This window comes from Kribbella sp. NPDC056951, assembly GCF_042674205.1.
GTDB lineage: Bacteria > Actinomycetota > Actinomycetes > Propionibacteriales > Kribbellaceae > Kribbella > Kribbella yunnanensis.
Map to the genome: position 1 here is coordinate 172631 of NZ_JBHUQZ010000005.1, position 57671 is coordinate 230301.

General features: G+C 67.7%; 44 protein-coding genes (2 of these 44 running past the window's edge). 22 read left to right on the forward strand and 22 right to left on the reverse strand.

The annotated features are described in order from the left end of the window. From ACFTSF_RS21630 to ACFTSF_RS21645, 4 genes are all read left to right on the forward strand, one after another. On the forward strand, positions 1–491 hold the 3' portion of the coding sequence (locus tag ACFTSF_RS21630) for a GNAT family N-acetyltransferase (protein ID WP_380155471.1). Its footprint begins 244 nt before the window's first position; only the last 491 of its 735 coding nucleotides appear in the window; its start codon lies beyond the left edge, outside the window; its stop codon occupies positions 489–491. Positions 492–493: 2 nt separating this feature from the next. Further along, entirely contained in the window at positions 494–718 is a 225-nt protein-coding gene (infA, locus tag ACFTSF_RS21635) for a translation initiation factor IF-1 (RefSeq protein WP_344145849.1), read from the forward strand. 78 nt (positions 719–796) lie between these two features. After that, positions 797–1231 (forward strand): ester cyclase, encoded by a 435-nt coding sequence (locus ACFTSF_RS21640; protein ID WP_344145852.1) that lies wholly within the window; start codon positions 797–799, stop codon positions 1229–1231. Positions 1232–1296: 65 nt separating this feature from the next. Beyond that, the gene (locus ACFTSF_RS21645; RefSeq protein ID WP_344145855.1) at positions 1297–1632 is read left to right on the forward strand and encodes a hypothetical protein; all 336 of its coding nucleotides are present in this window, start codon (positions 1297–1299) and stop codon (positions 1630–1632) included. Here ACFTSF_RS21645 and ACFTSF_RS21650 read toward each other — a convergent pair. From ACFTSF_RS21650 to ACFTSF_RS21665, 4 genes are all read right to left on the reverse strand, one after another. After that, positions 1618–3858, reverse strand: a complete 2241-nt coding sequence (locus ACFTSF_RS21650; RefSeq protein ID WP_380155473.1) for a penicillin-binding protein — start codon at positions 3856–3858, stop codon at positions 1618–1620. The two genes, ACFTSF_RS21645 and ACFTSF_RS21650, sit on opposite strands and share 15 nt — an antisense overlap. Before the next feature lie 49 nt (positions 3859–3907). Then, entirely contained in the window at positions 3908–9427 is a 5520-nt protein-coding gene (locus tag ACFTSF_RS21655) for a carboxyl transferase domain-containing protein (protein WP_380155475.1), read from the reverse strand. A gap of 137 nt (positions 9428–9564) precedes the next feature. Continuing rightward, positions 9565–13548 carry an RICIN domain-containing protein gene (locus ACFTSF_RS21660; protein ID WP_380155476.1) on the reverse strand — a complete coding sequence of 1328 codons (3984 nt, stop codon included), beginning with the start codon at positions 13546–13548 and terminating at the stop codon, positions 9565–9567. Beyond that, complete coding sequence (locus ACFTSF_RS21665; protein ID WP_380155478.1) at positions 13526–19750, reverse strand: RHS repeat-associated core domain-containing protein; 6225 nt, start codon at positions 19748–19750, stop codon at positions 13526–13528. Before ACFTSF_RS21665 ends, ACFTSF_RS21660 begins: the two co-directional genes overlap by 23 nt. Before the next feature lie 117 nt (positions 19751–19867). On the opposite strand from ACFTSF_RS21665, the gene ACFTSF_RS21670 reads away from it, so the two are divergent. Beyond that, entirely contained in the window at positions 19868–21235 is a 1368-nt protein-coding gene (locus ACFTSF_RS21670) for an FAD-binding oxidoreductase (protein WP_380155480.1), read from the forward strand. On the opposite strand, the gene ACFTSF_RS21675 is transcribed toward ACFTSF_RS21670, so the two are convergent. Then, on the reverse strand, positions 21232–21612 hold the full coding sequence (locus tag ACFTSF_RS21675; RefSeq protein ID WP_380155482.1) for a DUF5997 family protein: 381 nt from the start codon (positions 21610–21612) through the stop codon (positions 21232–21234). The genes ACFTSF_RS21670 and ACFTSF_RS21675 overlap by 4 nt on opposite strands. A 40-nt stretch (positions 21613–21652) precedes the next feature. On the opposite strand from ACFTSF_RS21675, the gene ACFTSF_RS21680 reads away from it, so the two are divergent. Beyond that, the gene (locus ACFTSF_RS21680; RefSeq protein WP_380155483.1) at positions 21653–22369 is read left to right on the forward strand and encodes a LysR substrate-binding domain-containing protein; all 717 of its coding nucleotides are present in this window, start codon (positions 21653–21655) and stop codon (positions 22367–22369) included. A gap of 58 nt (positions 22370–22427) precedes the next feature. Further along, positions 22428–22937, forward strand: coding sequence for a VOC family protein (locus ACFTSF_RS21685; protein ID WP_344145879.1), 510 nt, complete (start codon positions 22428–22430; stop codon positions 22935–22937). On the opposite strand, the gene ACFTSF_RS21690 is transcribed toward ACFTSF_RS21685, so the two are convergent. After that, positions 22929–24935, reverse strand: a complete 2007-nt coding sequence (locus ACFTSF_RS21690; protein WP_380155485.1) for a GMC oxidoreductase — start codon at positions 24933–24935, stop codon at positions 22929–22931. The genes ACFTSF_RS21685 and ACFTSF_RS21690 overlap by 9 nt on opposite strands. 61 nt (positions 24936–24996) lie before the next feature. On the opposite strand from ACFTSF_RS21690, the gene ACFTSF_RS21695 reads away from it, so the two are divergent. Beyond that, the gene (locus tag ACFTSF_RS21695) at positions 24997–26079 is read left to right on the forward strand and encodes an aldo/keto reductase (protein WP_380155486.1); all 1083 of its coding nucleotides are present in this window, start codon (positions 24997–24999) and stop codon (positions 26077–26079) included. On the opposite strand, the gene ACFTSF_RS21700 is transcribed toward ACFTSF_RS21695, so the two are convergent. After that, positions 26066–26656 carry a TetR/AcrR family transcriptional regulator gene (locus tag ACFTSF_RS21700; protein ID WP_380155488.1) on the reverse strand — a complete coding sequence of 197 codons (591 nt, stop codon included), beginning with the start codon at positions 26654–26656 and terminating at the stop codon, positions 26066–26068. The genes ACFTSF_RS21695 and ACFTSF_RS21700 overlap by 14 nt on opposite strands. Before the next feature lie 77 nt (positions 26657–26733). Here ACFTSF_RS21700 and ACFTSF_RS21705 point away from each other — a divergent pair, with 77 nt between their 5' ends. Genes ACFTSF_RS21705 through ACFTSF_RS21720 form a run of 4 tightly spaced genes read left to right on the forward strand, consistent with a single transcriptional unit; the run spans position 26734 to position 30661 of the window. Then, positions 26734–27948: a helix-turn-helix domain-containing protein gene (locus ACFTSF_RS21705; RefSeq protein WP_344145891.1), complete on the forward strand. Its 1215-nt coding sequence runs from the start codon at positions 26734–26736 to the stop codon at positions 27946–27948. Positions 27949–28005: 57 nt separating this feature from the next. After that, the gene (locus ACFTSF_RS21710) at positions 28006–29217 is read left to right on the forward strand and encodes a DegT/DnrJ/EryC1/StrS family aminotransferase (RefSeq protein ID WP_380155490.1); all 1212 of its coding nucleotides are present in this window, start codon (positions 28006–28008) and stop codon (positions 29215–29217) included. After that, positions 29214–29936: a hypothetical protein gene (locus ACFTSF_RS21715; protein ID WP_380155491.1), complete on the forward strand. Its 723-nt coding sequence runs from the start codon at positions 29214–29216 to the stop codon at positions 29934–29936. The genes ACFTSF_RS21710 and ACFTSF_RS21715 overlap by 4 nt, the downstream gene beginning before the upstream one ends. Further along, complete coding sequence (locus ACFTSF_RS21720; protein ID WP_380155493.1) at positions 29936–30661, forward strand: amidohydrolase family protein; 726 nt, start codon at positions 29936–29938, stop codon at positions 30659–30661. Before ACFTSF_RS21715 ends, ACFTSF_RS21720 begins: the two co-directional genes overlap by 1 nt. Before the next feature lie 94 nt (positions 30662–30755). Here the strand turns inward: ACFTSF_RS21720 and ACFTSF_RS21725 are convergent, their stop codons facing one another. Genes ACFTSF_RS21725 through ACFTSF_RS21745 form a run of 5 tightly spaced genes read right to left on the reverse strand, consistent with a single transcriptional unit; the run spans position 30756 to position 34472 of the window. Then, positions 30756–31277 (reverse strand): GNAT family N-acetyltransferase, encoded by a 522-nt coding sequence (locus tag ACFTSF_RS21725; RefSeq protein WP_380155494.1) that lies wholly within the window; start codon positions 31275–31277, stop codon positions 30756–30758. 19 nt (positions 31278–31296) lie between these two features. Beyond that, on the reverse strand, positions 31297–31590 hold the full coding sequence (locus tag ACFTSF_RS21730; RefSeq protein WP_380155495.1) for a hypothetical protein: 294 nt from the start codon (positions 31588–31590) through the stop codon (positions 31297–31299). A gap of 30 nt (positions 31591–31620) precedes the next feature. Then, a complete protein-coding gene (locus ACFTSF_RS21735; RefSeq protein ID WP_344145909.1) occupies positions 31621–32472 on the reverse strand; it encodes a CPBP family intramembrane glutamic endopeptidase in 852 nt (283 codons plus the stop codon). A 47-nt stretch (positions 32473–32519) separates the two neighbouring features. Then, the gene (locus tag ACFTSF_RS21740) at positions 32520–33455 is read right to left on the reverse strand and encodes a DUF1905 domain-containing protein (protein ID WP_380155497.1); all 936 of its coding nucleotides are present in this window, start codon (positions 33453–33455) and stop codon (positions 32520–32522) included. A 54-nt stretch (positions 33456–33509) separates the two neighbouring features. Further along, positions 33510–34472: an ArsR/SmtB family transcription factor gene (locus tag ACFTSF_RS21745; protein ID WP_380155498.1), complete on the reverse strand. Its 963-nt coding sequence runs from the start codon at positions 34470–34472 to the stop codon at positions 33510–33512. Between the two features lie 60 nt (positions 34473–34532). Here ACFTSF_RS21745 and ACFTSF_RS21750 point away from each other — a divergent pair, with 60 nt between their 5' ends. Genes ACFTSF_RS21750 through ACFTSF_RS21760 form a run of 3 tightly spaced genes read left to right on the forward strand, consistent with a single transcriptional unit; the run spans position 34533 to position 37282 of the window. Next, a complete protein-coding gene (locus ACFTSF_RS21750; protein WP_380155499.1) occupies positions 34533–35747 on the forward strand; it encodes a hypothetical protein in 1215 nt (404 codons plus the stop codon). Between the two features lie 9 nt (positions 35748–35756). After that, entirely contained in the window at positions 35757–36626 is an 870-nt protein-coding gene (locus ACFTSF_RS21755; RefSeq protein WP_380155501.1) for an ABC transporter ATP-binding protein, read from the forward strand. Next, a complete protein-coding gene (locus ACFTSF_RS21760) occupies positions 36623–37282 on the forward strand; it encodes a hypothetical protein (protein WP_380155502.1) in 660 nt (219 codons plus the stop codon). The genes ACFTSF_RS21755 and ACFTSF_RS21760 overlap by 4 nt, the downstream gene beginning before the upstream one ends. 68 nt (positions 37283–37350) lie before the next feature. Here the strand turns inward: ACFTSF_RS21760 and ACFTSF_RS21765 are convergent, their stop codons facing one another. The 3 genes from ACFTSF_RS21765 to ACFTSF_RS21775 form a co-directional block, all read right to left on the reverse strand. Continuing rightward, a complete protein-coding gene (locus ACFTSF_RS21765) occupies positions 37351–38184 on the reverse strand; it encodes a carbohydrate ABC transporter permease (RefSeq protein WP_344145924.1) in 834 nt (277 codons plus the stop codon). Position 38185: 1 nt separating this feature from the next. Continuing rightward, positions 38186–39028: a carbohydrate ABC transporter permease gene (locus tag ACFTSF_RS21770; RefSeq protein WP_380155762.1), complete on the reverse strand. Its 843-nt coding sequence runs from the start codon at positions 39026–39028 to the stop codon at positions 38186–38188. 74 nt (positions 39029–39102) lie between these two features. Continuing rightward, a complete protein-coding gene (locus ACFTSF_RS21775; protein WP_380155504.1) occupies positions 39103–40395 on the reverse strand; it encodes an extracellular solute-binding protein in 1293 nt (430 codons plus the stop codon). A gap of 167 nt (positions 40396–40562) precedes the next feature. Between ACFTSF_RS21775 and ACFTSF_RS21780 the strand changes: the two genes are divergently transcribed. Together ACFTSF_RS21780 and ACFTSF_RS21785 are read left to right on the forward strand one after the other, a co-directional pair. Then, on the forward strand, positions 40563–41591 hold the full coding sequence (locus tag ACFTSF_RS21780) for a LacI family DNA-binding transcriptional regulator (protein WP_380155505.1): 1029 nt from the start codon (positions 40563–40565) through the stop codon (positions 41589–41591). Between the two features lie 118 nt (positions 41592–41709). Further along, complete coding sequence (locus tag ACFTSF_RS21785) at positions 41710–43980, forward strand: HelD family protein (protein WP_380155506.1); 2271 nt, start codon at positions 41710–41712, stop codon at positions 43978–43980. Here the strand turns inward: ACFTSF_RS21785 and ACFTSF_RS21790 are convergent. Continuing rightward, entirely contained in the window at positions 43960–44562 is a 603-nt protein-coding gene (locus tag ACFTSF_RS21790) for a hypothetical protein (protein WP_380155508.1), read from the reverse strand. The genes ACFTSF_RS21785 and ACFTSF_RS21790 overlap by 21 nt on opposite strands. A gap of 195 nt (positions 44563–44757) precedes the next feature. On the opposite strand from ACFTSF_RS21790, the gene ACFTSF_RS21795 reads away from it, so the two are divergent. Next, positions 44758–47169, forward strand: coding sequence for a penicillin-binding protein (locus ACFTSF_RS21795; protein WP_380155509.1), 2412 nt, complete (start codon positions 44758–44760; stop codon positions 47167–47169). A gap of 46 nt (positions 47170–47215) precedes the next feature. Then, positions 47216–48505, forward strand: coding sequence for an aminotransferase class I/II-fold pyridoxal phosphate-dependent enzyme (locus ACFTSF_RS21800; protein WP_380155511.1), 1290 nt, complete (start codon positions 47216–47218; stop codon positions 48503–48505). Here ACFTSF_RS21800 and ACFTSF_RS21805 read toward each other — a convergent pair. Next, positions 48494–49003 (reverse strand): PaaI family thioesterase, encoded by a 510-nt coding sequence (locus ACFTSF_RS21805; protein WP_380155512.1) that lies wholly within the window; start codon positions 49001–49003, stop codon positions 48494–48496. The genes ACFTSF_RS21800 and ACFTSF_RS21805 overlap by 12 nt on opposite strands. Positions 49004–49069: 66 nt before the next feature. Here ACFTSF_RS21805 and ACFTSF_RS21810 point away from each other — a divergent pair, with 66 nt between their 5' ends. Next, positions 49070–49549: a helix-turn-helix domain-containing protein gene (locus tag ACFTSF_RS21810; RefSeq protein WP_344145948.1), complete on the forward strand. Its 480-nt coding sequence runs from the start codon at positions 49070–49072 to the stop codon at positions 49547–49549. Here ACFTSF_RS21810 and ACFTSF_RS21815 read toward each other — a convergent pair. The 3 genes from ACFTSF_RS21815 to ACFTSF_RS21825 are packed head-to-tail and all read right to left on the reverse strand — an operon-like array spanning position 49537 to position 53300. After that, on the reverse strand, positions 49537–50472 hold the full coding sequence (locus ACFTSF_RS21815) for a trypsin-like serine peptidase (protein WP_380155514.1): 936 nt from the start codon (positions 50470–50472) through the stop codon (positions 49537–49539). The genes ACFTSF_RS21810 and ACFTSF_RS21815 overlap by 13 nt on opposite strands. A gap of 54 nt (positions 50473–50526) precedes the next feature. Next, the gene (locus ACFTSF_RS21820) at positions 50527–51885 is read right to left on the reverse strand and encodes a hypothetical protein (RefSeq protein WP_380155515.1); all 1359 of its coding nucleotides are present in this window, start codon (positions 51883–51885) and stop codon (positions 50527–50529) included. A 56-nt stretch (positions 51886–51941) separates the two neighbouring features. Continuing rightward, positions 51942–53300, reverse strand: a complete 1359-nt coding sequence (locus ACFTSF_RS21825; RefSeq protein WP_380155516.1) for an NAD-dependent succinate-semialdehyde dehydrogenase — start codon at positions 53298–53300, stop codon at positions 51942–51944. 153 nt (positions 53301–53453) lie between these two features. Between ACFTSF_RS21825 and ACFTSF_RS21830 the strand changes: the two genes are divergently transcribed. Then, positions 53454–55556, forward strand: a complete 2103-nt coding sequence (locus tag ACFTSF_RS21830) for a M6 family metalloprotease domain-containing protein (protein WP_380155517.1) — start codon at positions 53454–53456, stop codon at positions 55554–55556. A gap of 24 nt (positions 55557–55580) precedes the next feature. On the opposite strand, the gene ACFTSF_RS21835 is transcribed toward ACFTSF_RS21830, so the two are convergent. Both ACFTSF_RS21835 and ACFTSF_RS21840 read right to left on the reverse strand, forming a co-directional pair. Next, positions 55581–56390 (reverse strand): amidohydrolase family protein, encoded by an 810-nt coding sequence (locus ACFTSF_RS21835; protein ID WP_380155518.1) that lies wholly within the window; start codon positions 56388–56390, stop codon positions 55581–55583. Next, positions 56390–56980 carry a histone deacetylase gene (locus tag ACFTSF_RS21840; protein ID WP_380155520.1) on the reverse strand — a complete coding sequence of 197 codons (591 nt, stop codon included), beginning with the start codon at positions 56978–56980 and terminating at the stop codon, positions 56390–56392. The genes ACFTSF_RS21835 and ACFTSF_RS21840 overlap by 1 nt, the downstream gene beginning before the upstream one ends. A 163-nt stretch (positions 56981–57143) precedes the next feature. Between ACFTSF_RS21840 and ACFTSF_RS21845 the strand changes: the two genes are divergently transcribed. Next, positions 57144–57671, forward strand: partial view of a phosphocholine-specific phospholipase C gene (locus ACFTSF_RS21845; RefSeq protein WP_380155521.1) — the beginning only. It continues 1506 nt past the right edge of the window; the window shows 528 of its 2034 coding nt (coding positions 1–528); it begins with the start codon at positions 57144–57146; its stop codon lies beyond the right edge, outside the window.

Consider the following 57671-nt stretch of genomic DNA (forward strand, 5'->3'; position numbering starts at 1 on the left):
GCGCCGGGTTCACGACCTGGCGCCGCGAGCGCGAGTTCGTCGTACCCACCGCAGGAATCACCCCGGCACCGCCACCACCCGGCGTCCTCATCACCGCGGCCGACGAAGAACCGCTCCGCGAACTCGACCATGCGCTCCGCGCCGAGATCGACTGGTCGACGATGCCGGCCGAAGTCCTGCCCTGGCAGGGCGGAACCACCCCGATCGACCCGTCGAAGTACACGATCGCCCAACGGAACGGCCAGTACGTCGGCCTCCTCCGCCTAGCCACGGCGACCCGCCAACCGCGCATCGGTCTGATCGCGGTCCGGGCCGGCGACCGGCGTACCGGGATCGGCCGCGCCCTCCTCACCCACGCGCTCCACCACCTCGGCGCCGAAACGGTCGTGGCCGAGGTCAACGAAACGAACACGGCCGCCCTGGCCCTGTTCGAAAGCCTCGGCGCCCGCCACACCAACAGCAACCTCGAACTCGTCCACGGGAAGGCCTGACCATGCCCAGAAAAGCAGGCGCCATCGAGCTCGACGGCATCGTCATCGAGTCGCTGCGCAACGCGAACTTCCGCGTCGAACTCACCAACGGCCACCAGGTGCTGGCCCACATCAGCGGCAAGATCCGCAAGAACTACATCAAGATCATTCCTGAGGACCGTGTCCTGGTCGAGCTCAGCCCCTACGACCTCACCCGAGGCCGCATCATCTTCCGCTACCGCAACTGACCGCACAGTTGCACAATGACCCCAGGTGCTGTCGGCACCGATCCTCGGCGCCGACAGCCTGGCCAGGGGGTGGCAACGATGGAAAACCAGACCGAACAGAACAAGGCCCTGATCCGGCGATTCGTCGAGGAAGTCCAGAACGGCAAGGACTTCGACGCCTACGACGAACTCAACGCCCCGGACTTCGTCAACCTCAGCAGCCCGCCAGGCGTCCCACCGGACCGCGACAGCGGCAAGGTCTTCCTGCAGGCCTTCGCCGAGGCCTATCCCGACGCCACCTTCACCATCGACGACATGATCGCCGAAGGTGACCAGGTGGTGACCAAGAAGACCATGTCCGGCACCAACACCGGCGACTTCGGCGGCGTCCCGGCCACCGGCAAACACGTCACCGTCCAATACGTCGACATCATGACCGTCCGCGACGGCCAGATCATCCAGCACTGGAACGTCCTGGACCAGCTCAGCTGGCTGACCCAGCTGGGCGTGATCCCGGCCCCGACCGGCAACTGACCGCACACGACTCCCTACGCGATCAAGACTAGAACATATGTTCGATGATCGGCTAATCTGAAAATATGCTTGGTCGGTTCACAGTGCGCCCCGCAGACGACGGATCCGAAGGATTCGGCGTCTGGGACGGCGCGGTCAACGGTTGGCGCGCGAGTGGTCTCGGCACGGAGGTGGAGGCGCAACGGATGGCCTCCGACCTGGAGGTGCAGTACGACACGCACGGCCCGCGCCCGGCCGACGCCGTACGGCGGGTTGATCCGGCGCAGGCCGTGCAACGGGCGAAGTGGTCTCCGGGCGAGCTGGACGTGTGGATCCGCCACAACGGCGAGTGGCTCGGCCGGTTCTGCGACGAGACCGGTCAGGTCACCTGGATCCCCGGCACCGACCTACGGCCGTTGTGAGGGGCCCTTGGAGAGGTAGATGGTGACGAGGGAGCCTCGGGTGGCGCCGGAGTCGGTGCGGGGGTCGGTGTAGGCGACCTTGCCGGTGGCTACTGGGGAGGCGACCAGTTTGTTGGCGATGGTGACGTCGAAGCCGGCCTTGCGGAGGAGGTTGGTGGCTTCGGCGCGATCGAGGCCGGTGACGTCGGGGAGGCCTTTGCGGTCGCCGTTGACGATCTTCTTGGACGGCTCGACGAAGCGCTGCAGCGGGAGGCCCTTGAGAGCGCCTTGCATGGCGGTTTCCCAGAGGGGGCCTGCGGTGCCGGAGCCGGTGGGGTCGGAGATGTCGCGGCCGTCCAGGGTGTGGCCGTACATGAGGTTTGTGTAGGGCAGGTTGGCGTCGGCGACGACTGCGGCGGCGGCTAGGTTCGGGGCGTACCCGGCGAACCAGACTGCCTTGTTTTCCTGGATGGTTCCGGTCTTGCCGGCCAGGTCCCAGTTGCCGAACTTCAAGCGGCCGCCGGTGCCGCCCGGCTCCATCACTGCGCTGAGGACCTTGTTCACGCCGTCGGCGACGCCTGCTTTGAGCGCCTGGTAGCACTGGACCTTCGGGGTGCGGATCGGCCGGTTGGCCTTGTCGCGGAGCGAAGTGACGACCAGCGGGCGGCAGTACTTGCCGCGGGCCGCGAAGGTCGCGTAGGCGTTCGACATCTGCAGTGGGGTCACGTAGCCGACGCCGAGCGTCATCGAGATGACCTGGTCGAGCGGCTGCAGGGTCTGCGCGTTGTACATGCCGAGGCGGGACGCGACCCGGGCGATCTGGCAGAGGCCGACCCGTTGCGAGAGCTGCAGGAAGTAGGTGTTGGTCGAGTAGCGGGCCGCTTCGACCATGGTCAGGTTGCCGCTGCGGGTCGAGTTCTGCGGGGTGTAGTCGGGGTCCCGGGTGAAGCCGGTGCAGGTGCGGAACTTCTTGTTGCTCAGGTTGATCTGCTGCGGCGAGTTGATCCGGTAGTCCAGCGGTACGCCGGCCTGGATCGCGGCCGCGATGGTGAACGCCTTCATCGTCGAGCCGTTCTGGAACCCGCCGTACCCACCGGCGTAGGACTTCTCGACGTTGTAGTTGTAGTTCGTGTGGTTGCGGCCGTTGCCGTACGGCTTGCTCTGCACCATCGCCTTCACCAGCCCGGTTCCCGGCTGGACGATCGTGATCGCTGCGACCGCGGTGTCGGTGGGCCTCGCGTGCGCGGTGATGGAGGCCTGTGCGGCTGCCTGAGTGCGCGGATCGAGGCTGGTCCGGATGGTCAGGCCGCCGGTCTTCAGCAGGTGCTCGCGGGACTTGACCGTCCGCCCGAGCGCGGGATTCGCGAGCAGCTGAGCGACGGCGTACTCGCAGTAGAAGGGGTAGCGCGAGTTGGCGCAGCCGTTCGGCACCGGGCGCACCTTGGCGCGGTCGATGACCGGCGACCGCAGGGCGAGGTTCGCCTGGTGCACCGAGATCACCTTGAGCTCGAGCATCCGCCGGAGCACCACGTCGCGGCGAGCCTTGGCCCGGGCCAGGTTGTTGGTCGGGTCGTAGCCGGTCGGGTTCTTCACCAGGCCGGCCAGCAACGCGGCCTGCGGCAGGGTGAGCTTGTCCGCGGTGGTCTGGAAGTAGTGCTGGGAAGCGACCTGTACGCCGTACGTCCCGTCACCGAAGTTGACCAGGTTCAGGTACCGCTCGAGGATCTCGTTCTTGGTCAGCCGGCTCTCGAGCGCGATCGCGTAGCGCAGCTCGGTCAGCTTGCGCTCGTACGAGACCTCGGTCGCCTTCTGCCGCTCGGCCAGGGTCCGGGCCTTCTCGATCAGGCTGAGCTTCACGTACTGCTGGGTGATACTCGACCCGCCCTGCTGGACCTCGCCGCTGCCGTGGTTGCGGATCATCGCCCGCACGGTGCCCTTCGGGTCCAGCGCGCCGTGCTCGTAGAACCGGGAGTCCTCGATCGCGATGATCGCGGTCTTCATGATCGGCGCGATCTGGTTCAGCCGGATCGGGACCCGGTTCTGCTCGAACAGGGTCGCGATGATCGAACCGTCCGCGGCCAGCATCCGGCTGCGGACGGCGACCGGCTCGACCTCGAGCTCACGCGGCAGGTCCTGAACGGTCTTCACGACCTGCTCGCTGCTGATCCCGGCGAAGCCGGCCAGCGGAATCGCCAGCCCCGCCGCGAGCGCACCGGAAAGCACGCTGACCCCGATGAACGTAATCAACGCCCGTGCTTTGTTTGGAGCGCCTTCCCCGCCGCGCATGCCGCACAGCTTAGACCTGGTTGGTACCGCCCGACGACAGGCCGTGACTGATTGCCTCGATCAACCGTGGCCGCAGCTCGGCCGCACTGATCACCGCGTCCACCGAACCGACGTCGCGCGCACGCTGAATGCTGTGCACCTTGTCGAACCCGGTCGCCACTTCGGTGAGCTTCTCGGCCCGTACGGCGGTTCGCACCTCCGCGAGCTCGGTCGCCAGCTCGGCGCGCTCCCCCGCACTCGCCGCAGCGACCTGCTCGGCCAGTGCCGCGACCCGCGGGTCGGCCGCCGTCCGGGCGTCCACCTCGGCCGAGAACACCACGGCCGCGGCCGGTGCGCCACCGAGGACGGAGGCAAACGAACCCTCGACCGCGAGCACGGTCATCGACGGGTTGAGCTGCTTGGAGAACACGACGAACGCACCACCGTGGTACCGCGAGACCACGCAGAACACGATCGGTCCCTGGAAGTTCACGATCGCGCGGCCGATCTCGGCGCCGTACTCGAGTTGCAGGTTGCGCATCGAGTCCGGCGAGCCGTCGAACCCGGACAGGTTCGCCAGTACGACGAGGGGCCGGTTGCCGCTGGCCGTGTTGATCGCCCGGGCCGTCTTCTTCGACGACTTCGGGAACAGCGTGCCGGCGGTGTACGTGTCGGGGCCGTCGGCCGGCGGGAATCCGCGCCGCGGCACCGACTTGGACTCGATCCCGACCAGGCAGACCGGATACCCGCCCAGCCGCGCGTCCTGGACCACCGAGGTGTCGGCGTCGGCCATCCCGGCCCAGCGCTCCAGCACCGGGTGGTCCTGGTCGCTGACCGCCCGCATCAGCGTGCGGATGTCGAACGCCTTCTTGCGGTCCGGGTTGGTCTCCGCGGAGAAGATCTCGCCGACCGTCTTGAAGTCACTGCCCTCGACGATATGCGGGTACGGCGTCACGTCCCGATCGATCGGGTCGGTCGTCTCCGCACGACGCGGACCGGATTCGCCCGGAGCGACGTACGTGTGGTCGTAGTGCGACATCAGCACGTCGCGGGCCGCCTTCAGGTCCGGCGCCCAGTACTGCGCCTGGCCGTTCGGGCCCATCACCCGGTCGTAGCCGCCGATCCCGAAGTTGTCCTCGGCCGAGACACTGCCGGAGAAGTCCAGGGTCTGCTTACCGGTCAGCACCATCGCGCTGTCCGGTGTCATCACCAGGATGCCCTTGGTGTGCATCAGCATGGTCGCCTCGGCGTTCCAGTACGGCTGCGCACCGACGTTGATCCCGGCCACGACGATGTTGATCTCGCCACCGGCCTGGGTGAACTCGACGATCCGCTTCAGCGCCTTCGCGACCCAGTCCATGTTCTCGGTCCCGGAGTCCATCGAGATCCGGGCACCGGCGGACAGCGAGTACCACTCGACCGGGATCTGCAGCCGCTCGGCCAGGTCGATGGCCGCGATGATCCGCGAGCACTCGGGCTCGGCGACAGCGCCGAGCGCCTTGGTCGGGTCACCACTCAGCGCAACCCGGGTGATGCCCTCGGGGTAGCGAGCGGTCGGCGTGGTGACCACACCGAGGATGACGCCGGCCTTGTTGAGGCCCTTGGGGCGCTCGACCGGAACCAGCGCACCGGTGTCGTCCAGGTCGTGCTCGACGAACGAGCCGCCCGGGCCGGTGACGATGCCACTGACCTCGTACGGATAGATCGTGTTGCGGCGCCGCGAGCGCTGAACCTTCTGCGCGTAGTCGTCGAGCGGCATCAGCCCGGTGGTCGGCGGCTGCTCGATGGACGTGACGACACCGGCACCCGGCTGGGCGTAGAACCGGGCCGCGACCGGGTAGGCAACGCCGTCCGGTCCCTCGACGCGGCCCTGGATCAGGACCTCCTCGATCCCGGCACCGGCCGTCATCGGGGCGATCTTGCTCTTCAGCGTGGTGACCTCGTCGACCTGTGCGTCGACGACCGGCCAGATGTGGATCCACACGTGGTTCATGTCCAGCTTGGCTCCGGCCGCACCGCGCGCGGTCCGGGCCCGGCGGATCGCCTCAAGGCAGTTGGCGATCGCCCGCTCGGCGTGCGGCAGCGAGGTGACGTTGCCGTTCTCGTCGCGAACCACGGCGAACTGACGGACCTGAGCCAGGGCAACGAGCCGCTGGTCGGCCGCGTTGTCCCGCGCGACGCAGTAGTAGAGCAGTACGTCGTCCGGGCTCTCCAGACGGGTGATCCGGAAGTCGCGCAGGCGCCACAGGTTCAGCCGGCGACCGACCATCGGGTGCACACCACGGACGTTGTCGTCCTCGATCACCGAACCGTCGGCCGGGCGGTACGTGAAGTACGAGACCGGGCGACCGCCACCTGGCGCCACCGCGACCGAGATCCGCCGGGCGCGCTGAGCAATCGGCAGGTCGGCCACCATCTGGCGGTACAGATCGGACGCGTCCTGCTGGACGTCAGGCAGGTCGGCGCCAAACAGGTAGAGCTCGACCACCGCTTCGTGACCGGCCGGGCTGGCATCCAGCCGCGCGGTCAGCGCTTGGGAGAGCCCACTGGCCGGGTCGGCCAGCTCAGCCGTCGTACCGACTGTGGTGACCAGGTGCGTCGGCCGATCGTCGATCGTGTAGTCGGCGGTCGCGAACGGCCGCCCGTCGACCGTGACCTCGTTGACGTCGTGCAGCTCGTACTCGCGGTAGTGACGGCGAATGAGGATCTCGAGCATCGGCTCGCGATCACCCCAGCCCTCCTCCACACGCTGGGCGAGGAACTGGACGATCGGCTCCGGGATCGCAGCCAGCGCGTCGAGCCGCTCCTGGCGATCCGTGGCGTCGGGGTTGGCGGCCAGCTCGGCGACCTCGTCACCGACACCCGCGATCACCGAGGCGCGGTCCGCGTCCACCAGCGGCTGGTCGAACCAGCGGAACCGGACGCTGCGGGCCAGGTCGCCGATGATCGGGAAGCGCAGCTGGGTGGCCAGCACCAGCCGGTCCAGCAGGTCGTGCACGGCCTCGTCCAGCGGGGCCTCCGGCCGCGACTCGTCGATCCAGCGCTCCAGCACTGACGTGACCAGCAGGATGTCCGGCGTGGACCGCTGCTGGGCGAGGAAGATCCGGAACACGGCCTCCTCGATCTCAGTACTGCGCTCCAGGTCCTTCACACCGTAGTGAGCCAGCACCCGGGTGAGCCGCGTCTGGAACTCACCCGGCAGACCACCACGCTCGGGGTCGAGACTCTGTAGGTAGGTATGGAAGTGCTCACGCGGGCTGTGCACCCGGTTCTCGGTGCTGATCTCCTCGCCGGCTGGCCGGTTGCGGCTCAGCTCGGCGAAGTCCGCGAACACCTGCATCAGATCGATCTCGGCACGCACCGGCGGTTGCGGCAGCTGCGTCCGGGACAACAGGTAGCCGGCCAGCATGCCGCCCTCGTCGCGCGGGTCGATGTCGAATCCGAGCAGCATGCTGCGCAGATCCTCCAGCGCCCGCCCGAACCGCTGCTCGGGTGTGCGTTCGCCGATGCCGTTCGGCAGGTCGAGCCGTACGCCGCTCTGCGCGGGCGCGGCCGCCGCGCCGTCGGTCTCGTCGGCGACCGGCTCCAGCCGGAGCAGCGGCGCACCGGTCTCCACCTGGCTGCCCGTGGAGACCTGCAGCTCCTTCACCGTGGCCTTGAACGGCGCGTAGAGCACCGTCTCCATCTTCATGCTCTCCAGCACCAGAACCGGCGCACCGGCCTCTACCTCGGCACCGGTCTGCACCGGCGTCGCAACCACGAGCGCGGGCGCAGGAGAACGCAGTACGCCGCCCTCGTCCCGGCTGACGCGGTGCGTCACACCGTCGACCTCGATCAGGTGCACCGGGCCGTGGGTCGCCGTGACGAGCCGGAACCGCTGCCGACCGACGGTGAGCCGCCCGCTGTGACCGTCCAGCCGCTCGAGATCGGCGTCGACCACCTTGAACGGGTCACTGCCGGAGCCGACGCCCACCCGGAAGCGAGTCGCGCCGATCCGCGCGACAGTCACCCGGTACGTCGCTCCGCGCAGCTTCAGGTCGATCGCGCGACCGACCTCGTGCTGCACCTGCGGCCGGCCGCCGTGCGCGGTCTCCAGCAACCGGGCCCGCTCGACCTTCTCGGCGTCCTGATAGCCCTCGATCCCAGCGGCGACCAGTGCGATCGCCGAGTGCTTGTGCGAAACCAGCCGGCCCTCACCGCGCACCCGGTCGATCCAGCCGGTGTCGGCGCTGCCGTCGATCACCTCGGGCTGGTCGAGCAACTCCAGGATGAAGCTCTTGTTGGTCGCGCCACCCTCGATCAGCACAGTGGTCGCGGTGACCGCGCGGCGCAGGCGAGCCAGCGCCTCCTCGCGAGTCCGGCCGTAGCCGATGATCTTGGCGATCATCGAGTCGAAGTCGGCCGGGATGCTGTCCCCTGCGCTCACACCGGTGTCGACGCGGATACCCGGACCAGCCGGCAGATCCAGTACGGCGATCCGTCCCGGTGACGGAGCGAAGTCGCGGTCCGGGTCCTCGGCGTTCAACCGGGCCTCGACCGCGTGCCCGAGCTCGGCGGGCTTCAGGCCCTCCAGCAGGCCGCCGTTCGCGACGTGCAACTGGGCCTTGACCAGGTCGAACCCGGTCGTCAACTCGGTGATCGGGTGCTCGACCTGGAGGCGGGTGTTCACCTCGAGGAACGCGAAACTCTTCTCCCCCGGGTGGTACAGGAACTCGACCGTGGCCGCGCCGCGGTAACCGACCGCAAGGGCGAGCCGCTCGGCCGAAGCCTTGAGGTCCTCGACCTGACCGGCCGAGAGCAGCGGCGAGGCAGACTCCTCGATGACCTTCTGGTTGCGCCGCTGCACAGAGCAGTCGCGCACACCGAGCGCCCACGCGGTGCCCTGGCCGTCAGCGATGACCTGCACCTCGACATGCCGGGCGCCGGTGACCAGGCGCTCCAGGAACACGATGCCGCTACCGAAGGCGCGAGCCGCCTCCTCACTGGTCCGCGCGTACGCGTCGGACAGCTCGTCGGCCGAGCGGACCACGCGGATCCCGCGCCCACCGCCACCGGCCGTTGCCTTGAGCATCAACGGGTAGCCGATCGTCTCGGCCGCGGTCAGCGCCGCCTCGAGCGACTCGACCGGCCCGCGACTCCACGGAGCGACCGGTACGCCGACCTCCTCCGCGATCAGCTTGGAACCGATCTTGTCGCCCAGCTTGCGCATCGCCTCGGGCGACGGCCCGATGAAGGTGACCCCGATCCGCTCGCACAGCTCGGCGAACGCCGGGTCCTCAGCGACGAACCCCCAGCCGACCCACGCGGCATCCGCACCGCTCTCGCGCAGCGCACGCTCGAGCACCACCAGGTCCAGGTACGGCCGCGCCGACGCCGGCCCCAGCGGGTACGTCCGATCCGCCTCGCGCACGAAGGTCGCCGTACGCTCGCCGTCCGTGAACAAGGCCACCGTCTCGATCGGCTCGCCACCCTCGGCGTTGACCTCCCGGACCGCGTTGATGAGCCGCATCGCGGCCTCGCCTCGGTTCACCACTGCGATACGCTTGAACATCGACCGCCTCCCTGTCGCACCACAAACGTGTAACGGCCCGGCCCTTGTGGAACACAAGTTTTGGCCGGGCCGCCCGGACAGACTTTCAGGGATCGGCTGTTACCGTCGAGTCGGGGTGCCAGTTCGGTGTGGCGGGGTCAGTTGGCAGAGGTCAGAATCCAGCGCTGGCAGGGCCCGTTCCAGTAGGTGTAGGTGATCACGTCGGCACCGGCCGCCGCGCTGCAATGGGCCACGTCCATCGCGCGGCCGGACTTGTTCTGCAGGATGCTCCAGGAGCCGTCGATCGCCGGTTCGATCCGCCAGCCCTGGCATTCCACGCTGTCACTGGGCGTGATCGGTACCAGTGGTGACCCGAGCCCACCCGGGCAGCCCTGGACATCCACGTTCTTCTGGGAGTTCGGGTCGTAGATCTGGTAGATGTCGTCACCCTTCGGCACGATCTGCCAGCGCTGGCAAGGGCTTCCCGGGACCCAGTCCCACATCCGGATCTCGGTGCTCGCCGGATTCGTCCCGCAGTCCTGGATGTCCAGCACCTTGCCACCACGGACCGACGCCATCTTGTAGCGCCCGGCCAGCGACTGCCCGGTGAACACCGGCCGCAGAATCCACTGCTGGCCGGCATCCGCCGTACAGGTCTGCTGCACCACCGGTACGGCGTTGCCCAGCGAGCTCCCGCGGACACCGGCGCACTTGCCGCTGTGCGCGAACCGCAGCCGAACCACCGTGTCGTAACTGCTTCCTTCCAGGTACTCCACGGTCATCTGCTGGTTACCGGTCCCGGAGCACGGCCACTGCAGCAGCGGTACGTCGTCACCGAGCGACATGTTCTCGACGTCGACGCAGCGTGGTTTGCCGTCGTCCTTCACGCCGTTCCCGTGCACGGTCTGGACTTCGAACTGGTCCGTGCCGGCGATCGGGTTGAGCCGGAACCGCTGCTGGATGTTCCCGTTGCACTCGTACTGGTGCACCGGCGCAGCGTCGGTCTGACTAGCCCCTGGGATGTCCAGGCACTCGCTGCTGTGCCGGGCGACCAGTTCGTAGGCCCGCCGGTCGATGTCGAACTTGGGCCCGGTCGTCGCCGCGACGGTGGTCTCCTTCCAGCCGCTGACCGGCGCGCCGAACGCCGTACCGGTCGATGTCAGTGTGGACACCTCACGGCCGCCGTCGTCCAGCGCCTGGGTCAGAGCGACGTCGTCCTTGCCGTCACTGGTGTAGTCACCGGCACTCAGCGCCGCCTTGGCCGGGTCGAGCGCACCGCGGTACCACTGCGACTCCGTCAGTGCAGTCCCGCTCGAGACGAACGCGCGCAGCGCCAGATCACTCTGTCCGTGCTCGTACATCGCCACGATGTCGTCCAGACCATCACCGTTGACGTCGGCAACGACCGGCCGGCTCTTCTCCCAGCAGTACGACGAGTTGTCGTACCAGGTGACCGGTGTCGTGGCGAACGCCGTACCGGACGACTTGCGAACCGTCACCTGGGTGCGGCAGTTGCCCAGGTTGGACATGTCGACAAGGTCGTCCTTGTTGTCACCGTCGATGTCCGCGAGCAGTGGTGCACTGCGCGACCAGTCCCCGGACGTGGAGACCCACTGCACCGGCGCACCGATGGCGGTGGGGCCACCGAGGAACAGCAGCACTCGCCAAGTGCCATTGCCGTTGTCGAGCTGGACAGCGATGTCGTCGGCGCTGTCCCCGTTGACATCACCGGAGATGATCCGGGCCGTGCTGAGCGGCCAGCCCGCAGCGCCGGAGTGCCAGACCGGGTTGGACTGGGTGACGTACCGGTTGCCGTCGGACTTCAGCAGGTATGCACCGATCCGTCGGCCGGCCTCCTCCCTGAACAGGACGATATCGGCCCGGCCGTCCTTGTCGAAGTCGCCTTGGACCGGACGGGTCTTGTAGAGCGCGTAACCGCCGTTCTCGCCGGAGTCCCAGGCGAACGTGCCGGTCTGCAGCCCACCTGGCTTGGACAGCACGTTCCAGACCCCGGTGCGGCCCCAGCCATGGTCGAGCACCGCACTGACGTCTGCCCGGCCGTCACCGTTGATGTCTCCACGTACCCGCGGGATCGGATTCGAGTTGCTCGCGGCCAGCAGGTCGTAGCCGAGCCCGACTGCGCTCGAGTTGCCGGCCCGGTCGACGGCCCGGACGAACAACGTCGACTCCGGGATCCCGGTCTGCGGATTCGGCCACACGGTCACCGGAAGCTTCGCCGTACCGTCCGGGCCGATCTTGATCCGGGACAGGATCGCGTCCTGAGTGAAGCCGTACAGGAACTCCGCCACATCGGTGTCGCCGGAGCCGGGGCGCAGCGTCACGACGCCAGTGGTCTTGGCCGGGATCCCGTCCTCACCGTTGTTCGGGAAGTCACTGGACGACACCTGCGCGACCTTCGGCGGCGTGGAGTCGAGGATGAAGTAGCAGCGAGTGGTCTCGTCCCCGAACTCGATCCCGTCGTCCGGGATGCCATCGTTGCTACTGGCAACGTAGTAGTACGGAACGCCGGCCGACAGCGCGGTGCTCGGCACCTGCGGCCAGGCGAACGCCGCACCGGAGGTCGTCAGACTCGATGTCGAGTCGTAGACCGCCGCGTCGTTGTCGGCCCGGCGGATGGACAGCTTGGTGGTGACGTTGTCGTTGTCCGGGTCGCTGGCGACCGCACTGAAGGTCGGCGGTACCAGACCGGTCACCACGGTCGGCGCCTGCGCTGTCCCGCACGGACGTGGCCGGGTGAAGTTCAGCTTGATCGGCGGCCGCGGCGCGTTGTTGTAGGTGACCCGCAGCTCCGCGGTGCCCGGGTGGAACTTCTTCCACTGGTACTGACTGCCCTCGTTCGGTGCCCGCAGTCCGAACGTCGCTGTCAGGCCTCGACTCCCGGCAACGTCCTGGACCATGGATTTCACCGCTGGACTGGTGAAGATCATCTCCTGGTCCGGCTGTCCTGCATCGGTATTGGCATTGCCACTGGCCTGGGCCAACTGGTTCAGCCAGTGGCCTCCGGAGTTGTTCCACTTCAACGGCACACTCGGGTCGATCGCCTTGGTCGACCAGAGGTCGGTCGGTGTCGCACCAGTGGCCGACGAGTGGTTCAGCATGATCCGGAAGCCTGCCGCCACGATCCTCGATCCGGCGAGCTTGGTGGTGTCGAACTGGAAGAACGAGCGGTAGCGGACAGTGCCGCCCCACGCGAAGCCGACCTTGGCGCCTTCGTCACGGTCGTAGTTCCAGTAGGACTGGTCGGCGGCCATCTCGTTGACATGCGTCCAGAACTGGTGGCCGATGGACCACGGAGGGTCGATGTAGACCGGGTACTTGGTCGTCGCCGCCGTGAGCAGCTTCCGGTCCGGTACGACGCGCAGGCCGGACTCGGTGCGGACAGTGCGCATGACTGCTCGCCGAGACTCCTGTGCGCCGCTCTTCCGAACCGCGGCCGCTGCTCCGTTGCTGTCCCACATGACTGCCCGGTCACCGGACAGGACGGTGCGGTTCTTGTTGTCAACGGCAACGGTCGAGCCGTCCGGCCGGACCCGGACCTGCAGCCCGGTGGTGGTCAGGCCGACGTCGACGGTACGCAGCCGCTCGGCAGCGGCCCGGTTCTTGACGACCAGGACCTGTGCGACCCCGTCGGCCTCGGCGCGCAGCTTCAGGTCGACTCCCGGATAGACCTCCGGGTACGTCGCCGTGTCGCCGTCGAGCACAGGTTTCGGCAGCACGGACGGCCAGGTGAGCCGGAGCCGGTTCGCACCGGCACCGATACTGACCATCGCGCGGTCGCCGCCTCCGGACAGCACCAGGTCGGTCACGGTTGCACCAGGGCGGACAGTGCCGTCCTTGGTACGCCGCAGGGTCGTGCTGATCGGTGCCCACTCCTTACCGCGCCGGGCACGCACCGGCGCCGGGTGCGCGACCAACGTGTGGTTTCCGTCAGGTTCGACGTACACCTCGGTGCTCTCGGTCCGCAGGTGCGTCAGCTCGGCTCGCTCGCGGGGTGCGGCGGCCGGGGCCTCGGCTGAGCGAGGTACCCCAGCCTCGACCTGCGGTACTCCGACCGCGGGAAAGGCGAGGAGCAGCGCAACCGCTGCCAGGCCTGCCCGCTTAGCTGAACCACTTGAAGGCATCCACGATCCTCCGGAGGACATCACCGACCAGCACCCCCTTCCAGCCCTTGCCCGAGCCCGACATCGAGGAGAAGTCCTTGCTGTCGTACGGCTTCTGCCACTTCGGCGAACCGTCCGGGTACCGCACGGGGTCGGGGTTGACCTCCTTCTGGGTCTCGTTCTTCCAGTCCCCGCGCTTGGGATTGCCCATCTGCTCGTTGAGCCGTTCCTGGATCTCGTCCATCCGGCGCTTCATCTCGGCCTGCTCCTGCGACCTGCGCTCGCGCTCGGCCTTGATGCGTTCACTGGCGTTGCCGCGGGTCGGCTTCTCCGGTTTGTTGCCCGGCCGGTCCGGTTTGTTCGGCTTGTTCGGCGGTTTGGGCGTCTCCGGCTTGTTCGGTGGCTTGGGGGTCTCCGGTTTGGGTTTGACCACGTCCGGCTTGCGCACCGGCTTCTTGATCTTGTCCGCGATCCGTTTGAAGATCCACTTGATCTTGTTGACGATCCGGACCGTGAACTGCACGATGCGTTGCTCGATGAACTTCCAGACCGTGCGGAACGTCTCGACCCACCGTTCCACCCGTCTGGTGATCTTCTCCCACAGCCAGGTGAAGAAGTTCTTGACCATCTCGATGACCAGCTCGATCACCTTGACCAGGATCATCACGATCAGCACCACCGCGATGATGGCCATCACGATGATGAACGCCATTTCCAGCACCGCGATGACCACCGGGATCGCCAGCACCGCGGCCCGGCCGTCGGAGTCGTCGAAGACGACGGGGTTGTTGTTGGCGTAGGAGTAGGCGTTCAGCTGGCCCGGTTCCTCCGGATCGATCTCCGGGTCGACGGAGATGAACCGCCCGATCGCCGGGTCGTACTCGCGGGCGCCGAGATGGACCAGCCCGGTCCCCGGGTCCTCGGTCCCCTTGTGGAATCCGCGCTGCCCCGGCCAGTCGGTCGGCGCGGTCCCCCGCGTCTGCCCGTACGGCGTCGTCCGGCGCCGCTGCACTGACTGGTTGCCGGCGTCGACCACGATGTTCGGTGTCCCGTGCAGGTCACTCAGCAGCCAGCTCAGTTTGCCGTTGGTCCGTACGGCGACCACGTCGTCGCCGAAGGTGTAGTACCGGGTGCCGTGCAGCTTGCCGTCGGTACCGAGCAGGATCTCGGTCTCACCGAGGTACAGCGTGGTACCGCTGGCGTCCCTGCGCAGCATCCGGTTGCCTTCACCGTCGTACACGAACGACGTGCCCTTGCTGCTGCTCTCCAGCTTGCCCTCGTCCGTCCACTTCAGCGTCTCGGTGTTACCACCCTTCGTGCGAGTGGTCAGGTTGCCGGTCTTGTCGTAGCCGTAGTCGGTGGTTGCCGTCCCACTGGGCCCGGTTGTCGTGACGCTCTTGAGGGCATTCGGGGACACCCCCGTACCGCCGTACGTGTAAGCACTGGTGGTGGTTGCGCCGGCGGGCGTGGTGCTCTTCTCGCTCAGCCGGTTGCCGACCTTGTCGAACGTCCAGCTCTGCCAGTACGCCGCTGGGCCGCCCAAGCCGGCCGCAGTCGGCGCAGCCGTGCAGTCGCCCGACTCCGGCGTCCAGGCTTCGGTCAGTCGCCGCTGATGGTCGTAGGTGAAGCACTGGGTATCGGTGGCCTCAGCAGTAGCGGATGCCGAGCCGTCGACCGCCTTCGTGATGTTTCCAGCCGGGTCGTAGGAGTACTGCGTGTCCGAGATCCGCCTGGCCGACGTCTCCCGGTCGGTGATCACTCTGGTCACCCGCCGGGTACCGTACTCGTACTCGAACTTCTGCTGCACCCAGCGACCGTTGGCCGCGCCGAGTGTGAGTGTCTGGGTCTCCTCCAGAGCGGTGTAGCTGCTGTTCCGCACGTACGTGCCCAGCTCACTGCTCATCGCTGTCGGCAGACTCTGGTCGTTGTAGGTCAGCGACAGCTTCTCCGCGGCCAGATCACCCACAGCGGGCAGCGAACGACTCTCGAGCTTCCCATCGGTCGTGTAGGTCTGGGCGATGTTGTACGTCCCGGCCAGCGCGCCTTCCGATGCCGGAAGCGTCAACGACTGCCCGGTCGGTCGACCGGCACTGTCGTAACCGGTGACGGCCGAGGTGTAGGCCTTGCCGTCGACGTAGCGGGTGGTCGAGGTCGGCTTGCCCATGGCGAGCGAGTCGTACTTCCACTCGATCTGGACCGGCCCGGTGTCCGATCCGCTGCGTTGGGTGCTCTTGCGCCCCAGCTCGTCGTACGTGAACGCGGTGGTGATCCCACGCGCGTCGGTACTGGACGTGATCTGGTCACCCGGGTTGAAGGTGAAGGTCGTCTTGCCACGGTCGGGATCGGTCTCGGAGATCCGCCTGCCGCGGACGTCGTACTCGTAGCTCCAGATGTTGCCCGCGGGGTCGGTGATCGACTTCAGTTGGCCGAGCGCGGTGTAGGTGTACTTCGTGCTGTCGTAGGCACCACTCCACGTGTCACCGGTGTACTGCCGCTGCTCGACCAGCCGGCCGCGGGCATCGGTGATGCGAGTCGTCGGCGCCTGTCCTTGGGGCGGGTCGATGCTCTGCCGGGTCGCCGTCGTCTCGTGTTTGGTGCGGAACTTCTCCTGGCCCTCGGACAGGAAGATCTGCGCCACCGGGCGATCCGCGCCGTCGTACTGGGTCACGTCCAACTTCGGGATCGCGGTGTCGCCGACGTACAGGATGTCCGTGCCCGGACTGCCGGCCGCGAGGTAGGCGCCGGACACGATGGTGCGCTTGCCGCGGCTGTCGTAGCGGTAGTCGGTCACGAGGCGCTCACCGGCCGGTGTGGCCTCTTGGGTCTGCCGGATGCGCTGCAGTCCGTCGAACAGCTCGTACGTCGTGTCGAACCGGTTCTCGGCGAGCCGCGACTTGGTGATGACCGCGGACGACCCCTCACCGCGCAGCAGGTACTCCTTCTCGACGTCCGGTGAGGTGGTGGCCTTGGGGTGACCTGCGTGCCAGATCTTCGACGTCCGGCCGACCGGGTCCAGAGCGATCTCGGCCCGCAACCCGTCGGTGGACACCTGGGCGATCTGCTCGCCCCACGCCGGCTCGTACTCCTCTGCGGCCTGCATACCGTTCGGGGCGGTCCGGACGACCTTCGTCGTCGGCCCGTAGCCCGGGTTGAAGGCCACTCGCGTCGTCTGGTTCAACGCGTTGGTGACACTCGTCCGGCGGCCGTACTCGTCGTACGTCGCAGTGAACACGGTCTCGTACGTCGGATTGCCGTTGCTGTCGTGTCCGGTCAGCCGCTCGCCCTTGGTGGGCACACCGCGCGTCGGGGTGGCCGCCAGCGAGGTGTGGTCGTCGAAGAACATTCGCTCGTCACTGAGCACCTGAGCAGGGGTCCAGTCCTTGACATCGCAGCCGACCGAGACCGTCTGCTCGCGGCTGAGCAGTTCCTGCAGGCCGGCGGCCGGGTTGTCCAGGTACTCGTACCGCGTACACGTGTCGTCGTTCGTGGTGTTCACGTCGTTGGCCAGGTGCTTCGACAGCAGGCGGCCCTTGGCGTCGTACTCATGACGGTTCGCGATGTTCAGCGTGCCGCCGTCGACTGCCTGGTACTGCGTAGCTCCCTTCTGGGCAGTCAGATACGAGTACCGCGTGCCCCACGGCTTCGTCTCGGTGGCCGTCGGCTCCGGCGAACGCCAGAAGTCGTTGATCGACTTGTTGACCACAGCGGCGCCGTTGTAGGTGATCTGCTCACGCACCTGGCCCGAGAACTCCGCGGTGTCCTCCACCGACGTACCGGTCGAGTCGGTGATCTTCACCGTCCGGACTCCGCCGTTGGCGTCCTTGTCGCCGTTCATCCCCCGGAAGTACTGCGTCTCTTCGGTGGACTGGGTCTCGCCGGCGGCGCCCTTGATCACCTTGACCTTCTCGTAGCCCCGCCACTCGTTCCAGGTTTTCGTGGTGGTCTCGGACAGACCGTCCTGCTCGTCGAAGTGCCAGGCGGGTGTGCCGACGTACTGGACCTTCGTCGTGACGGGAATCGGGGCCGCCGGCACCGTGGTGGCCGCGCTGCGATCCACCTCGTTTGTTTCGTTCACGACGTACTTGTGGAACCAGTCCTGACGCTCTGCCTGGTTCGGTGGCGTCCACTTCTGCGGCCGGCACAGGCGGGTGTTGTTGGCCGGGTCCGGGAGGGACGTCGGCGTACAGTCCTTCAGCGAGTAGCCGACCGCCAGGTCGCCACCGGTGCCGTAGTGGACCTTGTCGATCCGGTACCAGATCAGGCTGGGCAGGTTCGGGTCGGCGGGGTTCACCCGGTTGTCCATGCCGACGCCGTCGAAGTTCGTCTCCGGCATCTGCACGTCGCCACCGACCCGGCCGGTCTGCGTGACGCCTTCCAGCCACAGCGCCCGGCCACTGCCTGCGCCGGTCGTGTACTCGTGCCGCAAGTCCCAGGTCTGTACGTCGGTGAACGCATTGTCGCGCCACACCTGCGTGGTGATCCGGCTCAGCCGCTTCTGCGTCCAGAACGACGGCGTGAAGTGGTTGTCGCAGTTGCTGGTGCTGGCGCAGTTGAGGTCCCAGGGAGTGTCCGGGTACGTCGCCGGCTGACCCGGACCGCAGTTCGTGCCCTCGCAGCGCTCGGCCGGAGTGAACAGGACCCGGCCGATCGCCTTCTGGCTGTAGACCTGTCCATCCCGCTGGCCGTACTCGATGGACTTCAGGATGCTGTTGCGCGCATACGAGCTGACTGCCGTCGCAGTCATGTTGCGGGCGTAGTTGTTGGTCTCGACGTCGTAGAACAGGCTCATCGTGTTGCCGTGCCGGTCCACCACGTAGTCCAGCTGCCAGCGGTACGCCTGCTGGCACCACGAGTCCGCGAAGGCGGTCCGGTTGCACTGCTCGCCGGCGTTGTTGCCGAACACCGGCATGGTCAGGGCGGACCGGGTCTCGGGCTGTCCGGACGTCCAGCCCGGCAAGCGGTTCAGACCGAAGTAGAACTTCGAGCCGTCCTTGGTGGTGACGCGCCAGTACTCGCCCTTGTCCTTCGCGACCAAGCCCTCGTCGCCGTTGGCCGCGCCCCAGAACTTCTCGATCACGGTGCCGTCGTCACCTTGCATCCGCCAGGTCTCCGACGTGTCGGTCTTCGACACCAGCAACAGGTCGCCGGACTTACCGGTCATGGCGATGCTGGCGTTCTCCGTCGCGAAGCACTGGTCGCCGGTCGACCGGGTGCCGTTGTTGCCCGGGTCCTTCGAACACGACTTGAACCGGCGCTCGATCGCGCCACCGCCGCTGATGTCGAAACCCTGCCCGGCCGCGGACACCTGGTTGTTCGTGGCCGAGGTGAGCCCGTCAAGAGAGCCGGACGAGTACTGCAGCGCCACCGACGGCTGCGGACCACCGATCCCCGGCGGCGCCTCCATCGGGAGCGACCACTCGAACGCACCGGACGGTCCGCCGATACTCCACTTCGCAGCGCCACCACTCAGGTCCCCGCGAGCGTAGTCACCGCCACCGCCGGATTCGGCTGCCGCCAGCATCAACGTCGACGTCGCGGGCACCTCTGCCTGGACGGTCCCGTCGCCCTTGTTGCTGCTCGCATAGGACTTGCCGGTCTTGGCGTCGTACAGCCGGAGCCGGTTCGACCAGCCACCGCCGTAGGTGTCCGCGAACTCTGCGTAACCCACGGTCAGCCGAACAGTCCCGGCAGCCTTGCTGCCATCCGCCCGGCGCACGTCGACCTGCATCCGGTCGCCACGCCGGCCACTGATCGCGACCTCCACCTTCGCCGGACCGCCGGCTGCACCGTTGGCCATCCACGCCTTGGTGGCTCGAGCACCGGCACTCACCCAGACGGGCAGACTTCCGGCCCGTTCCGTGGCGACCTCCGGCTCCCCCGACAGTACGGCGTTCCACCGGCCCAGCGCCGTACCGCCGCCCGGTGTGGGGACGGCGGCCGCTGCCGAACCTGCGGCGGGCCAGCTCGTCCGGAGCTCCTTCTTGCGGGTCGCGTCGACCATCGCCGGGTCGACCGGGCGCGGTACGGGCTTCGACGTGACGCCCTTGACCGGCTTGTCCTTGCGGAGCGCGACCGGCTTGTCCGGTTCGGGGGCGACGGCGGCCGCTGTCAGACCGGACTGCTGACTGCCGACGACCAGGGACAGGCCGACAACTCCGGTCAGTACAGTACGAACGAGTGGGCGGACTCGACGTCCGATGCGTGGGGTGGACGGATCCGGCATGCGGGTTCTCCTCGCTCACGGGCGTGAGCCAAGCGTGCAGGCTGAACCGTTGCCGTGCGACGGTTTCGATCCGTCTGGAAATCGTCACCGACAGTGATGTCTTTAGAGGGGAACGGCATGACGAACGGAACCGCAGTGATCGAACAGCTCCGGCAGAACGTCACCGGGCCGGTGCTGACGCCGGAGGACGAAGGCTTCGCGGCGGAGCTGGCCGGGTTCAGGCTCAATGCGGAGCACAGTCCGGAGGTTGTCGTCGGGATCACCTCGACGAGCGACGCCGCGGCCGTGGTCGCCGCGGCGAACGAGGCCGGTACGCCGATCCACGTGCTGGCCACGGGGCACGGGCCGTTGCACGTGACCGAGGGTGTCGTGATCACGACCTCGCGGCTCAACGGTGTGACCGTCGACCCGGCCACGAAGATCGCGCACATCGAGGCGGGTTGCCGCTGGGGTGAGGTGGTCGCGGCGGCGGCTGAGCATGGGCTCGCACCGATCACCGGCGCGTCCGCGACGGTCGGCTGTGTCGGGATGCTGCTGGGCGGTGGGTTGGGGCCGCTGGCGCGGACGTTCGGGGTCGCGTCCGACTGGGTGCGTGCCTTCGAGCTTGTCACCGGCGCGGGTGAGGTGGTGACCGCGAACGCGACCGAGCACCCGGATCTGTTCTGGGCGTTGCGCGGTGGCAAGGGTGGCTTCGGCGTCGTCACTTCGGTGGACGTCGAGCTGGTCGAGCTGACCACCCTGTACGGCGGCTCGGTCTTCTTCGACGCGCCGGAGATCGACTCCGTCGTCCGCACCTGGATCGACTGGACGACCACTCTGCCCGAGGCCGCGACCACGTCGGCGATCATCCTGCGACTGCCGCCGCTGCCGTTCATCCCCGAACCGCTGCGCGGCAAGAACGTCGTCAGCGTCCGGTTCGCGTACGTCGGTGACGCGGCGGACGGCGAGAAGCTGTTCGCCCCGATCCGGGCGGCCGGGGCGGTTCTGATCGACATGCTCGGCGAGATGCCGGCCGCGAATATCGCACAGATCCACAACGACCCGACCGAGCCGACGCTGTCCTGGGACCGCGGGGTCATGCTCGACGAACTCGACGCGGACTTCGCGGACGCCTTCCTGGGTGCGGTCGGCCCGGACCAGCAGGTGCCGTTGGTCGCGGTCGAGCTGCGACACCTCGGCGGGGCGGTCAGTCGCGACGTACCGGAGGGCAGCGCGGTCGGCGGGCGCGGTGGTGCCTACACGCTCTTCATGGTCGGGGCGCCGGACCCGAGCCTGTTCGAGACCGTCCTGCCGGCCGTGGCCGGTCAGGTGCTCGGCGGTGTGCAGAAGTGGACCTCGGCCGAGAACGCGATCAACCTCGCCGACGGCTTCGCCATCCCGGGCTCGTACGAGGCCAGCTGGCCGGCCGAGACCCGGGCCCGGCTGGACGAGGTCCGCGCGACGTACGACCCGGAGCGGCGCTTCCCGTACGGTCCGGTGAGCTAGCGGCGCGGCTTCTTCTCGTCCTTCAGGCGGGCGGCCTCGGCCCGGACGTCCGCCTGAATGCCCCGCTCGTGCTCGAGCCAGTCCGGGTGCTCGTCCCGGATCGCGTCGATGTCGTCGGTGGTCAGCGCGTCGGTGACCCCGGCGCGGGCCAGCCCGCTGATCGAGACGCCGAGCCGGGCGGCCACCACCGAGCGCGGGTGCGGGCCGTGCTGCCGCAGCTCCTGCAGCCACTCCGGCGGGTTGTTCTGCAGCTCCGTCAGCTCCTCCCGGGAGATGAACCCGTCCTGGAACTCGGCCGGAGTCGCCGGAAGGTAGATGTCCAGCTTCTTCGCCGCGGTCGCGGGCTTCATGTCCTGAGAGGTCTTGCGTGCAGTCATTGAGTCAGGGTATCCCGGCTTCGACCGGTAGCCTGACCGCGTGACCGACTCCTCCTTCCGCCTCGGGTACGTACCGGGCGTGACACCGGCCAAGTGGGCGCGGATCTGGGCCGAGAGGTTGCCCCGGACACCGATCGAGCTGGTCCAGGTCGCGTCCGCCGACGCGGTCGCGCTGATCCGCGACGCCGGCGCCGAGGCGGCCCTGGTCCGGCTGCCGATCGATCGGACCGGCCTGCACGCCATCCCCCTGTACGTCGAGCAGACGGTCGTCGTGGTTCCGAAGGACCACGTGGTCACGGCGGTCGAGGAGGTCGCGCTCGAGGACCTCGCGGACGAACTGATGCTGCACGCGCAGGACGACGTACTGACGTGGGAGCAGCCGTTACCGGGCCGGGTGATCGACGAGCGGCCCGCAACGACCGCGGCGGCGATCGAGCTGGTTGCCATGGGCACCGGATTGCTCGTGGTACCGATGTCGCTGGCGCGGCTGCACCATCGCAAGGACCTCACCTTCCGGCCGCTGCTCGAGGCGCCGTCGTCCCAGGTCGCGCTGGTCTGGCCGGAGGGCGCGGACTCCGCCCTGGTGGAGGAGTTCGTCGGCATCGTCCGCGGCCGCACCGCGAACAGCACCCGCGGCAGCCGCCCGGACCCCGAAGCGAAGAAAGCCGAGCCCAAGAAGCAGCCGAGCCGGCCGCAGAAGAAGAAGTCCGCGGCGCCGAAGGGCCCGACCCCCAAGCGCAAGTATCGGCGCCGCTAGTCTTCAGTTGAGCCTTCAACTATACTGATTTCTGTCAGTCACTAGATGGGGGTATGCGATGGCGATCTTCCGGCTCAACCACGCGGTGCTGTACGTGCGCGACGTGGCCACGAGCGTCGCGTTCTACCGCGATGTCCTGGGCTTCAGCTACACCGAGGGCGGCGACGCGTACCCGACCGCGGCCTTCCTGCGCGCGCCCGACTCCACCAACGATCACGACCTCGGCCTGTTCCAGATCGGCGCCGAAGCCGGCCCGTCCGGTGCCGGCAAGACGAATGTCGGGCTGTACCACCTGGCCTGGGAGGTCGACAAGCTCGGCGACCTGACCGAGCTCTCCGCGAAGCTCCAGGCGGCCGGCGCTCTGGTCGGCTCGTCCGACCACGGCACCACGAAGTCCCTGTACGGCAAGGACCCGGATGGGCTCGAGTTCGAGATCGTCTGGATCATCCCGGCCGACCTGCTCACCGACGCCGACCGCGAACAGGGCGGGATCCGGCGGCTCGACCTCGACGCGGAAGTGGCGAAGTACGGGCAGGACGCCCGCAGCGGTGTCGGGATCTCACGCTGACCCACGGACCAGGTGCTCGCTGATCCGCAGCGATCCGGCGAGCACGGTCAGCACTGGGTTCACGCCGCCGTTCGTCACATGCACGGAGGCGTCGGCGATGTGAACGTTGTCGTGGCCCCAGACCCGGCCGTATGGATCGGTGACCGACCGGGCTGGGTCATCGCCCATCCGGCAGGTGCCTGCTTGGTGCTGACCGGTGCTGGCGCGACCCGTCGTACCAATTGATCCGACGGCTGTGCGGGTTGCACCTGCTGCGAGTAGCCACTCGTTGGCTTTCGCGCTCATGAAGGCGTGGGCGCGGACGTCCTCGGGGTGGATCGAGCCGCTGATCTTGGCGACCGGGTTGCCGAAGCGGTCTTTCAGTTGTGGGTCTACTTGGATGCGGGAGTCGGCTGAGGTCACCTCGTGGATCGGGCCGACGACGCGGAGCATTCGGCGGGCTTCGTGGCGCATGGCTTGTTTGCCAGCCAAGCCGGCGCGCGGAATCAGGCCGGCTCCGGTCAGATAGTCGTACGTCGCGGCCGGGGTCGGCACGAATTCGTTGGCCAGCATCCCGCCGCCGACGATCCCCTGGTTGCCGTGCCGGAAGTCGCAGGTCGCGATCGAGACGCCGGGACCGATCAGGTCGGCCAGCTCGTCGTCGAACAGTCCGACGGCACCGGCGTACACGTGAGCCTGCAGGTACCGGCCGACCTGGTCCTGGTTGTTGCCGAGGCCGTTCGGCTCGGCGTCGTGTGCGCTGTTGAGCAGCAGCCGCGGGGTTTCGGAAGCACCTGCGGCGACGACCACTTCGTCACACTCGATCGTGCGCCGCCAGAGCTGGCCGTCGACGAGCGCTACCCCGACGACCCGACCGTTGCGGACCACGAGGCGCTCTGCCGTGGTCTCGGTGAGCAGCGTGCAGTTGCCGGTCGCGAGGGCGGCGGGGAGCGCGGTGTTGTGGGTGCCCGACTTTGCCTCGACCGGACAGGCGAAACCAACGCACTGCCCGCAACGGACGCAGGCGGCCCGGCCCTGGTAGTCGACCGAGTTGATCAGCAGCGGTACGTCGAGCGTCCCCCAGCCAAGCGTTTTCGCAGCAGCCGCGAGGCGGTGTGCCGGGCCGGTGCGCGGCAATGGCGGCATCGGGAGCTCACGTGGTGCGTGCCACGGGTCGGTGCCACCACCGCTGACCCCGAACCGCTGCTCGGCCAACGCGTAGTACGGCGCCAGGTCGACGTACGAGATCGGCCAGTCCGCCAACCCACTCCCCTCCGGTACGCCGTACGTGCTCGCCATCCGGAAGTCCCGCGGCACGAACCGCCACGCCTGCGCGCCGTACACCCGCGTACCACCACCCACCGTGAACGCGTTGTTCCCCCACTCCCCATCCGGCGGCAACGGGTACGACGTCACCCCGTCCACGACTGCTACTCGCGGCCGCCCCTGCGGATCCGGATCAGTCACCGCCGGCAACCCAGCCACCGACCGCGGATTCCGCAGATGATCACGTGCCAGCGACGCAGTAGTCGGATACCGCCCCGCCTCAACCACCAACACCGACCGCCCAGACTCCGCAATCACCTGAGCCGCCGCACCCCCACCAGCCCCCGACCCAACCACCACCACGTCATACCGCCCCGCAAGCGCACTCCGAGGCGTAAGAGTCAGGTCGGTCGACACCGCATCCCATTCCCCCGCCACATCCGCCCGCCACCCCACCATCGACCAAGCCGACTCCCCCGCGTAGTACCCCTGGGCGATCAGCCGGACCAGCCACGCCCCATCCCCATCCGCAAGCACCCCCGCGAGCGCCGCCTCGCCCTGTCCCGCGCTCATCGCCTTCTCCGCGACCGCGAGTGCGCGGTCTATCCGAGGGCGCCAGTCCGGGCGGTCCGTCGTCAGCACTCGTTCGATGAACTCCACCGCACCGGCCTCCGCCGCGGAGGGGTAGTCGTCGGCGGGGATGGCTAGGGCTGCCAGGTGTTCGAGCACCTGCTGCTGGGACTCGGTCAGCACCACATTCGCCTCCGCCTGGTTTGTACTTGCCGGTCCATTTTTCCCGAGGAACGCTGGCCACATGGCACTCGACAACTATTACCTGCTCGGCCGCTCCGGCCTCCGCGTCAGCCGCCTGGCCCTCGGCACGATGAACTTCGGCACCGGAGGTTTCCACGCACCTTACGGCCGCACCGCCGACCAGGCCGGCGCGCTCTTCCACACCTATGTCGATGCCGGCGGCAACTTCATCGACACCGCCGACTTCTACACCGCGGGCGAGAGCGAACAGCTCCTCGGGAAACTGATCACAGAGAGCGCTCTCCGCGATCGCATCGTGCTCACCAGCAAGTTCACCAACAGCGTCGACCCCGGCAACCCCAACGCCGGGGGCAACGGCCGCAAACACATGATCCGCGCAGTCGAGGACTCACTACGCCGGCTCCAGACCGACTATCTCGACCTCTTCCTCCTGCACACCTGGGACCGCGTCACCCCGATCGACGAGGTTTTGCGCACGTTCGACGACCTCACCCGCGCCGGGAAGATCCGGTACGCCGGGCTGTCCGACGTACCGGCCTGGTACGCCGCTCGCGCGCAGAACGACGCCGTACCGATGGTCAGCCTGCAACTCCCGTACTCCCTGGCCGAGCGAACCATCGAGACCGAACACGTCGCAATGGCCCAAACACTCGGCCTAGGCATCACCGCCTGGAGCCCGCTAGCCGGCGGATTCCTCACCGGGAAATACCGCCGCGACGAACTCGAAGGTGTCTCGGGAGAAGGTCGCCTGACCGGAGAGAGCGCTCCCTCGCGTTCTTGGAGCGATCGGCACTGGGACTTGCTCAAGACCCTGGAAACAGTCGCCGACAAGCTCGGCGTGACGATGGCGCAGGTCGCGGTGAACTGGGTCGCGACCCAACCAGGCGTCGCCTCCGCAATCGTCGGCGCGAGCTCACCAGAGCAGCTCACCTCCACCATGGCCGCGCTCGACTTCGACATCCCGGCGGAGTTGCGAGCCGACCTCGACGCGGCGAGCGCCGTACCGGCCGAGTCCGTCTATCGGATGTTCACGCCGGAGTACCAAGGCTGGTTGGTCAGTGCAGGAACGAAGGTTGCCGACAAGCCGGCTGGTTATCAACCGCCGGTCGTCAACTGGTCTTGACGCGCAAATAGTCCAGGCAGAGATCGAGGGCGTACTCGAGATGCTGGGCCGAGCCCGACGACATCAGGATCGTGACCCCACCCTGGATCGCGGCCATCAACGCCCCAGCGGCACGGGTCGCATCAACATCGGCGCGGATCTCACCGGTGGCCTGCATCTCCTCGATCCCCGCCTGCAAGCGGTGCTGCCATTGCTCGAGTAGCTTCCCCGTCACCGCCTGTGCCGCGGGCGTGTGCCGTCCGATCTCGGTGATCAGTACGCCGAGCGGGCAGTGCACGCCCTGCCGCCGGTACTTCGCGACCAGCACGTCACGCCAGTCCTGCCACGCATCCCAGCTCGTCAGCCGGCCGAGCTGCGGCTCCTGATCCTCGATCACCCGCTCGGCCTCGCGCTCCGCCACGGCGAGCAGCAGCTGCTCCTTGCCGTCCGGAAAGTAGTGGAACAGCTGACTCTTCCCGGTCCCGCTGCGCTGCCCGATGTCGTCCAGCGTCACCGCGCTGATCCCGCGTTCGCGGATCTCCACCGCCGCCGCGGCCACGATCCGGTCCCTGGTCGCCAACCCCTTCGCAGTCAACACGCAGCCGACTGTACGGCGCGGGTTGTTGCGACGGCACGATGATCTGGTGAGACTGAGCCGGTGAAGGCTGACCGGCGATGGTGACGACGATCGGGGTGGTCGGGCCGTCGGACCTGGTCACCTCCACGTGCAAGATCATCGGATCCCAGCGCGGTATCGAGGTTGTACCTCTCAAATATCGCCGGGAGACCGATACTCCGAAGGTGATGGCCGATGCGCCACCGAGTGTGGACGCATGGCTGTTCACCGGTGTCGTGCCGTACCAGATCGCCGCGGCGAACGACCTGCTCGACCGCCCGGCGACCCACGTCGGGTACACCGGCGCCACGCTGCTGCGGGCGCTGGTCGAGCTGCTCGGCGACGGCCAGGACATCAAGTCGATGAGCATCGACGTCCTGGACGAGGCCCAGGTGCACGAGACGCTGGCCGAGGCCGGGCTGCCGACCCGAGGGGTCAAGGTGCTGCCGTACCGCCCCGGGCTGAGCTCGGACGACGTACTGGAGTTTCACCGGAACGCCAAGGCGACGGTGGCGATCACCTGCCTGCGGTCGGCGTACGACAAGCTTCGGGCCGAGCGGCCGACGATCCGGCTCGCGCCGTCGATCCACTCGGTGCGCAGTGCGCTGAACGGTCTGCTGCTCGTCCACGACGCGTTGCGCAGTGACGACGCTCAGATCGCGCTCGGCCTGGTGGAGATCGCCGCGGCCGGCGAGAGCGCTCTCCGGCGCGAGGCCGGCTCGCTCGGCGGCAGCGTGATCCCGTACGACGACAAGCGGTATCTCGTGATTGCGACCCGCGGACCGCTCGAGCAGGCGACCGCGTCGTTCACCGAGCTCGGGATGCTGACCCGGCTGAAGGAGCAGTTCGGGCCGGTGCGGATCGGGTTCGGGATCGGCGGTTCCGGGATCGAGACCGAGGCGCTGGCCCGTCGGGCTCTCGGCCGCGCGAAGACGGCCGGGCGGACCGCGGCGGTCGTCTCGCTGCGCAACGACATCGACCTGATCCTGGTCGGCGGCGCGACACCGCGGGCGCAGCAACGATCGAAGCTGCAGTTGCTCGCACAGCGCGCCGGGTTGTCGAAGGCAACACTCGAGCGGCTGCAGGAGCTTGTGCATTCGGAGCCGGAGGACGGGCTGACCACGCGTTCGGTGGCCGACCACCTGGGGATCCAGCCGCGCACCGCGCGGCGCGTGCTGAACCGGCTCGAGCGGGCCGGTCTCGCCGACGCGACCGGCACCCAGATCGGTACCGGCAGCGGCCGGCCGTTGGTTGTCTACCGCGTCCACCTCTGATCCAGTAGGGTCGGTGGTAATTACAGCCATGACCGTAATTACCACCGCGGAGGCACTGTGTCCGAGCTTGCCGTGAACGGCGGAACCCCGGTCCGATCCACTCCCCTGCCCTCGGTCTTCAACGCCTCCGGGCGGCGCTTCGGCGACGAGGAGGTCGCGGCGGCCGAGCGCGTGCTGCGTAGCGGGATGCTCTCCGCCACCTGGGGCACCGAGGTCGCAGCGTTGGAGAGCGAGTTCGCTTCGTTGCTGGGCTCGGCCTATTCCGTTGCCTGCAGCTCCGGTACGGCGGCCCTGCACCTGGCCGTGGCCGCGGTCAACCCGGAGCCGGGCGACGAGATCATCACCACCCCGATCAGCGACATGGGGACCGTTTTCCCCATCATCATGCAGAACGCCGTACCGGTGTTCGCGGACGTCGATCTGACCACCGGGAACCTGGATCCGGCCGCTGTCGAGGCGGCGATCACGCCGCGGACGAAGGCGGTGCTGGCGGTTCATCTGTTCGGCAAGCCGGCGCCGATCCGCGAACTGCGGGCGCTGTGCGACAAGCACGGTCTGCTGCTGATCGAGGACTGCGCGCAGGCGTACCTGGCGCCCGTCGGCGAGGTCTACGCCGGGCGGATCGGCGACATCGGGTGCTTCAGTCTCCAGCAGTCGAAGCACATCAGCGCGGGTGACGGCGGGCTGGTGGTCACTGACGACGCCGCGCTGGCTCGGCGGATGCGGCTGTTCACCGACAAGGGCTGGCCGCGCGATACCGACGAGCGCACGTACCTGTTCCTCTCCCTGAACTACCGGATGCCCGAGCTGACCGCGGCCGTCACGCGGGTCCAGTTGACGCGACTCGCCCAGGTCGTCGACGACCGACGTACCGGCGCCGCGAAGCTGACCGCCGGCATCGGTGATCTCATCGGTCTTTTGCCGCCGCCCGACGACGATGATCACGTGTACTGGCAGTACCCGCTGCTGCTCGACGGCAACATCCATCCGTGGGCGGCCGCGCTCACCGCCGAAGGCGTGCCCTGCACCCCCGGCTATCTGAAAGAACCCCTGTACGCCGCCCCGGCGATCCGCTCGAAGATCACGTACGGCGAATCCGGCTTCCCGCTGCAAGATGTCGAGTACCCGCCGGGGTTGTGCCCGAACGCCGAGACCCTGATCAACGAGCGGCTTCTGGTCCTCCCCTGGAACGAGAACTACAGCGGCGCCGACGTGGACGACATCGCCACCGCGATCCGCAAGGTCCACACCGCCCTGGAGACCTCATGACCGACGCCCCCCTGCTGCTCGACTGCGACATCCTGGTCGGGCACGACGTGACGACCGGGCGCTGGAGCCGGCCCGAACGCGTGCGGGAGGTGTTCGCCGGGACGGGGATCTCCGGTGGGATGGTGGCCTCGTTGCGGGCGGTCCACTTCGACGTACCGTCCGGGAACGACGAGGCTCGGGAAGTGGCCGAGGGCAACGGCTGGACGCGTTGCCCGGTGCTCGATCTGCGAGATCCGCTGGGTGCCGAACGTGAGCTGGATCGACTGCTCGGTGGTCCGGATCGTCCGGCCGGGATCCGGTTGGCTCCGACGGCTCAGGCAGTGGAGCCGTCGTACCCGTCGTTCGGACATGTGACGCGACTGGTCGCAGAGGCGGGGCTGCCGCTGTTCGTGGAGGGCGACGTACGGGTGGTTGGTCCGGCGCTGCGCGGGCTCGGGGCGCGGGTCGTGTTCCTGGACACGCACTTCTACTACCTGGGTGACTTCGTGCTACTGGCTCGCGCGGAGCCCGGGTTCCATACCTCGACGCGGATGCTGACCGGGCCGGATGCACTCGAGATCGTGGCCGCCGAGGTCGGCGCCGACCGCCTCGTCTTCGGCACCCGGACACCGTTCCACGAGACCTACTCCGTGCTCGGCCGCCTGCTCAGCTCGAAGCTGACCCCGGCCGAGATCGCCCAGGCGGGCAGTCAGTCCCTGACCAAGCTGCTGGAGCCGTGATGCTGATCGACGTCCACGCCCACTGGGGCCCGTGGTTCTTCTCGATGGAGGTCGGCCCGATCGCGGTCAACCTCGACCTGATGGACCGCTTCGGCATCGACCTGCAACTGGTCTCCTCGATCGAAGGCATCGTGTACGACGCCCCGGCCGGCAACCGCGCTCTCGCCGAGCAACTCCCCGCCGACGACCGCCTCCGCGGCATGCTCGTGATCGACCCCCGCCGCCTCGACGAGGCCCGCGCCGACCTCCGCGACCTGGTCGACGGCAACGAGCGCTGGGTCGGCGCCAAGATCCACACCGAGTACAGCCGCACCCCGATCACCACGCCTGCCATGCAGGCCGCCGTCGAGCTCACCACCGAGTTCGGCCTCCCCACCCTCGTCCACACCTGGGGCGACACCGTCCTCGACCTCGCCGACCTGGCCGCCCGCGTCCCCGGCTCCCGCCTGATCGCCGGCCACATGGGCGCCGCCGCCTGGCGCCAGGTCCCCGAAGCCGCCCGCCGCGCCGGCAACCTCTGGTTCGAACCCTGCTGGTCCGCCCCCGACGCCGATCGCATCCGCTGGATCCTCGACCGCATCGGCCCCACCCGCCTGATGTTCGGCACCGACGCCACCCTGATAGACCCCTCAGTAGCCCTAGGCGCCCTCACCGCCGCCGCTCTAACCCCAGCAGAAGCCGAAGCCGTCCACTGGCAGAACGCGACAGCCCTGTTCGCGCTGTAGCGCGGACCCAGGGCCCATCACAATTGCTGGTTCGGTCGGTGCCTCCCGCCTGGAGCCGGCCCCCACGAGCATTTGTGATGGCCTGCAGGTTCGGTCAGGGAGCGAGGAAGACGATGATGTCGGTTTCGGGGCCGTGGACCGGGGGTTCGAGCCAGCCGAGGTTGCGGTAGAAGGCGAGGGTGTCGTGGTTCTGGTTCCAGGCGAGGAGCCAGGCACGCGGGTGCTCCGCGGTCGCCGCCCCCAGCAACCGGCGGCCGAGACCGGTCCCGCGCGCGTGAGCGAGTACACCTAGCTCGTCGATCTCGAAGGCACCGACCAGCAACTCGTCGACCTGCTCAGCGCCGAGCCGCTTCAGCACACTCCCGTACGACCGGTCCGTCCGGAACGGCGCAGGTGTCGTCCACCCGGTGACGAATCCGGCGATCCGCCCGCCGTCCGACCGCTCGATCCACGCCTGGAACCCGACGCGCCGCACATCACCTTCCAGCCGCTGCCGGAAGGCCGCGCGAGTCTCCGCCGGGTCCCGGTGCGCAAACGGCGGTGCGGTGAACACCTCGACGTACGCGTCGGTCAGTTCGTCCGCGATCTCGAGAAGGTCCGCCCGGTAGGTCTGCACCGGGACACGGTATCCGCCCTCAGCCCGGCGCCGCCGAGATCATCTCCAGCTCCGCCCGGAACTGCGGCAGCATCCAGCGCAGCGGCTGGTCGAGCACCCGCCCGATCGTCGACTCGTCCACCTTCAGCAGGTCGGCGATCCGGGTCAGCGCATCCGGCTCGTCGGTCGCCGCGTACAGCAGGTGCACGACTTCGTGCCGATGGGCGAAGACGGCCAGGGCCGCAGCCGCCAGGCCGGGATCGATCCCGGGTGGATCGGTGGTTTCGGTCTCGCTGAGCATGTTCTGATTGAGTTGGGCCCCGTTGACAGTCACCCCCTCACAACCTGACAAAGCATCGATCGGTTACGACCCGGGCAGCCAGCCGACCTTCCCGATCAGGTACGTCGCCCCGACCAGCGCCACGATGTCGATCACCGTGTGCGCCACCACCAGCGGCATCACCCGCCCCCACCGGCGGTACAGGTAGCAGAAGATCACCCCCATCACCACGTTCCCCGCGAACCCGCCGACGCCCTGATACAGGTGGTACGACCCCCGCAGCAACGCACTCGCCGCCGTACTCCGCCCGACCGACCACCCCAGCTGATCCAGCCGCCGGTTCAGGTACCCGAGCACGATGACTTCTTCGAGTACGGCGTTCTGCGCGGCCACCGCGATCAGGATCGGAATCCGCCACCAGTGATCGGGCAGTTGCGCCGGGTCCACGGTCAGATTCGCCCCGGACGCATAAGCCAGCAGGTAGAACCCGAGCCCCGCCCCACCGATCACCGCAGCAACCGCAGTCCCCCGCCCGAGATCGCGCACCCGCTCCCGCAGGTCGAACCCGATCGTCCGCAGCGACTCCCCACCCCGCAGCAGAAAGTGCCCCACGAGCGCGACCGGCACCAGCGCCGTCACCACGGCGAAGATCTGCCAAGCCAAGTCGAGCCAGGGCCGCCCCGGCGCCCGCGACCCCACAATCACCGCCGTCTGCCCACTGATCGGCTTCGCCGACGTCAACACCCCCGTAAACGAAATCAGCGCCGCCACCCCCGAAGCCCCGAGTGACAGCGCCAGCACCAGCCAGACTTCCCGCCCCAGCACCCGCCGAGAAGCCAACCCACCGACTCCCGCCGTACCGGCCTCCCCCGCCCCACCCACCGCCGCCGTACTGGACTCTTCCGCCGCCCCCGGCTCGCCCACCGAACTCGTCATGCCTCCACTATCCCCGCCGACCCCACCCGCCCCACGGACCGGCGTGCTCAGAAGTCGATGCGCAGTACGGCGCGCCGCCGCCCCGGCCGACTCACCTCGACAAAGCCGGCATCGGCGAACATGGCGAGCGTCCCCACCGACCCACCATCCACAAAGTCCGGATAGCCCTCCACAGCCCGAGCACCGCGCTCCCGGGCAAACTCAGCAGCAGCCCGAGCAAGCGCCCCGGCGATACCCCGCCGCCGATACCCAACCCGAGTAACGAAGCAGGTCACAGCCCAGACCGTCGCGTCCGCCTTGTCCTCATCACGCCCCTCCCAAGGCACGCGATTGTCCCGCAACAACCTCGGATGATCCGCCCGCGGCGCAACCGCACACCACCCAACAGGCTCCCCATCGAGGTACGCGACCAGCCCGCTCGTCGCCGGCGCCTCCCGATCACCACAACCAGTCTGATCGCGCAGCCGGGCAGACAACTCCTCCGCCCCCTCAGACGCCCAACTCTCCTTGGGCAGCATCCGGAACCGCTGACACCAGCACCGACTCGGATCACCACTCGCCCCGAAGACCGCCCGCAGGTCCTCCCACGCCACCTGGTTCGCCGGCACAATCGCGAGCTGCTCATCCCGAACCGGCTCCCGAGAACCCCGCGGCCGAGGAACACTCACCCGCCGCGGCCTCGGCTCCCGCCGCACCCCGGCGAACTCGACCCGAACCTCCACCACTTCCCCCGCATCAACACCCGCAGGCTTCCGTACGGCGTCCTTCAGCGGAAGCAGATACCCGCCGTCCCGCGACCACAGCGACGTCTTCCACTCGACGCTTCCCATCCGGACCCGAACCGGCAGCATCCCCCACTCCCGATAACCAGCATCCGAACCAGCAGCCCGCAGCGCCAACCCGTCCGCCTCCGGCACAAGCACGAAGTAGTACGGCGCCGGCCCACGCCACTCGATCACCTCGCCAGCGAACTCTCGCTCCATGACCCAGATGCTAGGACCCCTTCCGGACAACCCCCTTCCGGAATGCCCGAACAATTACTGAGGATCTTCCGGCGGGGCCTGGGTGACGCGATGACCGGTATCGGACTGCCAGTACAGAACCGAGCGTCCGGAACGCCGTCGTTCGAGCAGACCGGCCGCTGTCAGAACGCGGAGATGATCAGAGACGGTAGCGAGCGACAGCCCAGTGGTAGCGACCAGCGCCGTCGTACTGATCGGGTCGATGGCTGTGGTGAGAATGCGCGCCCGATTACGACCAAGAAGCTCGACCAGAGGCTCAGCCAGGACCGCCGTTCCCGCGAAGATCCCGCTCACCGGGTAAGTCAGCGCGAACCGATCCGGCAGCCGCCAGCTGACGCTGACCCGCTGCGTATGCGTCGCAATGAACATCAGCGACCGCCCCCGGACGTCGGTCACCGGGTAGTCCCAGCGGTTCACCTGGATCCGACCATCGCCGAGCCACTGCACATCAGGACCGAGCCCACGCAGTACACCGGACCACCCCTGCTCGCTGAGTCGCGCCGACCGCGACACGATGTCGGCCTGCAGCAGCCGCCGGCGCCGAGGCCAGTCCGGTTCGACGGTCTGGGTCCACACCCACCTGAGCAGCTCGGCCGCGGTCGCGGCGAGAGCGCTCTCTGATTCCAAGATCGCGGGCAGGCGCTCCCGCACCACCCGCAGATCCGCGCGGACCTCGTCGTCGTCCAAGCGCATCATCAACTCGAGCTCATCGGCGATCTTCGCGTCCGGATCGAGCGGGAGGCTGGTCAGGAAGTCCGCCGACCAGCTACGTCCGAAAGCGCTCTCCAGCAACGCAGCCCAGACCGGTTCCGCGGCGAGCCGGGCCTCGAACGCGGGCCGGTGAGTGTCCTTCCAGGCCCGGAACCAGGGCTCGACCGGGCGCAGCAGCAGCTTCAGCGCCGACACGGTCTCGGTGAGCTCCGACGTGGCGAAGCGCGCGTTCGCCAAGGTGTCGGCATCGACGAGGAACTCGGCCATTGGTTTCGCCTCCACCCGAAACTCTAGGCCGTCGCCGTGTCACCACCGAAGCTTCCGGACATGAGCCTCAGCACCACGCCGCCCACCGCAAGCGCCGCTGCCAGCCCGAGCTACCGGCAGATCTTCGCGAACGCCGAGTTCCGCGGGTTGTGGCTGGGGAGCGCTCTCGGGAACGCGTCTTCGACCATGACCAGCCTGACCCTCGCGCTGCTCGTGAACGCGGCGACCGGCTCGGCACTGCTGGCCGCGCTTGTCATGTTCGGGCCGTCGCTCGCCCAGGTCCTCGGCGTCTCGACCCTGATGTCGGCGGCCGACACCGCCCGGCCGCGTCGCATCCTGATCGTGCTCGCGATCCTGTCGACCGTCGCGGTCGGCGCCCAGGCCGCCTTCGAACTCCCGGCCGCAGCCCGCCTGGCCCTAGCTCTCCTGGTCGCCTACGGCCTCTCGATCGGCTCCGGCGTCCGCTGGGGCCTGCTGAACGATGTCGTCGCCGCCGACCAGTTCGTCCTCGGTCGCTCGGCGATGAACCTGTCCGTCGGCGCCATGCAGATCGCCGGCTTCGGCCTCGCCGGATTGTTGCTCCAGGCAATGAGTCCGGAGACTGTTCTGTGGCTGGCGACCGCCTGTTCCGCGCTCACCATCCCGGTCCTCCGCTTCGGTCTCCGCGACCGCGCCCCGCGGCGCGGTGCACGCACGAGCCTCGCCGAGACCTGGCGCGGCAACCGCCTCCTACTCGGCCAGCGGCACACCCGACCCCTGCTCCTTGCCCTCGCCATCCCGAACGGTCTCGTCGTCGGCTGCGAAGCCCTCTTCGTCCCGTACGCCGGTGCAAACGCCGGCTGGCTCCTCGCCGCCGGCGCAGCCGGCATGCTGTCCGGCGACCTGGTCATCGGCCGCTTCCTCAACCGCTCCCAACGCCGCGCAGTCGCCCGCTGGCTCCGCTTCGTCCTCGCTGTCCCCTTCCTGGCCTTCGCCTTCGACCTCCCCCTCCCCGTTCTGGCCGCGGTCGTCGCCCTCGGCAGTTGCGGGTACGCCGCCTCCCTCGCCCAGCAAGAGGTCCTCGTCGACCTCACTCCCCCAGACCTCCGCGGCCAAGTCCTAGGCGTCGAGTCCGCCCTCCGCATGACCACCTTCGGCGTCTGCGCCATCCTCGCCGGAACCCTCGCCGACCTCACCTCTCCCGCCCCAGCAATCGCTCTCTTCGCCGCCGCCTCGCTCCTGGCCTCGGCGGTACTCACAGTCCCGCTCGCTCGAGTGATGAGGTCCCGCGGATAGGGTCGGTGTATGGAGGTTGTGCGGCTGACCAATGTCTCCAAGCGGTACGGGCAGCGGGAGATTCTCAGTGAGGTGGATCTGCGGGTCGGAGCGGGTGAACTGCTTGCGCTGGTCGGGGCGAACGGGTCGGGCAAGTCGACGGTTCTGAAGCTGATGGTGGGCTTGTCGCGGCCGACATCCGGGACGGTACGGCGTACTGCGCGGGTGGTCAGTTACGTTCCGGACGTGTTCACGTCGCACGATCGGTTGTCGGCGTCGGCGTACCTCCGGCACCTCGGCCGGATCCGGGGACTCAGCGCGGGAGCGGCGAGAGAGCGCTCTTCGGTGTTGCTCGAGCGGCTGGCGCTGACCGGGGGCGCGGATACGCCGATGCGGAAACTGTCCAAGGGCAACGCGCAGAAGGTAGCTCTCGCGCAGGCGCTCCTGACTCCGCCCGAACTGCTCGTTCTCGACGAACCGTGGGCCGGCCTCGACGCCACCGCCCACGAAACCCTCCGCGACCTGCTCACCGAGACCGCCCACGCCGGCGCCGCCGTCGCCTTCACCGAACACTCCACCGAAACCGTCCGTCTGACCGCCACCAGAACGTGCAAGCTCCACGAGAGAGCGCTCCACGAGAGCACGCCGCTCCAGAACGCGCCCTTCCCGAACACGTTTCCCAACAACGCGTCTCCCGCGAACGCGTTTCTCGGGAGAGCGCTCACTGAGATTGTGCTGGCTCCTGGGCCTGAGCTCGACTGGTCGGGGCGGCCTGAGGTGGTTGAGGTTCGGCGCGGTAGCAGCGGGACGACGTTGCTGGTGGTGACTGGTCAGCATGATGCGGTTTTGCTGGACGCGCTCTCGCACGGTTGTTCGGTTCGGCAGGTGAACGCCCGGTGAGCGCTCTCTACCGGTTTCTGCTGACCAGCGTTCTGCTGTCGCAGCGGTATTTGCCGCCGACCCTGATCTTCCTGGCCGCGCTTGCGGTCGGTACGACGTCCGACACCGGACCGCTGCAGTCGGCGTACGCGTTCTGTGTCCTCGCGATGCTCGTGTGTACGACGTGGTTGACGGTCTCGATCGTGAATCACGAGGACCCGACCCAGCGCCGGATCACGCTCGTGATGATCGGGAGCTCGGCCAAGGTGCTGGCGGTCACGGTCGCGGTGATCCTGACCTGGTGTGTGCCGCTGATCGTGATCGGGATCTGCTACCCGCTCGTCACCGGCAAGCACGTGGTCAACGCCGGCATCCTGACTGTCGGGGTGGTCGCGCATCTCACCGCGGCGCTCGTCGGGATCGCGATCGGACTGCTCTGTTCGCGGCTCGTCATCCCACGGATCGGCGTCGCCATGCTGACCGCGGCCGCCGCGATTCTCGCCGTGCTCCTGATCCGCTGGATCTCGCCGATCCGAGCCCTGATGAGCGTGCTCTCGGACAGAGAGCGCTCCCCCGCCGAGAGCGCCGTACCGCTCACTCTCCTGGCCGTGCTGAGCGCCGCCATCCTGACCGCCGCGCTCTTCACCACCCGCGCCCTGTCCGACCGCAAGGAATGAGCTGCCGCCAAGAGTGCGCCGGCCGGAGAGAGCGCTCCCCGGCCGGCGAACAAGCAGCTGGCGGGTGATCAGCGGCTGAAGCCTGCGGTTAGGCCGCTCAGGAGCTGGCGGCGACCGACGGCGTACAGGATTGCGATGGGCAAGGTGGTGAGGACGACCGAGGCCAGTACGGCCGGGACGTTCACGCTGTACTGCCCCTGGAAAGTCCAGAGCGCCAGCGGGAGCGTTCTCTGCTCGGGGCTCTGCGTCAGGATCAGCGGCAGCAGGAACCCGTTCCACACTCCCAACCCGTTGTAGATCGCGACCGTCACCAAGGCCGGCCGGGTCAGCGGGAACGCGAGTGTGCGCAGCATTCCCCACTCGGTCGCGCCGTCGACCCGCATCGACTCGAAGAGTTCCTTCGGGACGTCGCGGATGAAGTTCGTCAGCACGAGTACGGAGAGCGGTATCGCGAACGCGATCGACGGCAGCACGATCGCGAGCAGGCTGTCGTACAGGCGCATCCGGATGATCAGCAGGTAGACCGGGATGATCGTTGCCTGCAAGGGAATCGCCAGTCCCATCAGGAACAACCCGTTCACCCCGGCCAGGAACCGGCTCCCGGCACCACGCACGATCGCGTACGCCGCGAGGAACGAGATCGTCACCGCGGGGATGATCGTGCCGGCCGTGACGATCACGCTGTTCACGAAGTACCGCGGGAAATCGGCCTCGATCACCATCCGGTAGTTCTCGGCCGTCGGGGCGGTCGGTAATGCGAACGGGTTCTGGCTGAAGTACGCGCTCTGGTCCTTGAAGCTGGTCACCACGATCCAGTAGAGCGGGATCATCACGATCACCAGCCACAACCACGCGGCCGAGCCGCCGAGCCAGTTCAGGCGGATGAGTTTGCGGGCGGACATCTCAGGCTCCCTCCTGCTGACTGGCCGTCGTACTGCCGCCGAGCCGGCGCAGCAGCAACGCCAGCGCGAGGCCGATCAGCACCAGCAGTACGGCGATCACACTCGCCGGACCCATCAGGTTCGCCTGGAAGCCGCGCTTGTACATGTCCAGTGCCAGTACCCGCGTCGCATCACCAGGTCCGCCCGCAGTCAGTACGAAGATCAGGTCGAAGAAGGTCAGTGAACCGACCACCATCAGCGTCGACGACGTGATGATCGTGTACTTCAGCTGCGGCACCGTGATGCTGAAGAACTGCCGGATCCGCCCGGCGCCGTCGATCTCGGCCGCCTCGTACATCGTGGTCGGGATCTGCCGGACACCACCTTGGTAGATCAGCGAATGGAACGGGATGAACTGCCACGACACCACGAAGATCACCACACCGACCGCGAGACTGCTGCTACCGAGCCAGTCCTGGGTGAGGAACCCGATCTTCAGACCGGCGCCGAGCCCGAAGTTCGGGTCGAGCAAGGCCTTGTAGGTAATCGCGATCGCGGCCGAGCTGAGCAGCAGCGGTACGAAGTAGAGCACCGCGAGGAATCCGCGGTACCGCTGCCGCCCGGCCAGGAACGTCCCGATCAGCAGACTCAGCGGAGTCTGCACCACCCAGGACAGGATCATGATCTCGAACGTCACCCAGATCGCATGCGGCAACCCGGGATCGGACAGCACCGATCCCCAGTTCGCCAGCCCGGCTGGGCGAATCGCGCCCAGCCCGTCCCACTGCGTAAAGCTCAGCACCAGTACGCCGACCAGCGGCACCACCCCGAACAGCACGAACATCGCCAAAGCCGGCAACACCATCCAGGTCACCGCTCCGGTCCCATGCGAGGAACCTGACGCGGGACCCGACCTGGAAACCGTCCGGCCGGGCGAGCTCACTTGCCGATCACCGCGTTCATACTGTCGGCGAACTGCTGCGGCGAGATCGAGAGCTGGAAGAGTTTCGCGATGTTGTCGAGCAGCGTCTCGGCCTGGGTCGGGCTGAGCGCCTGGTCCCACGACTGTGCGAAGGTCTTCGCGTTCGCCGAGGTGTCGTAGACGAACTTCAGCCAGTCGGCGTCGTTCTTGTCGGTGATCGCGGCCAGCCGGTCCTTCGAGCTCTTCGCGACCGAGATGTTCCCGGTCGTCACCCATTCGTTGACCGAGGCATCGTCCACGACGTTGTTGGCCAGGAACTTCTTCGCCGTCGCCTTGTCCGCGTCGCTCGCCTTCGACGAGATCGACAGGTACTGCCCGGGGTTGCCGACGGTGTCGCTCGGATCGCCCTTGCCGCCGTCGACACCGGGGAAGTTCATGTAGCCCAGGTGCCCGCCGGTGACGAAGTCCTTGCCGGACGTCTTCATGTTCCCGTAGGTCCAGGCGCCGTGCAGCATCATCGCGGCCTTACCCGTGAACAGCAGTGCCTGATCGGCGTTCGAGTCGGCGGTGATCGAGGAGAAGCCCTTGATGAAACCGCCGGCCTTGATCAGCTTCTGCATCTCGTCGAGCGCCTTCAGCGCGGACGGATCGGACCAGCCGTTCGCCTTACCCTCGAAGATGCTGCCGAAGACCTCACTGCCGCCGATCCGGTCGAACAGGAACTCCAGCCACATCATGTTGGTCCAGCGCGACTGCCCACCGAGCGAGAACGGCGCGATCCCGGCCGCGTTGAACTTCGGCACCAGGTCCATGATGTCGCCCCACGACTGCGGCGGCTGCGCCCCGATCTTCTCGAACGAGCGCTTGTCGTAGAACAGCACGATCGGCGCCACGGTCTCGACCGGCATCGCGTAGATCTTGCCGCTCACCGTGGCCGCACCGAACGCGGACGGGAAGATCGAGTCCTTCAGCGCCGCGTTCTCGCCGAAGAAGCTGGTCAGATCCTCGACCTGCCCGGCATCCACGTAGCTCTTCAGCCCGCCGCCGCCCCAGCCCCAGATCAGCGTCGGTCCCTGGCCCGCGCCGATGGCGGTCTTGATCTTCTGCTTGAAGGCGTCGTTCTGGAACTTGTTGGTCTTCAGCTGCGTGCCCGAGTTCGCCTCGTTGAACCGCTTGACCTGCGCCTCGCGGATGGTCTCGCCCGGCTGCCCGGTGAGGAACCAGTACGACGCTCCGCCGCCGGCCGCGCCACCAGACGAGCCGGATGTGGTCTTGGGGCCGGACGTACCGCAGGCCGCGAGCGCACTCACCGCCGCCAGGCTCAGAAAAGTCCGTCGAGATGTTCTGATCGGGTCCACTGTGATCTCCGTCTCCCTGAAGGTGTTTCGTAACGTAGGTTTCGGAGAAACACCTGTCAAGGCTTGTCAGAGCCTTCGAAAAGTTTCGATAATGGACCTTTATCAGGAGGAGGAACGAGATGCCACGTCCGAAGACCACGGTCACCCTGTCCACCGTCGCGAAGACCGCCGGGGTCTCGATCGCGACGGTCTCCAAGGTCCTCAACGGCCGCAGCGACGTGTCGTCCGCGACCCGTGCCCGGGTCCAGGACCTCCTCACCCAGCACGGGTACGTCGGCCGCCGGCCCGAGACCGTGGTCCGGGCCTCGGTCGAGCTCTTCTACCAAGGGGCCCTGAACAACTATTCGGTCGAGGTGATCCAGGGCGTCGTCGACGCGGGTCAGGCGGCGAACGTCGACGTCGTACTGAACGCGCATCCGCGCAACGAATCCAGCCCGACGGACCGGGCGAGCCGCTGGATCCGCGAGCTGATCAGCGGCGGTCGCCGGGCTGCGATCGGTATCACGAGTGAGCTGACCGCCGCCGACCTCGCGGCCGTGTCCCGCGCCCGGTTACCCTTGGTGGTCATCGATCCGGCGAACATCCCGGAGCCGGACATGACGAGTGTCGGCTCGACGAACTTCGCCGGCGGCATGGCTGCGACCCAGCACCTGCTCGACCTCGGGCACCGAAAGATCGCCTACCTCGGCGGCCCGCCCGCCTCGGGCTGCAATCAGGCGCGGATGAGTGGCTTCCGCAGCGCGATGGAGGCCGTCGGCGCGACGGTGCCGAAGCACTACATCTGGCAACGCGACTTCCTGTACGACGACGGCGTAGCCGGCGGAACCGTCCTCCTCGACCTACCGGACCGGCCGACCGCGATCTTCGCCGGCAGCGACGAGGTCGCGCTCGGTGTGATGGAGGCGGCCCGGGCCCGCGGACTGCGGATCCCGGAGGACCTCAGTGTGGTCGGCTTCGACGACACGCAGGTCGCGCGGCTCGCCTCGCCGCCGTTGACCACGGTCAAACAACCGTTGCGCGAGATGGGCGCTGTCGCCTTGCGCACCGCGCTGCGGCTGGCCGCGGGCGAGACCATCGATTCGCACCATGTCGAACTCGCCACGACTTTGATTGTTCGCGGCTCGGCCGCGCCTATTGCTTGCGAGTAACCCCGGAAATAGATACCGTTGGGTGTTTGTGTCTGAAACAAAAAAAGTTGCCCTCTTGGGGCAACTAAGACCAGATTATCAGACATTCCCAGGTATTTCAAGAAGGGTCGGGGGCACTGTGACGGACGAGCTGCTGGCACAGCAAGTGGCAGAAGAACAAGGGCATGTGGCGATCATGTACGAACGGCTCGACGTCTTGCGCGAAAGGGCACGCGGCGAGCTGGACCGGGTTCAGGGTGAGAACACCGTCGACAATCTGCAGGGCTACAGCGAACGCGAATCCTTCACCAATCTGTTCTCCGGTCGATTCGCCCAACTCTCGTCGGTGGAACGCGGATTGTGTTTCGGCCGGATCGACGAGACCGACGGCGAACGGTTCCACATCGGGCGGATCGGGCTGTTCGACGAGGAGTACGACCCGCTGCTGATCGACTGGCGGACGCCGCTCGCGCAGTCCTTCTACCGCGCCACCCCGGCCGCGCCGCTCGGAGTGACCCGGCGCCGGCACATCCGCCTGAACGGCCGCACGGTGATCGGTGTGGACGACGACGTACTCGATCTCGAGGCGTTGCAGGACAGCGATCGCAGCACGCTGATCGGCGAGGCGGCGTTGATGTCGTCACTCGGCGCCAATCGCACCGGCCGGATGAACGAGATCGTCGCGACCATCCAGACCGAGCAGGACGAGATCATCCGCTCCGAACTCCCCGGCGTACTGGTCGTCCAGGGTGGGCCCGGTACCGGGAAGACCGTGGTTGCGCTGCACCGAGCGGCGTACCTGCTTTATACGCATCGCGAGCAGCTGTCGCGGAACGGCGTACTGGTCGTGGGGCCCAACACGACCTTCCTGCGCTATATCGATCAGGTGTTGCCGTCGCTGGGCGAGACCGACGTCGTACTGGCGACGGTCGGCGAGCTGTATCCGGGCGTGGAGGCGACTGCGGCCGAGGACGCGGCCGCCGCGCGGGTGAAGGGCGACCTGGCGATGGTCGACGTCCTGGCCCAGGCGGTCGCGAACTTCCAGCGGGTCCCGGATGCGCCGCTCAATTTCAAGGTCGATCAACACGAGTTGGTCCTGCGACCCGATGCGGTGCGGAAGGCCAAGGAGAAGGCACTCGAGTCCGACGAGCCGCACAACCCGGCCCGGCGGATCTTCATCCGCCGCATCCTGACCGTCCTCACCAACCAGGTCGTCGACACGATCGGCCGGCAGTACGTCGGTACGGACGACATCGAGGACATCCGCAAGGAGCTGGCCGAGGACGAGCGTGTGCACAGCGTTCTGGACCACCTGTGGCCCGAGCTCACCCCGCAGCTCCTGGTCAGCGTGCTGCTGTCCTCGGCCGAACGCCTGGCCGCGGCGGCACCGCAGCTGAGTGCGGACGATCAGGCCGCGATCCTCCGGCCGATCAACGCGCCGTGGACGGCATCCGACGTACCGCTGCTCGACGAGGCCGCCGAGTTGATCGGTGAGCTCGATTCCACCGTGGCGGCCCGGAAGCAACAGACCGCCGCGGCGGCTGCGGAGGCCGAGGAGAACTGGCGGTATGCCAAGGAGGTCGTGCAGGTTCAGATGGAGGCGCAGAACATTGTCGTGATGCCGTGGGAGATCGAGCAGTTCGAGAACCTCATCGCTCAACGCACCGAGCTGATCCGGAACCCGGGCACGGTGTCCGAACGCGCTTCTGCCGATCGCAGCTGGGTCTTCGGGCACGTCATCGTGGACGAGGCGCAGGAGTTGTCGGCGATGGATTGGCGGCTCCTGATGCGCCGCTGCCCGCGCCGTTCGATGACGCTGGTCGGTGACATCGCGCAGACCGGGACGGACGCCGGTGTGAAGTCGTGGTCCGATCTTCTCGAGCAGTACGCGCCACGCCGCTGGCGAAGTGCCGAGCTGACCGTCAACTACCGCACGCCGACCGACATCATGACGGTGGCGGCCGATGTGCTCGCCGCGATCGATCCGACCCTGCAACCACCGGTGTCGGTACGCGATGGCGACGACGAGCCGTGGATCCGCGCCGTACCGAGTGCAGAGTTCGTCGACGCGCTCCGCGACGCGATCAAGACCGAGCGGGAGGCGATCGGCGACGGCCGGCTCGCGGTGCTCGTCCCGGGACCCCGGTACGACGAATTGGCCGCCGTACTGGAGGATGTTGCCTACAGCAATGATCCCGCCGTACTCGACGCGCCGGTCGCGCTGCTCGATGTCACGCGCTCCAAGGGTCTCGAGTTCGACGCGGTGCTGATCGCGGACCCGGCCGGCATCATCGCCGAGTCCCGCCGCGGACTCTCAGACCTCTATGTCGCCGTCACCCGGGCCACCAAACGCCTTGGCATCCTGGCTGACGGCGACCTTCCGGAGGTGCTAGCCGTACAGCGCCAGTGACTGCGTGGCCTTAGTCAGCACCGTGCCGAGCAGCACGCGGTCCTGCACGCGGCCGGCGACCGTGACCTCGGCACCTGCGATCTTGCTGCCGTGGAAGCCGATGTAGCGGGTCGCCACCCAGCGGGTGGTCGATCCGCTCCGGTAGGTGTAGACGAGCGTGGAGATCCGCAGCGGACCTTGCTGCATCGTCGACTTCATCGTGCCGTTCTGGAGACCGAGGATCTTCAGTCCCGGCGTGCCTTTGAGTGCCTTCTGCTTCCGCTGCGCCGCGGTCGCGGTGCCCGGGGCCATCGGCAGGTTGGTGTCGATCCGGATCATCCGCGGTACGGCGCGATCGGAGAAACGGCCTTCACCGTTACCCAGCTTGGTGTACTTCCAGGACTTCGGCAGTACCGCCGAGGCGTGGCAGCCGTACTCCGGGTCACAGTCGAAGTTCCGCTGACCGTACGTCAGCGCCTGGCTGTTGCTGGCAGCAACTACTCGCGCCCGGGCCGGTGCCACCCCCGTCAGCGCCAGCCCGGCCGTCGCGAGCGCGGCCAGACCGATCAACGAGCGACGCGACGTGATCATCAATCGCTTCATGCTTCTCCCCTTTGTTCGCTCTCTTACGGGATGAGACGCCGGTCACGTCGACGTGGTTGATCACGGAGTGGCACGTCCGTTTCGCCACCGGGGAGTGAGAGCGTGAACACGCAGGGTGAAATTGCGGGTCAAATGTGTTAATTCCGTAACGTACGGCCTGCCGAAGGCCCCTGACCTGCCGTACTGTGCCGGGTCATGCACAGAAGTGAGCCGGCCCGCCCCGGTGCCTTCCGGTCGGTGCTCCTTTTCCTCCTGGTGAGCACGTTGTCCGGCGCCCTCGTTGCCGGTCTGGCGCTCCCGCTGGCCGGTCTGGCCGGCGTGACCACGCAGACGGTGCACAACACCGTCCAGTTCCTCCCGCAGGACCTGGCGATCCCGGCATCGCAGCAGAAGACGGTCATCCAGGCGGCGGACGGATCGCTGATCGCGACCCTGTACAAGGAGAACCGGACCGAGGTCTCGCTGAAGGCGATCAACCCGATCATGCTGAAGGCGATCGTGGCGATCGAGGACGACCGCTTCTACGAGCACGGCGCCATCGACGCCAAGGGCACGCTGCGCGCGCTCCTCCGGAACCAGACGGCCGGCGGCGTCTCCCAGGGCGGCTCCAGCATCACCCAGCAGTACGTCAAGCTCAGCCTGGTCGCGAAGGCGAAGACTCCCGAGGAGCGTGCGGCCGCGACCGCCGACACCTACGAGCGCAAGATCGCCGAGCTGCGCTACGCCATCGCGGTCGAGCAAAAGGTCTCCAAGGACGAGATCCTGCACCGCTATCTGAACCTCGCCTTCTTCGGCGGCCGCTCGTACGGCGTCGAGGCCGCAGCCCGGCACTACTTCGGGGTCCCCGCGTCGAAGCTCACCCTGCCGCAGGCCGCGCTGCTGGCCGGGCTGGTGAAGAACCCGGTCGGCTACGACCCGACCGACGCCCCGAAGAAGGCCAAGGACCGCCGCGACACCGTGCTGATGCGGATGCGCGACCTCGGCATCATCACCGCCAAGCAGTCCGCGGCCGCGATGAAGACGCCCGTCATCGACCCGCGCAAGATCCAGGTCGTGCCGAACGGCTGCGCGAACTCGAAGTACCCGTTCTACTGCGACTACGTGGTGGCCAAGCTGAAGGAGAACCCGGTCTTCGGCCGGTCCAAGGAGGATCGGGAGAACTACATCCAGACCGCCGGTCTGACGATCCGGACCTCACTCGACCCGAAGATGCAGGCCGCGGCCCAGAGCTCCATCGACAAGCACTCCAAGCCGACCGACCAGGCGGTCGCCGCGATCACCGTGGTCGAGCCGAACACCGGTCTGGTGAAGGCGATGGCGCAGAGCAAGCCGTACGGGTTCAAGAAGAACCAGACGGCGTACAACTACAACGTCGAGAAGTCCTACCCCGGTGGGTTCGGCGGGTTCCAGAACGGGTCGACGATGAAGGCGTTCACCATCGCCGCCGCGATCCAGAAGGGCGTCCCGCTCAACTACCGGATCAACTCCCCGCAGACCCTCGATCTGAGCGGGCAGGACTTCAAGACCTGCACCGGGGTCGCCTCGGACCCGGACTACACCCCGAAGAACTCGACCAAGACCGTCCCGGACCCGTCGATGATCGACGCCGCTCGCGCCTCGACCAACACCTACTTCCTGCAGCTGTCCCAGCAGGTCGGGCTGTGCCCGATCGCCACCCTCGCGGCGCGGATGGGCATGCGCGACGCGCAGACCGAGAAGCCGCTGCTGCAGGTCCCGTCGATGACGCTCGGCTCGGCCGGTCTGATCACGCCGATGATGCTCTCCAGCGCGTATGCGACGTTCGCGGCCCGCGGAGTGTTCTGCAACCCGCAGGTGGTCACCGCGGTCGCCAGCGTCCGCGGCAAGTCGATCGCGACCCCGGGCCGCAGCTGCAAGCCGGTGATGACCCCGCAGGTCGCGGACGGCGTCAACTACGTGCTGCACGAGGTGATGGAGCCGGGTGGTACCGGTAGCAAGCTGAAGTTCGGCCGCAGCGACCTGGCCGGTAAGACCGGAACGGTCAACGAGAACAAGGCCGTGTGGTTCGCCGGCTACTCGTCGAAGTACGCGGCCGCCTCGGTGGTCGCTGACGCCACGCCGCCGGCGACCAACCTCATGAACCAGACCTTCAACGGCAGGACACTGGGGCACGAGGTCTCGGGTTCCGGTACGGCGGGTCCGATCTGGGAGACCGCGATGCGGGGCATCCTGGCCGGGCTGCCGTCGTCGAAGTTCGTGCAGCCGGACGAGAAGACCATCCGCGGTAACGTCAAGGACCTGCCGATGGTGAAGGGGATGACTCCGGAGCAGGCGACCGCCGCGCTCCAGGCACTCGGCTTCAAGGTCTCCGTCTCCGACACCCTGGTCGACTCCGACGCGGTCTCCGGCACGGTCGCCTACACCAGCCCGCGGACCGAGGACGGCGCGCTGCCGGGTGCCCTGGTCACGCTGTGGCTGTCGAACGGCAGCAAGGCGCTGCCGCCCACTCCCCCGGTAACACCAGGCATCCCGACGATCCCGATTCCGCCGCCCACCAAGCCGACCGGGCCGGGGCGCCCGACCTGTCCGCCGTGGGACCCGAAGTTCCCCAAGTGCAACGGCCGCTGACCCGTGGTATAGCGAACCGTCACGTCCCATTAAGCTGTCCGTAACGATGGCAGCGAAGGGAAATGTCGTGGGTGGTTCGGCCTTGACGGTGGAAGAGTTGACGGCGCAGCGGGACCGCGCCCAGACGGAGTACGACGCACTTGCCGCGAAGGGGCTGAAGCTCGACCTGACCCGCGGTAAACCGTCGCCGCGCCAGCTCGATCTCGCCGATGCGATCCTCGGTGCGATCGAGCGCCCGGTGTCCGCCGACGGGACCGACCTGCGCAACTACGGCGGTCCGAACGGGCTGCCCGAGCTGCGGGCGATCTTCGCCGCGGACCTGCAGGTGCCGGCCGACCAGCTGCTCGCCGCGGGCAACTCCAGCCTCGAGCTGATGCACGACGCGATCGTGTTCGCGCTGCTCGGTCAGGTGCCGGGCGCCGAGCGCCGCTGGGCCGACGAGGACGAGATCACCTTCCTGTGCCCGGTCCCCGGCTACGACCGGCACTTCGGGATCTGCGAGCGCTACGGGATCAAGATGGTCCCGGTCGCGCTGACGCCGGACGGCCCGGACATGGACGAGGTCGAGCGGCTGGTGGCCGGTGACGCCTCGATCAAGGGCATCTGGTGCGTGCCGAAGTACAGCAACCCGGACGGCACGACGTACTCGGCCGAGACGGTGCGCCGGCTCGCCGCGATGACGACGGCCGCGCCGGACTTCCGGATCTTCTGGGACAACGCGTACGCCGTGCACCACCTGACCGACGAGCACGCAGAACTGGCCGACGTACTGGCTTTGGCTGCTGAGCACGGGAACGCGGATCGCGTCTTCGTGTTCGGATCCAGTTCGAAGATCACCTACGCCGGGGCCGGGGTCGCGTTCTTCGGTTCGTCGCCGGCGAACCTGAAGTGGTGGTCGAGCCACACGGCCAAGCGGAGCATCGGGCCGGACAAGGTCAACCAGCTCCGGCACGTGCAGTTCCTGCGCGACGCGGACGGCCTGCACGAGCACATGCGGCAGCTGGCCGGGCTGATCCGGCCGAAGTTCGAGGCGGTCGACAAGATCCTCACCGCCGAGCTCGGCGACAGCGGGTTCGCGTCCTGGAACGCGCCGACCGGCGGCTACTTCATCACGCTGCGGGTGCCCGAGGGCTGCGCCGCCGACGTCGTCGCCAAGGCGAAGGCGGCCGGGATCGCGCTCACCCCGGCCGGCGCCACCCACCCGTACGGCGATGACCCGGCCGACAGCATCATCCGGATCGCACCGACGTACCCGGAGCTCGACGAGCTCGAGACCGCGGTCGCCGGTCTGACGGTCTGCGTGCGGTTGTCGGCCGTAGAGAAACTACTGGCCTAGTTCGAAGATCAGGCAGGTGGACGTGGCGTGCGCCAGCAAGGTGCCGCGCTCGTCCACCAGCCGCGCTTCGGCCACCGCGGTCCGGCGGCCGCGGCTGATGATCGAGCCGGTGCAGCGCAGTTCGCCGGACTTCACGGTGACCGGCTTGATGAAGCGCGTGTTCAGGTCGAGTGACGTGTAGCCGGTTCCGGCGGGCAGCGTCGAGTGGACCGTGCAGCCCGCGGCGGTGTCGAGCAGCGTCGCGATCACGCCGCCGTGGACCGTGCCGAGCGGGTTGTAGTGGTACTCCTGGGCCGGCATGAAGACCGTCACCTGACCCTCCTCGACCTCGATCCCGGTCGCCCCGACCAACTGCAGGATCGGCGGTGCCGGGATCTCCCCGTCGCGCAGCGCCTGCAGCATCTCCAGCCCGGACGTCGTACCGACCCGGGCCGCGATCACCGCCGGATCCGGCCAGCTGAACGTGCGGGTGCGGGGACCGTCCTGGATGTCCGTCATGCCCCGAGCCTCACAGCTCCCAGCTGAGTCTGTCAACGAGACCTAGAGCTCATTAGACTGCCGTTCATGTACAACGCGCTGGATTGGTCGGCGGACAACTGCCCGGTCGGCAAGACGATGGAGATCATCGGCGAGCGGTGGACGGTCGTCGTACTGCGCGAGGTGTTCAACGGCATCCGCCGCTTCGACGACATGCGGACGCGGACACAGGTGCCGCGACAGGTCCTGTCGAACCGCCTCGCGACGCTGGTCGACCACGGGATCCTGCGACGCACGCCGTACCAGGAGCCGGGCGCGCGGCAGCGCTTCGAGTACCGGCTGACGGCCAAAGGGCTCGACCTCTACCCGATCCTGATCGCGATCCGCGACTGGGGCGACAAGTATCTGGCCGGCGACGAAGGTGCGCCGCTCGAGGTCACCCACCGCGAGTGCGGTGCGCTCGTGCACACCGAGGTCCGCTGCGCGGCCGGTCATCACGTCGCTTCACCACGCGACGCCGTACCGCGCCCCGGACCCGGTGCGCACCGCAGGGATCAGCCTGCCTGAGCGGTGTTGTAGAGGTTCTGGGCGTCGGCACCGAAGTACGGGCCGAACATCCAGGTCGGGATGAAGTTGATCTTGTAGCTGTTCACCGAGTTGACGATGCCGGCGCCGGTCGACTCGCTGAACTGCAGGAACCAGCCGCCACCACTCGAGCCGCCGGTCATGTCACACGTCATCCCGATACCGTCCGAGATGAACGCGTTGAACACCTTGCCGCTGCAGTAGATGAGCTTGGAGCCGTCGTACGGCGCTGCTGCCGGGTACCCGAACGCGTACATGTTCTGGCCGCGCGCCTGGTTGAACGCGATCCCCTGCCCACCGACCACGTCGGTCAGGCTCGCGCCGTTCAGCGGGTTCACAACCGCCGCGCCGACGTCGTAGTTGATGTCCTCGCTGGCAACCCACTGCGGAGTCGCGTAGGTCTTCTTCGCGGTCCACGTCCCGTACGGCGTCGCGCCGCTGTTGTACGCCGGGACGAACACCCAGTTGGTGTGGAACGCACCATCGAGCTTCACGCAGTGCCCGGCCGTGATGACCGTGCTCTTGTTGCCGCTCGTCACCGCGGTCCCGCTGCAGGACGCCGTACGACCGGTGTAGGTGAAGAACACGCGCCCCTCGGTGGCAACGATCTTGCCGCCACCCGTCCACGCGCCTCCTCCGCTCGGGAACGCAGTCGGTGCGACGGTATTCGGCTTGCCAGCAGCAATCTTGCCGGTGTTGATGCGCTGCTTGGGTGTGAGTAGCTGATCGATCGGCACGGCGGATCGCATCCGCTCGGGAGTCCAGAAGTCGGCCACCTTGGCCTGCTGGGCTTTGGTGGTTGCGGCCTCATGCGTCGTCGACGGGCTCGCCGCGGTAGCGGTCGTAGCACCGGCCACCAGGCAGGAAATGGCCAGCAGGGCGGGCAAAACTGGGCGGAATCGCATCGTGCACCTCACAGTGAGCGGGCGGTCACATTAGGTGCGCGAAACGATAGGCCTTCAGGGCCGGACCAGCAACGGTTGGAACGCAGCCCGAATGTTCGCCGCAGTCGGCTCCACCGGCGTCGAAATCGTCTCCCCGGCGATCGGAAGCAGACCCGAGCTGTCGGTGTAGACCGCTGGGCAGGCCGGACCATCGATCACCACCTTGGCGGCCTTCACCAGCCGGCCGGTACGCATCGCGTAGACCTTCACCGGAACCACGACCTTGCGGAACGTGCGGTAGAAGTCGAAGTTGTAGCCCTCGCGAACGTACGGGCAGGTCCTGATCGCCGGTCCGTCCTCCACCTCTTCGGTGCAGATCACCACCGAGGCATTGGTCGGCACTGTGGTCTTCCACTGGCTCGGCAACTGGCTCGCGTACCCCTCCTGCGCGCCGAGGATGAGGGCGCGGTTCACCCCGCCGCGGTAGCGCGGCGCACCGCCGTACGCGGCCGGCTTGGCGCAGTACTCCCCCGAGTCGATCAGTCCACGGATGTCGAGCAACTGCACCTTCAGCGTGGCCACGACCAGCGCGGCCCGCGCTTTGGAGGTGACGGGAGCCTTGGGATACCGGGCGATCAGCTCCCGATACCGGTACGACGCCGCGCGCCACTGAGCGGCCTTGGCCTCGGACTGCGCGCACGCGAACTGGTTGCCGGGCACGAGACCGTCGCCGACGGGACCCGCCTTGTCCAGTATGTTCCGCGTCTTCTGGCGATCCCGCAGCCAGGTGGCGAGCTTGACGGTGTTGCACGGGCTCTGCGCAGTCAGGCTGCCGAGGTACTCGTCGAGCACCTTCTCCACGGTCTTGTCCTGCCCCGGTTTCGCGAGCACTGCATCGAGCTTCTCGAACTGCTCGGCCAGAAGGTTCGTGTGGCCGGGCAAGGTGCCGGGTAGCATCCGCGCGATTTCGCGGAGCTCCGCACACGCCTCGACATCGGCGCCGAGCTTTTCGATACCCGGCGCGTCGGCGACACGATCGCCGTACCGGGCCTTCGATTGGGCGGCCGTGACGCCCGCGCAGTCCCCGGCCGCGCGGGCCTCGGCGACATCGCGCTGGATGCCGGCGGCGTCGTACCGGAAGAAGCCGCCGGCCAGGAGGACCGGAACCGTGACACACAGGGCCATCACGCGCTGCTCGCGCACCGGCCGCGTGCCGGGCTTCCCGGCCGCAGTCCAGCCGTGCACCACGACCGCGACCCACCACACCGCCAGCGCGATCTCGCACCACAACGCCTTCTGTGACACCAGGATCAGCACGAGCGCCACCGTGATCACCTGCGCAGCGATCGCCAACCGCCAGCGACGCAACAGCATGTAGCCGACGCCGAGCAACGACGCGTTCCCAAGGGCAGCAGCCAACCGGTCATCTTTCATACCGAAAGCCTGACCGCTGACGACCCGTCGTCACGCGCTGTGGCGTCAAGCTGCCATCAGAGCCGGATCGACTTGTGGTTCATGAACTCCTCGATACCGGCGGGGCCGAGTTCGCGGCCGATGCCGGAACGTTTGATGCCGCCGAACGGGAGGTCGGCCTGGGAACCGCCGGCGCGGTTGAAGTAGATCATTCCGGCGTCGATGCGATCCGCGACCCGACGCAGCCGATCCGGGTCGGTACCCCAGACACTGGCGCCGAGACCGAACGGCGTGTCGTTGGCGATGCGGATCGCATCGTCGTCGTCGGCCGCCTTGAAGACGATCGCGACCGGGCCGAAGATCTCTTCGTGGTAAGCGTCCATGCCGGGCACGACATCGGTGAGGACGGTCGCCTCGAGGTAGGCGCCGGGGCCGATTCGTCGGCCGCCCGCCTTGAGCGTTGCGCCTTGCTCGACCGCTTTCGCCACCTGGCCGGCGACCTCATCGGCGGCCGCGATCGAGGCGAGCGGCGGCAATTTGGTCTTCGGGTCGGCCGGATCGCCGGGCACGTAGTACTCGGCGACACGCTTGGTCAGCCGATCGACATACTCGTCGTACAGGTCGGCGAGCACGATGATCCGCTTGGGCGCGTTGCACGACTGACCGCAGTTCCGCATCCGGGCGGTCGCGGTGGCGTTGACCGTCTCGTCCATGTCCGCGGTGTCGAGGATGATCAACGGGTCCGAACCACCGAGTTCGAGCACGGTCTTCTTCAGGTTCTTCCCGGCCTCGGCCGCGACCGAGATCCCGGCCTGCTCACTGCCGGTCAGCGAGACGCCCATGATGCGCGGGTCAGCCAGGATGCCCGGGATCTGCCGGCTGGACGCATAGGTGTTCACATACACGCCGTCCGGTACGCCGGCCGCGTGCAGGATCTCCTCGATCGCCTGCGCCGACCGCGGGCAGATCGACGCGTGCTTGAGCAGGATCGTGTTCCCCAGCACCAGGTTCGGCGCCACGAACCGCGCCACCTGATAACACGGGAAGTTCCACGGCATGATCCCGAGCAGGGCTCCGATCGGCCCCTTGGTGATCACCGCCCGGCCGCCCTTCACCGTCAACGGCTCGTCCGCCAGCAACGCCGGCCCGTGCTCGGCGTAGTACCGGAAGATGTCGACGACGATGCCGACCTCCCCCAGCCCTTCGTTGACCCGCTTCCCCATCTCCTGCGTCATGATCGAGGCAAGCTCGGCAGCCCGCTCTTCGAAGAGGTCCGCGGCCCGGGCCACGATCGCGGCCCGCTCCCCGACAGGTAGCGCACGCCACCCCGGGTACGCCGCATGCACCCGCCCGATCGCGTCGCGAACCTCCTCCTCCGTCGAGTTCGCCACTTCCTCCACCAGCACACCCGTCGCCGGGTCGGTGACCGTGTACATAGCTCCTCCATCCCACGCCGCCAATGCCCGGCCAGACTAACCACAGAATCACATACTGTATACAGTCATCTCATTTGTTGTGGTCAGGGGTGTAAGGAGGCATGCTCATGGCTGTTCGAAAATCCCCGCCCATCGTCGATCGGATGCCCGCCCGTGTCTGAGCAACGGAAATATCGTGTCGCCCTGCGTGTGGTCGCCGTACTGGCGGCCATTTCGGTGCCGAGTCTGGCCCTGGCCGCGCCGAGTGCGACCGCTCCCCCGGATCCCGCGAACGCCTGGCAGTACCCGCACTGGCCGCAGCAGCAGCCCTGGCAGGAGTCCGGCGCGGACAAGCGCGTCGCGACCGTCGGAGCGAACGGGCTGCCGGGGCCGATTGATCCGCAGAACTGGGAGAACCCGGACCACATGACGTGGTCGGACTACAAGAAGCCGCCCGGGACGAACTGGTCGGACCCGAACGTGAAGGGGTCGCAGCGCACGTTCAAGGGTGCGTTGGTGCTGCTGGACTACCCGAACGCGGACTTCGTCGTCACGAAGCCGAAGGGGTCGACCGTGTTCGGCAACCCGAGTGCGGAGGCGAGCGGCGTACCGCGTGATCAGGTCGGGAAGTTCTACCAGAACCTGCTGAACACGCCCGGCGCGCTCAACCGCGGTCACACCCTGCACGAGTACTGGATGGAGGACTCCGGCGGCCGGTACGGCGTCGAACTCACGTCCTTCGGTCCGTACCGGATGCCGGGGAAGTCGCACGAGTACGCGATGGAGATGCAGAAGCCGAGCGACTGCCCGGCCGGCGACACCTGCACCAAGAACATCCGCACCGACGGCCGGGCCGCGTGGGTGGCCGACCAGGGCACCCAGGTGCCGGCCGGGTTCGACTTCGTGTTCTTCCTCAGCGCGGGTCAGGACGAGTCGTCGACCTGGCAGGAGTTCGGGCCGATGAAGTTCCCGACCAAGGAAGACGTCAGCGACGAGTTCGGCCCGCCGGACCCGGCCATGCCGAACTGGTCCGACACCCGGTACGTCGAGTGGACGTCGTGGGCGTCCGGTTCGACGATCTGGCCGAACGCCGGCGGCGGGTCGTCGACCCAGGCCGAGAGCTCCGGGATGAGTGTGTACGCGCACGAGTTCAGCCACATCCTCGGGATCGGCGACAACTACAACAACCCGTTCAGCATCCCGGCGCGGCGTGACTACAGCGGACCGTGGGAGATGCTCAGCCGCGGCACGTTCAACGGGCCAGGTGGTCCGCACAGCCGGTGGATGATCCCGGCGACCGGTGGGGCCTCGATGGGTGCGCAACACATGCTGCGCAACAAGATCAAGCTCAACATGGTCGACGAGCAGAACGTCCTGCGCCTGTCTCGGGAAGCGCTCTCTGGTTCCGGGGTCGTGATCGCCGATGTCACCGCGCGGACCAATGACCCGGGTCCTAAGGGGCTCGCCGGCGTGAACATCCAGCTTGGTGGTGCCGGTGATCTCGCGCCGCCGTGTGACACGTCGAAGGATCCGTTCTGTGACGGCCGCGGCTACCAGAACTACACGGTCGAGGTCGTCGACCGGATGGGCACGGACTCGTTCACTCCCGACTCCGGTGTCCTGCTGGCGAAGACCAAGAACCAGGACGCGGCGCCGTTCGAGTGGGTCATCGACGCCAACCCGCAGGACATCAATATGACCGACTACGTGCTGCCGGACGGCACCAAGGTCCCGATCACGATCGGCGACTACCGCCAGTTGTCCGACGCGCTCTTCCACGCGGGCACGAACTCGGGCAGCGAGTACGAGTACACCGACACCGCCAACCGTCTGCACTTCTACATCACCAACGTACGGCGGGACCGCGCCGGCGTGCTCTCGTACACGGTCGCGATCCGCTCACTCGACGGTTCCGGGGCGCAGAAGCGCGGTGTCCGCGTGCAGCCGACTGTCGCCGTACCGGGTCGTGCCGGTGTGCAGACCTGCAACTTCAAACTCACCAACACCGGCAAGGCCGGCGCCACGTCGGAGCACCCCGAGGACATCTCGGCGTACCTGAAGGGTGACGTCTACCGCTTGTCCGCCAAGGTGAACGGCAAGGAGTGGTCGGTCTCGCTCCCGAACGCCCTCACCACCGCAAACGCCGGCCAGCAAGTCACCGTCCCGGTCTACGCGAAGGCCGGCCAGGGCCCGGTCGCCAAGATCACCTTGACCGCGAAGTCGGAGAGCGATCCCTCGAAGACCGCCTCCGCAACCTGCGTCGCCATCAAGCGCTGACCACGGTTCGCCGCGTCTTCGGTCTCAGGTGAGGCCGAAGACGCGGCGCGCGTTGCCGCTCAGGAACAGGTCTTGAGCTTCGGCGTCGAGATCCAGGATCTCGAGACCAGAGAGCGCTTTCTCGGGCGAGATCATCGGGTAGTTCGTCCCGAAGAGAACCTTGCCGCGACCGTGCGTGCGCAGGTAGGCGACGAGCTCGGGTGGGTAGCGCTGGATCGTGTATGCCGACGTGTCGATGTAGACGTTCGGATACTTGGTGGAGAGCGCGATCATCTCGACGGTCCAGGGGTACCCGATGTGACCGCCCACGATTGTCAGCTCCGGGAAGTCGAGAGCGACCTCGTCGAGATACGGGATCGGTCGTCCGGGCTCGGACGACCGCAACGGACCGGTGTGCCCGACCTGCGTGCAGAACGGAATCCCGAGCTCCACACACTCGGCGTACAAGGGGTAGTAGCGCCGGTCGTTAGGCGGCAACCCCCACAACCACGGCACCACCCGCAGCGCGCACATCCCCAGTTCGCGGACGGCCCGCCGCAACTCCCGTACGGCGTCCATCGGTCGCCGCAGGTCAACCGACGCGACACCCACCAGCCGCTCGGGGTACTGCGCCACAAACCCCGCCACCTCGTCGTTGCTGACAAGCACGCCCTCCGGCGCATACCAGGCGCTGATCAGCCCAACCTCAACCCCACCGGCATCCATCGCCGCAATAGTCCGCCCCACCGGCACCTCGGCCGAGAACTCCTCCCCAGTCCACCGCCGCAACGACTCCAGCCAGTCCTGCTCCAACATCCGCCGAGTCGGATGCTGCATCCACGCGTCGACCACCATCAGCTCCACCTCTCCACGCCGGGCGCACTCAACAGATAGCGTCGTACAAGCTCGTCATCCCACCCATGCGCCTCGCGCAACCCGGTGACGATCCATTGCAAGTACGACGCCGCCGGCGCGACCGGCTCGAGGTCAGCCACCGACCCATGCGTGATGGTGAACATCGGGAACCCGTCGTACTCCCCTAGCCGCACCACGGTCTCGTACCGGCCCGGCCCCATCGTGTGCAGCTCTACCACCTCCGGCAGCAGCGCCGCGAGCTTGCGGGCGAACTCCCCGCCGGGCTCGCGCCACATCTCCTGCGCCGCGACATCACCGAACTGATCCGCGGTGAGCAGATAGGCGCGCCCCGCAACCTTGCGGGGCGCCGCGGGATCAAAGAACGCGGAGCCGCCACCCCACACCTTCGACTCCCCCGCAAACAGCAGACCGCCATCAACCTCGACGCCCTCGATGCGGGTCGGCGCGGTGTGATCTCGGCAGCCTGGATAGGTGCGGGCTCCACCGGAGGGGCGGCCGCCGGCGAGGTAGCAAGTGAAGCGATCGAGGGCGAGGTTGGAGCCGTACGCGACGTACCAGACGCGATCCACCGAGAGTTACCTTCCGCTTCGAGTGATCATAAAGGTGTGAAACTGCTTAATTGGGAACAGGAAAGTTCATCTTCCGTCGGTTAATCGTTCAGGTTAGGGTGCCTGCGATGCAGTGCCCGTGGTTGACACTCCATCCGCCCCACCCGTCCGACAGGAGACACCCATGCCAGACATCAATCGCCGCAGGTTCCTGCAGCTGGCCGGAGCTTCGGCCGGCTTCGCTGCGATGGCGAACAGTATCGAGCAGGCCGCTGCGATCCCGGCGCATCGCCAGTGCGGCGACATCAACGACGTCGAGCACATCGTCGTACTGATGCAGGAGAACCGGTCGTTCGACCATTACTTCGGCACCATGAAGGGGGTCCGCGGTTTCGGGGATCCGCGGCCGGTGACGTTGCCGAGCGGGAAGCCGGTCTACTACCAGCGGGACAAGACAGGCAAGGAGATCCCGCCGTTCCACCCGGATGCCGACGACCTCGGGCTGCAGTTCCTGACCGGGCTTCCGCACAGCTGGCCGGACGGGCACCTGGGCATCAACGGCGGCAAGTACGACCAGTGGATCCCGGCCAAGGGTGTCCCCACGATGGCGTACCTGACGCGCGAGGACATCCCGTTCCACTACGCGCTCGCGGACAAGTTCACGCTGTGCGATTCGTACCACTGCTCGTTCATCGGCGCGACCGACCCGAAC

Excerpts from the sequence above, each read along its gene's own strand:
- ACFTSF_RS21670 (WP_380155480.1), top strand. The coding sequence starts at position 19,868 with ATGACGAACGGAACCGCAGTGATCGAACAGCTCCGGCAGAACGTCACC.
- ACFTSF_RS21790 (WP_380155508.1), bottom strand. The coding sequence starts at position 44,562 with ATGAAGCGATTGATGATCACGTCGCGTCGCTCGTTGATCGGTCTGGCC.
- ACFTSF_RS21740 (WP_380155497.1), bottom strand. The coding sequence starts at position 33,455 with ATGGAGCGAGAGTTCGCTGGCGAGGTGATCGAGTGGCGTGGGCCGGCG.
- ACFTSF_RS21755 (WP_380155501.1), top strand. The coding sequence starts at position 35,757 with ATGGAGGTTGTGCGGCTGACCAATGTCTCCAAGCGGTACGGGCAGCGG.
- ACFTSF_RS21720 (WP_380155493.1), top strand. The coding sequence starts at position 29,936 with ATGCTGATCGACGTCCACGCCCACTGGGGCCCGTGGTTCTTCTCGATG.
- ACFTSF_RS21750 (WP_380155499.1), top strand. The coding sequence starts at position 34,533 with ATGAGCCTCAGCACCACGCCGCCCACCGCAAGCGCCGCTGCCAGCCCG.
- ACFTSF_RS21705 (WP_344145891.1), top strand. The coding sequence starts at position 26,734 with ATGGTGACGACGATCGGGGTGGTCGGGCCGTCGGACCTGGTCACCTCC.
- ACFTSF_RS21810 (WP_344145948.1), top strand. The coding sequence starts at position 49,070 with ATGTACAACGCGCTGGATTGGTCGGCGGACAACTGCCCGGTCGGCAAG.
- ACFTSF_RS21780 (WP_380155505.1), top strand. The coding sequence starts at position 40,563 with ATGCCACGTCCGAAGACCACGGTCACCCTGTCCACCGTCGCGAAGACC.
- ACFTSF_RS21815 (WP_380155514.1), bottom strand. The coding sequence starts at position 50,472 with ATGCGATTCCGCCCAGTTTTGCCCGCCCTGCTGGCCATTTCCTGCCTG.
- ACFTSF_RS21835 (WP_380155518.1), bottom strand. The coding sequence starts at position 56,390 with ATGGTGGTCGACGCGTGGATGCAGCATCCGACTCGGCGGATGTTGGAG.
- ACFTSF_RS21770 (WP_380155762.1), bottom strand. The coding sequence starts at position 39,028 with ATGGTGTTGCCGGCTTTGGCGATGTTCGTGCTGTTCGGGGTGGTGCCG.
- ACFTSF_RS21660 (WP_380155476.1), bottom strand. The coding sequence starts at position 13,548 with ATGCCTTCAAGTGGTTCAGCTAAGCGGGCAGGCCTGGCAGCGGTTGCG.
- ACFTSF_RS21655 (WP_380155475.1), bottom strand. The coding sequence starts at position 9,427 with ATGTTCAAGCGTATCGCAGTGGTGAACCGAGGCGAGGCCGCGATGCGG.
- ACFTSF_RS21735 (WP_344145909.1), bottom strand. The coding sequence starts at position 32,472 with ATGACGAGTTCGGTGGGCGAGCCGGGGGCGGCGGAAGAGTCCAGTACG.
- ACFTSF_RS21805 (WP_380155512.1), bottom strand. The coding sequence starts at position 49,003 with ATGACGGACATCCAGGACGGTCCCCGCACCCGCACGTTCAGCTGGCCG.
- ACFTSF_RS21695 (WP_380155486.1), top strand. The coding sequence starts at position 24,997 with ATGGCACTCGACAACTATTACCTGCTCGGCCGCTCCGGCCTCCGCGTC.
- ACFTSF_RS21640 (WP_344145852.1), top strand. The coding sequence starts at position 797 with ATGGAAAACCAGACCGAACAGAACAAGGCCCTGATCCGGCGATTCGTC.
- ACFTSF_RS21715 (WP_380155491.1), top strand. The coding sequence starts at position 29,214 with ATGACCGACGCCCCCCTGCTGCTCGACTGCGACATCCTGGTCGGGCAC.
- ACFTSF_RS21675 (WP_380155482.1), bottom strand. The coding sequence starts at position 21,612 with ATGACTGCACGCAAGACCTCTCAGGACATGAAGCCCGCGACCGCGGCG.
- ACFTSF_RS21800 (WP_380155511.1), top strand. The coding sequence starts at position 47,216 with ATGGCAGCGAAGGGAAATGTCGTGGGTGGTTCGGCCTTGACGGTGGAA.
- ACFTSF_RS21795 (WP_380155509.1), top strand. The coding sequence starts at position 44,758 with ATGCACAGAAGTGAGCCGGCCCGCCCCGGTGCCTTCCGGTCGGTGCTC.
- ACFTSF_RS21645 (WP_344145855.1), top strand. The coding sequence starts at position 1,297 with ATGCTTGGTCGGTTCACAGTGCGCCCCGCAGACGACGGATCCGAAGGA.
- ACFTSF_RS21745 (WP_380155498.1), bottom strand. The coding sequence starts at position 34,472 with ATGGCCGAGTTCCTCGTCGATGCCGACACCTTGGCGAACGCGCGCTTC.
- ACFTSF_RS21825 (WP_380155516.1), bottom strand. The coding sequence starts at position 53,300 with ATGTACACGGTCACCGACCCGGCGACGGGTGTGCTGGTGGAGGAAGTG.
- ACFTSF_RS21820 (WP_380155515.1), bottom strand. The coding sequence starts at position 51,885 with ATGAAAGATGACCGGTTGGCTGCTGCCCTTGGGAACGCGTCGTTGCTC.
- infA (WP_344145849.1), top strand. The coding sequence starts at position 494 with ATGCCCAGAAAAGCAGGCGCCATCGAGCTCGACGGCATCGTCATCGAG.
- ACFTSF_RS21765 (WP_344145924.1), bottom strand. The coding sequence starts at position 38,184 with ATGTCCGCCCGCAAACTCATCCGCCTGAACTGGCTCGGCGGCTCGGCC.
- ACFTSF_RS21665 (WP_380155478.1), bottom strand. The coding sequence starts at position 19,750 with ATGCCGGATCCGTCCACCCCACGCATCGGACGTCGAGTCCGCCCACTC.
- ACFTSF_RS21685 (WP_344145879.1), top strand. The coding sequence starts at position 22,428 with ATGGCGATCTTCCGGCTCAACCACGCGGTGCTGTACGTGCGCGACGTG.